Origin of the sequence: Kitasatospora sp. NPDC058115 (assembly GCF_042884635.1) — a bacterium.
In the GTDB taxonomy this organism is placed as follows: Bacteria; Actinomycetota; Actinomycetes; order Streptomycetales; family Streptomycetaceae; genus Kitasatospora.
In genome coordinates this window covers 155,258-211,596 of record NZ_JBHVTL010000009.1, presented here as the reverse complement: position 1 = coordinate 211,596, position 56,339 = coordinate 155,258, and the positions used below count along the sequence as shown (strand labels likewise).

At 76.0% G+C, this 56,339-nt stretch carries 50 protein-coding genes and 1 riboswitch (2 of these 51 running past the window's edge); of the genes, 29 read left to right on the top strand and 21 right to left on the bottom strand.

Annotated features, from left to right (window positions below; translation table 11 throughout):
• The 7 genes from ACFVVL_RS12535 to ACFVVL_RS12505 all read right to left on the bottom strand — a co-directional run.
• Positions 1-745: the 5' portion of a DUF6183 family protein gene (locus ACFVVL_RS12535; RefSeq protein ID WP_387673968.1), read on the bottom strand. The gene continues 374 nt to the left of window position 1, outside the view; the window shows 745 of its 1,119 coding nt (coding positions 1-745); its start codon is at positions 743-745; its stop codon lies off the left edge, out of view.
• Positions 746-810: 65 nt separating this feature from the next.
• A complete protein-coding gene (locus tag ACFVVL_RS12530; protein WP_387673965.1) occupies positions 811-1,743 on the bottom strand; it encodes an STM4011 family radical SAM protein in 933 nt (310 codons plus the stop codon).
• A gap of 11 nt (positions 1,744-1,754) precedes the next feature.
• A complete protein-coding gene (locus ACFVVL_RS12525; protein ID WP_387673962.1) occupies positions 1,755-3,152 on the bottom strand; it encodes an STM4012 family radical SAM protein in 1,398 nt (465 codons plus the stop codon).
• Positions 3,149-4,021, bottom strand: coding sequence for an STM4013/SEN3800 family hydrolase (locus ACFVVL_RS12520; RefSeq protein ID WP_380288212.1), 873 nt, complete (start codon positions 4,019-4,021; stop codon positions 3,149-3,151). The genes ACFVVL_RS12525 and ACFVVL_RS12520 overlap by 4 nt, the downstream gene beginning before the upstream one ends.
• A gap of 56 nt (positions 4,022-4,077) precedes the next feature.
• The gene (locus ACFVVL_RS12515) at positions 4,078-5,328 is read right to left on the bottom strand and encodes an STM4014 family protein (RefSeq protein WP_387673959.1); all 1,251 of its coding nucleotides are present in this window, start codon (positions 5,326-5,328) and stop codon (positions 4,078-4,080) included.
• A 10-nt stretch (positions 5,329-5,338) separates the two neighbouring features.
• Positions 5,339-6,316: an STM4015 family protein gene (locus ACFVVL_RS12510; RefSeq protein WP_387673956.1), complete on the bottom strand. Its 978-nt coding sequence runs from the start codon at positions 6,314-6,316 to the stop codon at positions 5,339-5,341.
• Positions 6,317-6,399: 83 nt separating this feature from the next.
• Complete coding sequence (locus tag ACFVVL_RS12505) at positions 6,400-7,353, bottom strand: STM4015 family protein (RefSeq protein ID WP_380288131.1); 954 nt, start codon at positions 7,351-7,353, stop codon at positions 6,400-6,402.
• 240 nt (positions 7,354-7,593) lie between these two features.
• Here ACFVVL_RS12505 and ACFVVL_RS12500 point away from each other — a divergent pair, with 240 nt between their 5' ends.
• Positions 7,594-7,920, top strand: coding sequence for a hypothetical protein (locus ACFVVL_RS12500; protein ID WP_380288129.1), 327 nt, complete (start codon positions 7,594-7,596; stop codon positions 7,918-7,920).
• A 107-nt stretch (positions 7,921-8,027) separates the two neighbouring features.
• Entirely contained in the window at positions 8,028-9,161 is a 1,134-nt protein-coding gene (locus ACFVVL_RS12495; protein WP_387673952.1) for a DUF6745 domain-containing protein, read from the top strand.
• Between the two features lie 218 nt (positions 9,162-9,379).
• Here the strand turns inward: ACFVVL_RS12495 and ACFVVL_RS12490 are convergent, their stop codons facing one another.
• Positions 9,380-9,586 (bottom strand): hypothetical protein, encoded by a 207-nt coding sequence (locus tag ACFVVL_RS12490; RefSeq protein WP_380288126.1) that lies wholly within the window; start codon positions 9,584-9,586, stop codon positions 9,380-9,382.
• Between the two features lie 326 nt (positions 9,587-9,912).
• Between ACFVVL_RS12490 and ACFVVL_RS12485 the strand changes: the two genes are divergently transcribed.
• Positions 9,913-10,293, top strand: a complete 381-nt coding sequence (locus ACFVVL_RS12485) for a hypothetical protein (RefSeq protein ID WP_387673949.1) — start codon at positions 9,913-9,915, stop codon at positions 10,291-10,293.
• A gap of 65 nt (positions 10,294-10,358) precedes the next feature.
• Here the strand turns inward: ACFVVL_RS12485 and ACFVVL_RS12480 are convergent, their stop codons facing one another.
• Both ACFVVL_RS12480 and ACFVVL_RS12475 read right to left on the bottom strand, forming a co-directional pair.
• Positions 10,359-11,219, bottom strand: coding sequence for a class I SAM-dependent methyltransferase (locus ACFVVL_RS12480; RefSeq protein ID WP_387673947.1), 861 nt, complete (start codon positions 11,217-11,219; stop codon positions 10,359-10,361).
• A 24-nt stretch (positions 11,220-11,243) separates the two neighbouring features.
• The gene (locus ACFVVL_RS12475; protein ID WP_380288120.1) at positions 11,244-12,740 is read right to left on the bottom strand and encodes a bifunctional phosphatase PAP2/diacylglycerol kinase family protein; all 1,497 of its coding nucleotides are present in this window, start codon (positions 12,738-12,740) and stop codon (positions 11,244-11,246) included.
• A 131-nt stretch (positions 12,741-12,871) separates the two neighbouring features.
• On the opposite strand from ACFVVL_RS12475, the gene ACFVVL_RS12470 reads away from it, so the two are divergent.
• From ACFVVL_RS12470 to ACFVVL_RS12460, 3 genes are all read left to right on the top strand, one after another.
• On the top strand, positions 12,872-13,069 hold the full coding sequence (locus ACFVVL_RS12470) for a hypothetical protein (protein WP_387673943.1): 198 nt from the start codon (positions 12,872-12,874) through the stop codon (positions 13,067-13,069).
• Positions 13,070-13,635: 566 nt separating this feature from the next.
• Positions 13,636-14,346, top strand: coding sequence for a lysophospholipid acyltransferase family protein (locus ACFVVL_RS12465; RefSeq protein WP_387673940.1), 711 nt, complete (start codon positions 13,636-13,638; stop codon positions 14,344-14,346).
• 124 nt (positions 14,347-14,470) lie between these two features.
• Entirely contained in the window at positions 14,471-15,229 is a 759-nt protein-coding gene (locus ACFVVL_RS12460) for a methyltransferase domain-containing protein (protein WP_387673937.1), read from the top strand.
• A 124-nt stretch (positions 15,230-15,353) separates the two neighbouring features.
• Here ACFVVL_RS12460 and ACFVVL_RS12455 read toward each other — a convergent pair whose 3' ends face one another.
• The gene (locus ACFVVL_RS12455; protein ID WP_387673934.1) at positions 15,354-16,955 is read right to left on the bottom strand and encodes an ABC-F family ATP-binding cassette domain-containing protein; all 1,602 of its coding nucleotides are present in this window, start codon (positions 16,953-16,955) and stop codon (positions 15,354-15,356) included.
• A gap of 294 nt (positions 16,956-17,249) precedes the next feature.
• Positions 17,250-17,431, top strand: a riboswitch (M-box (ykoK) riboswitch).
• A gap of 365 nt (positions 17,432-17,796) precedes the next feature.
• Here ACFVVL_RS12455 and ACFVVL_RS12450 point away from each other — a divergent pair.
• The 5 genes from ACFVVL_RS12450 (at position 17,797) to ACFVVL_RS12430 (ending at position 23,375) form a co-directional block, all read left to right on the top strand.
• Positions 17,797-18,966, top strand: a complete 1,170-nt coding sequence (locus ACFVVL_RS12450; protein ID WP_387673932.1) for a magnesium and cobalt transport protein CorA — start codon at positions 17,797-17,799, stop codon at positions 18,964-18,966.
• A 295-nt stretch (positions 18,967-19,261) separates the two neighbouring features.
• Positions 19,262-20,341, top strand: a complete 1,080-nt coding sequence (locus ACFVVL_RS12445; protein ID WP_380288108.1) for a helix-turn-helix transcriptional regulator — start codon at positions 19,262-19,264, stop codon at positions 20,339-20,341.
• Positions 20,342-20,681: 340 nt separating this feature from the next.
• Positions 20,682-21,626: a signal peptidase I gene (lepB, locus tag ACFVVL_RS12440; protein WP_387673929.1), complete on the top strand. Its 945-nt coding sequence runs from the start codon at positions 20,682-20,684 to the stop codon at positions 21,624-21,626.
• A 119-nt stretch (positions 21,627-21,745) separates the two neighbouring features.
• On the top strand, positions 21,746-22,936 hold the full coding sequence (locus ACFVVL_RS12435; protein ID WP_387673926.1) for a trans-sulfuration enzyme family protein: 1,191 nt from the start codon (positions 21,746-21,748) through the stop codon (positions 22,934-22,936).
• Positions 22,937-23,174: 238 nt separating this feature from the next.
• Entirely contained in the window at positions 23,175-23,375 is a 201-nt protein-coding gene (locus tag ACFVVL_RS12430; protein WP_380288102.1) for a hypothetical protein, read from the top strand.
• Positions 23,376-23,616: 241 nt separating this feature from the next.
• Here the strand turns inward: ACFVVL_RS12430 and ACFVVL_RS12425 are convergent, their stop codons facing one another.
• Both ACFVVL_RS12425 and ACFVVL_RS12420 read right to left on the bottom strand, forming a co-directional pair.
• Positions 23,617-25,392, bottom strand: coding sequence for a SpoIIE family protein phosphatase (locus tag ACFVVL_RS12425; protein ID WP_387673922.1), 1,776 nt, complete (start codon positions 25,390-25,392; stop codon positions 23,617-23,619).
• Positions 25,393-25,488: 96 nt separating this feature from the next.
• Positions 25,489-25,953, bottom strand: coding sequence for a MarR family winged helix-turn-helix transcriptional regulator (locus ACFVVL_RS12420; protein WP_387673919.1), 465 nt, complete (start codon positions 25,951-25,953; stop codon positions 25,489-25,491).
• Between the two features lie 88 nt (positions 25,954-26,041).
• Between ACFVVL_RS12420 and ACFVVL_RS12415 the strand changes: the two genes are divergently transcribed.
• Complete coding sequence (locus tag ACFVVL_RS12415) at positions 26,042-26,896, top strand: SDR family NAD(P)-dependent oxidoreductase (RefSeq protein ID WP_387673916.1); 855 nt, start codon at positions 26,042-26,044, stop codon at positions 26,894-26,896.
• 223 nt (positions 26,897-27,119) lie between these two features.
• Entirely contained in the window at positions 27,120-27,488 is a 369-nt protein-coding gene (locus ACFVVL_RS12410; protein WP_387673913.1) for a hypothetical protein, read from the top strand.
• 112 nt (positions 27,489-27,600) lie between these two features.
• Here ACFVVL_RS12410 and helR read toward each other — a convergent pair whose 3' ends face one another.
• Complete coding sequence (helR, locus tag ACFVVL_RS12405) at positions 27,601-29,799, bottom strand: RNA polymerase recycling motor ATPase HelR (protein WP_387673910.1); 2,199 nt, start codon at positions 29,797-29,799, stop codon at positions 27,601-27,603.
• 414 nt (positions 29,800-30,213) lie between these two features.
• Between helR and ACFVVL_RS12400 the strand changes: the two genes are divergently transcribed.
• The gene (locus ACFVVL_RS12400; protein ID WP_380292043.1) at positions 30,214-31,431 is read left to right on the top strand and encodes an ROK family transcriptional regulator; all 1,218 of its coding nucleotides are present in this window, start codon (positions 30,214-30,216) and stop codon (positions 31,429-31,431) included.
• Positions 31,432-31,507: 76 nt separating this feature from the next.
• Here the strand turns inward: ACFVVL_RS12400 and ACFVVL_RS12395 are convergent, their stop codons facing one another.
• Positions 31,508-31,981 carry a DUF6623 family protein gene (locus ACFVVL_RS12395; protein WP_380292045.1) on the bottom strand — a complete coding sequence of 158 codons (474 nt, stop codon included), beginning with the start codon at positions 31,979-31,981 and terminating at the stop codon, positions 31,508-31,510.
• Positions 31,982-32,220: 239 nt separating this feature from the next.
• Between ACFVVL_RS12395 and ACFVVL_RS12390 the strand changes: the two genes are divergently transcribed.
• Together ACFVVL_RS12390 and ACFVVL_RS12385 are read left to right on the top strand one after the other, a co-directional pair.
• Entirely contained in the window at positions 32,221-32,997 is a 777-nt protein-coding gene (locus ACFVVL_RS12390; protein WP_387673907.1) for a GNAT family N-acetyltransferase, read from the top strand.
• A gap of 186 nt (positions 32,998-33,183) precedes the next feature.
• Positions 33,184-33,792: a hypothetical protein gene (locus tag ACFVVL_RS12385; protein ID WP_387673905.1), complete on the top strand. Its 609-nt coding sequence runs from the start codon at positions 33,184-33,186 to the stop codon at positions 33,790-33,792.
• Between the two features lie 23 nt (positions 33,793-33,815).
• On the opposite strand, the gene ACFVVL_RS12380 is transcribed toward ACFVVL_RS12385, so the two are convergent.
• The gene (locus tag ACFVVL_RS12380) at positions 33,816-34,490 is read right to left on the bottom strand and encodes a transcriptional regulator (RefSeq protein ID WP_387673902.1); all 675 of its coding nucleotides are present in this window, start codon (positions 34,488-34,490) and stop codon (positions 33,816-33,818) included.
• A gap of 192 nt (positions 34,491-34,682) precedes the next feature.
• Between ACFVVL_RS12380 and ACFVVL_RS12375 the strand changes: the two genes are divergently transcribed.
• Positions 34,683-35,213 (top strand): hypothetical protein, encoded by a 531-nt coding sequence (locus ACFVVL_RS12375; RefSeq protein WP_387673900.1) that lies wholly within the window; start codon positions 34,683-34,685, stop codon positions 35,211-35,213.
• Here ACFVVL_RS12375 and ACFVVL_RS12370 read toward each other — a convergent pair.
• On the bottom strand, positions 35,167-35,874 hold the full coding sequence (locus tag ACFVVL_RS12370) for a hypothetical protein (protein WP_387673897.1): 708 nt from the start codon (positions 35,872-35,874) through the stop codon (positions 35,167-35,169). The genes ACFVVL_RS12375 and ACFVVL_RS12370 overlap by 47 nt on opposite strands.
• 214 nt (positions 35,875-36,088) lie before the next feature.
• Between ACFVVL_RS12370 and ACFVVL_RS12365 the strand changes: the two genes are divergently transcribed.
• Positions 36,089-37,750 (top strand): MFS transporter, encoded by a 1,662-nt coding sequence (locus tag ACFVVL_RS12365; RefSeq protein ID WP_387673894.1) that lies wholly within the window; start codon positions 36,089-36,091, stop codon positions 37,748-37,750.
• Positions 37,751-37,780: 30 nt separating this feature from the next.
• Here ACFVVL_RS12365 and ACFVVL_RS12360 read toward each other — a convergent pair whose 3' ends face one another.
• Positions 37,781-38,737 carry a tellurite resistance/C4-dicarboxylate transporter family protein gene (locus tag ACFVVL_RS12360; RefSeq protein WP_387673891.1) on the bottom strand — a complete coding sequence of 319 codons (957 nt, stop codon included), beginning with the start codon at positions 38,735-38,737 and terminating at the stop codon, positions 37,781-37,783.
• Between the two features lie 161 nt (positions 38,738-38,898).
• On the opposite strand from ACFVVL_RS12360, the gene ACFVVL_RS12355 reads away from it, so the two are divergent.
• The 9 genes from ACFVVL_RS12355 (at position 38,899) to ACFVVL_RS12315 (ending at position 52,562) form a co-directional block, all read left to right on the top strand.
• Positions 38,899-42,615 carry a nitrate reductase subunit alpha gene (locus ACFVVL_RS12355; protein ID WP_387673888.1) on the top strand — a complete coding sequence of 1,239 codons (3,717 nt, stop codon included), beginning with the start codon at positions 38,899-38,901 and terminating at the stop codon, positions 42,613-42,615.
• On the top strand, positions 42,615-44,246 hold the full coding sequence (narH, locus tag ACFVVL_RS12350; protein ID WP_380292063.1) for a nitrate reductase subunit beta: 1,632 nt from the start codon (positions 42,615-42,617) through the stop codon (positions 44,244-44,246). The genes ACFVVL_RS12355 and narH overlap by 1 nt, the downstream gene beginning before the upstream one ends.
• On the top strand, positions 44,243-44,872 hold the full coding sequence (gene narJ, locus ACFVVL_RS12345; protein WP_387673885.1) for a nitrate reductase molybdenum cofactor assembly chaperone: 630 nt from the start codon (positions 44,243-44,245) through the stop codon (positions 44,870-44,872). Before narH ends, narJ begins: the two co-directional genes overlap by 4 nt.
• A gap of 32 nt (positions 44,873-44,904) precedes the next feature.
• Entirely contained in the window at positions 44,905-45,630 is a 726-nt protein-coding gene (gene narI, locus ACFVVL_RS12340) for a respiratory nitrate reductase subunit gamma (protein ID WP_380292067.1), read from the top strand.
• 119 nt (positions 45,631-45,749) lie between these two features.
• Entirely contained in the window at positions 45,750-46,916 is a 1,167-nt protein-coding gene (locus ACFVVL_RS12335; RefSeq protein WP_380292069.1) for an AAA family ATPase, read from the top strand.
• The gene (locus ACFVVL_RS12330; RefSeq protein ID WP_380292071.1) at positions 46,913-47,341 is read left to right on the top strand and encodes a hypothetical protein; all 429 of its coding nucleotides are present in this window, start codon (positions 46,913-46,915) and stop codon (positions 47,339-47,341) included. Before ACFVVL_RS12335 ends, ACFVVL_RS12330 begins: the two co-directional genes overlap by 4 nt.
• Positions 47,338-49,026, top strand: coding sequence for a hypothetical protein (locus tag ACFVVL_RS12325; RefSeq protein ID WP_387673880.1), 1,689 nt, complete (start codon positions 47,338-47,340; stop codon positions 49,024-49,026). The genes ACFVVL_RS12330 and ACFVVL_RS12325 overlap by 4 nt, the downstream gene beginning before the upstream one ends.
• Positions 49,023-51,908 (top strand): bpX6 domain-containing protein, encoded by a 2,886-nt coding sequence (locus ACFVVL_RS12320; RefSeq protein ID WP_387673877.1) that lies wholly within the window; start codon positions 49,023-49,025, stop codon positions 51,906-51,908. Before ACFVVL_RS12325 ends, ACFVVL_RS12320 begins: the two co-directional genes overlap by 4 nt.
• 114 nt (positions 51,909-52,022) lie before the next feature.
• Positions 52,023-52,562, top strand: a complete 540-nt coding sequence (locus ACFVVL_RS12315; protein WP_380292077.1) for a hypothetical protein — start codon at positions 52,023-52,025, stop codon at positions 52,560-52,562.
• Between the two features lie 30 nt (positions 52,563-52,592).
• On the opposite strand, the gene ACFVVL_RS12310 is transcribed toward ACFVVL_RS12315, so the two are convergent.
• From ACFVVL_RS12310 to ACFVVL_RS12300, 3 genes are all read right to left on the bottom strand, one after another.
• A complete protein-coding gene (locus tag ACFVVL_RS12310; protein ID WP_387673874.1) occupies positions 52,593-53,381 on the bottom strand; it encodes an oxidoreductase in 789 nt (262 codons plus the stop codon).
• Positions 53,382-53,463: 82 nt separating this feature from the next.
• On the bottom strand, positions 53,464-54,039 hold the full coding sequence (locus ACFVVL_RS12305; RefSeq protein ID WP_387673871.1) for a TetR/AcrR family transcriptional regulator: 576 nt from the start codon (positions 54,037-54,039) through the stop codon (positions 53,464-53,466).
• Between the two features lie 36 nt (positions 54,040-54,075).
• Entirely contained in the window at positions 54,076-55,107 is a 1,032-nt protein-coding gene (locus ACFVVL_RS12300) for a saccharopine dehydrogenase NADP-binding domain-containing protein (RefSeq protein ID WP_387673868.1), read from the bottom strand.
• Between the two features lie 101 nt (positions 55,108-55,208).
• Here ACFVVL_RS12300 and ACFVVL_RS12295 point away from each other — a divergent pair, with 101 nt between their 5' ends.
• Positions 55,209-56,183, top strand: a complete 975-nt coding sequence (locus ACFVVL_RS12295) for a helix-turn-helix domain-containing protein (RefSeq protein ID WP_387673865.1) — start codon at positions 55,209-55,211, stop codon at positions 56,181-56,183.
• A 16-nt stretch (positions 56,184-56,199) separates the two neighbouring features.
• Positions 56,200-56,339, top strand: the start of a protein-coding gene (locus ACFVVL_RS12290) for an RrF2 family transcriptional regulator (protein WP_380292105.1). It continues 334 nt past the right edge of the window; 140 of the gene's 474 nt are visible here — the first part of the coding sequence; the start codon lies at positions 56,200-56,202; its stop codon lies off the right edge, out of view.

Here is a 56,339-nt window from a genome sequence, read left to right as displayed (position 1 = left end):
GGACCGACTCGGGGTCCAGGGGTTCGGCGAGGTCGAACACGCGCGCCTCGATGCACCCGTTGGACTCTTCGGCCCAGTTCGCCACGGCCGCGCCCATCGCCTCGGCAGTGGCCGGTGTCGTCGCCTCCTGGGCCGAGGGGACACGCACGTCGGTGATCACCGCCGGTTCGCGGTTCATCGAGGGCCCGTACGGCATCGAGTGGCCGCTGCCGCGGACGGAGTAGCTCGGCAGATCCGCGTGCGCCTCCACCTCGGACAGCGTCAGGGGCAGCCGGCCCAGCGGGTGCTGACTCCAGTGCGGCGACGTCACCCAGCCCGCGATCCCCGGCGTGTCCTCGACGACCACGCCCCTGAGGACCAGCTCCTGGACCAGGCAGGCCCGCAACTCCTCCGAGGACCGGCCGGTGAACGCCACGGCCAGGTCGGCCGCCCCGTGGCTGGAGGCGAGCAACGAGGCCGTGTAGGGCTCCGGCTTCCTGCCGGCGACCTCGTCCGAGGAGATCAGCCGCACCGCCTGGGGGACGTTCCCGGGAGCGGTGGTGGTCAGCAGCCGGAGCAGGTGGTCGAAGACGTACCGGTACTGCGGCATCCGCCCGGTGCCGTACGTCCCGGCGAGGGCGATGCCGAGGTCCGCGGCGAAGGCGGCGTCCCCCTGTGCGACCCGGTCGTCGATCACCGCCTCCACCTCGGTGACGTCCCTCAGTCCCGGCAGCTCCGCGACGATCTTCGCTATCTGGTCAGCCATGGCCCAGAGCCTATGCGTCCGGCCGCCCCGGCCCCTTTCCCCGGCCCCTTTCCCCGGTTCTGCCGTCACCAGGCGCCGGGTACGCGCTCCAGGACGCCGCCCGCGAAGACGTCGTACAGCGGCAGGGTCTCCAGGTGGACGTAGCCGATGTGACAGTCGCAGACCGGCAGGGGACAGGGGCGCGGGCCGAGCCGGGGCCGGTAGGAGCCGTCGTAGAGGTTGCCGAGTTCCTCGCGGACGAAGTGGCAGCGGCGGACCGTGCCGTCGCCGTCGACCGACACCACCGACTCGCCGGTGCGGCACGGACGGCCGGCGCTGGGGTGGGCGTGGCGGCTGAAGCCGAAGTGCGGGTCGAGGGCGGTCCAGTCGGCCGCCTCCGCGTCGGTGTAGGTGCGGCCCTCGGCGGCGTTGATCCAGAGGTAGACCGCCGGGGACAGCTCGGCGCGCAGCCGCCGGGCCGCCGCCAGATGCTCGGGCTGCCCGACCACCCCGATGCTGTACCGCACGCCCAGGGCGTCGAGCTCGCGGCACTTGGCGAGGAAGCGGTCGTGGCCGACCTGGCCGGGGTGGTAGGTGACCCAGAGCGCCAGGGAGCCGAGGTCCGCCTCGGCCAGCCAGCCGGTGCGGCAGCTGAGGTTGGTCTGGACGGCGACCCGGCGGACGTGCGGCAGCCGGCTCAGCTCGACCATGGCGCGCCGGTACCAGGACCGCACCAGCCCCTCGCCCCAGGGGGTGAACAGCACCGAGAGGGTGTCGCCGGTGCCGGCGCGGCCGGCCACCCAGCCGGTGAACCGCTCCAGCGCGGCCCGGTCGGCGCGCAGCTGCCCGGGGGTGTCGCGCCGCTTGGCGAACGGGCAGTACGGGCAGTCGTAGTCGCAGGAGGCCAGCGGGCCCCGGTAGAGGATGCTGAGGTCGAGAGCCTGCTCGGGCGGAGGGCCGGAGGCGGCCGGTCGGTGGGCGGCCGGTCGGTGGGTGGCGGCCGGTGCGGCGGTGGGCATGCCGAGGAAGGTCATTTCGCCTCGTATTCGGCCATCAGCGTGCGCACCTCGGGCGAGAACAGCATCGGCCCGACGGCGTCCGAGTGCGCCAGCCCCTCGGGGGACAGCCGCAGCCGCCCGGCACCGTCCGAGCCGTCGGCGCCGTCCGCGAGCCAGCCGCGGGCCGTGAACGCCGCCAGTTCGGCCGGGAAGTCCTCGCCCGGCGTGCTGCCGAACCGGGCCCGGTACTCGGCGAGCGCCACCCCCTCGGCCTGGAGCAGCGACTGCACGAGGTGCCTCCGGCGCGCCTCGGCCGGGGTCATCGCCCGGCCGACCACCGCACGGTCGAACGTCTCGGTGGCCACGTAGTCGTCGATGATCCGGCGCACCTCGGTGGCGTCCACCGCGTAGTCGAAGGAGTAGTGCAGCCGGGAGGTGTAGGAACGGGCGCCGCAGCCGAGACCGACCATGCCGTCGGTCTGGCAGGCGTACTCGCTCACCCCGGCCTGCGGGGCGGCCGCCCGGCGGAACATCCGCATCGACACCTGCTCGTAGCCGTGGGCGAGCAGGTGGTCGCGCCCGCTCCGGTAGAGCGCGAGCCGGCGGGCGTCCCACTGGGCCGGGCTCTCCGCCTCCCCGCGCCGGGCGAGTCCGGTCAGCGGGCGCACGTAGAGCGGGTAGAGGTACAGCTCCTCGGGCTGCCAGGCCAGCGCGGCGTCCAGCGAGTGCAGCCAACTGGCCTCGGTCTGGCCGTCGATGCCGTAGATGAGGTCGATGTTGAGGACCGGGAACCCGGCGGCACGGATCCGGTCCAGCGCGGCCTCGACGTCCGCGCGCTTCTGCGGGCGGACCGCCGAGCGGGCCTCCGCGTCGACGAAGGACTGCACGCCCAGGCTCAGCCGGGTGGTGCCCCGCTCGGCGAGCACCGCGAGCCGGTCGGCGGTGGCGGTGGCGGGGGAGGCCTCGACCGACAGCGGGACCGCCCGGAGGTCGGCGCCCATCCGGTGCTCGGCGATGTCGCAGAGCCGCTCCAGCTCGGCCGCGCCGAGGTAGGTGGGGGTGCCGCCGCCGAACGCGGCGAGCGCGAACCGGGCGCCCTCGTCGAGCGCCGCCCGCACGGCGTCCGCCTGCCGTTCGAGGGCGTCCAGGTAGGCCGTGGTCAGGCCGTCCGGGCCGCCGATCCGGGTGAACAGGTTGCAGAAGCCGCAGCGCACCTCGCAGAACGGGATGTGCAGGTAGAGCGAGAGCGCGTGCTGCGGCTCGCCCGCCCACAGCTCGCGCAGCGCCGGGCGGTCCGGCAGCTCGCGGTACGCGGTCTTGTGGGGGTAGGCGTAGACGTACGACTGGTACGGGGGCGCGTACGGCGGGTCGTCGGTCGATTGTACGGACGCGGATCCGGTTGCGGGCGCGGGCGCCGGGGCGGTGGTCATGCGGACTCCTCGGCGGGCGTGGCGGCGGGTGCGGGGGCGGCGGCGGGTGCGGCCGACGGCGGGGTGCTCGCGGGGAGCGTGAAGTGGGCGTACGGCACCGTCCAGACCACCTCGTGGCCGATCCGGTGGCCGGTGTAGCCGTCCTCCCCGTAGGCCGTGCCGTGGTCCGAGCAGACGACGGCGAAGCACGGCCGGCGGGCGCTCATCGCCGCGAACAGCCGGCCGATGTGGGCGTCCACGTACTCCAGGGCGGCGGCATGGCTGGCCCGGCTGTCGCCGTGCTCGCGGGTCGCGCCGGGCAGGTGGAACCAGTTCGGCTGGTGCAGTGCCGAGACGTTGACGAAGAGGAAGAGCGGTCGGCCGGCGGGCTGTTCGGCGGCGACCTGCTCGGCCCGGGCGACCTGCTCCTCGAAGGAGGTCGGCGAGGGCACGCCCATCTCCGGCGACCAGTGGCTCTCCTGGAAGAGCCCGGGCAGCACCGAGCCCAGCGGGCCCTGCTTGTTGAAGAAGCCGACGCCGCCGATGCAGACCGTGCGGTAGCCGACGGAGGCCAGCGCGCCCGGCAGGTCCGGGGCGTCGAACACCCAGGTGCGCGGTGCGGTGCTCTCCGAACCGGCGAACCGGGCGGCGAACAGGCGCGGGTGCGGCCCGTCGGGCGAGGCCGGGGTCGGCAGGAAGCCGGCCAGGATCGCCTGGTGGGCGGCGTAGGTGAAGCTGCCGGGGGAGTGCCGCCGCTCCCACCGCCCACCGGGCAGGTGGGCGGCCAGGTGGGGGATCCGTCCGGCGGCGGCCAGTTCCTCGGCGACGTCGAAGCGCAGGGTGTCGAGCGTGACGAGCAGCAGGTCGTGGCTGCCGATCACGGCGTTCATGTCGGGGGAGCCGGCCGGGGCGGCGGGCGCCGGGGCGGGGGTGCTGACGCGGTGGTTCATCGGGGCTGTTCCGTACGTGGGTGGATCGTCGGTTCGGGTGCCGGCCGGGGCGCGCGCCCGTTGGGGGCGGCGCCGAGGGCGGCGAGTTGGGCGGCATAGGTGTCGAGGCCCTCGGCGGGGCCGCCGGGCAGTCCGGTGAGGCCGGGCAGCAGGTCACCGAAGGCGTTGACCTCGCCGACCACGGTCCGCCGCCACGCGGCGGTCGGCAGCACGTCGACGCCGACCACCGGGGAGTTCGGGAAGCAGGCGGCCGCCCGCTCCGCCGTCTCCAGGAGGTCGGGCCAGGCCGGTCCGGCGGCCTCCCGGGCCAGCTCCAGGCTGCCCCGGGCGCCGCCGAGGTGCAGATTGGTCATCGGCTGGGCACTGGTGCGGACCACCGCGTGGGTGGCCCGCCCGGCGACCACGACGACCCGCAGGTCGGCGGAGCGGCCCGACTGGGAGGCCTTCGGCACCCACTGCTCGACGTGCAGGCCGTCCGGGGCGAGCCGGTCGACCAGCTCCGCGACCAGCCGCTCCTCCCGGTAGCGGCGGACGCGCAGCGAATTGTGCAGCCGCCCGTCGGCGAGCTCCACCGAGGTGGTGGCCCGCAGCTGGCCGCGCGGACCGAACTCCAGCGCCACCACCCCCGAGGCGGAGGAGCCGTGGCAGGGTTTGACGAACACCCGGCGCAGGCCCTCGGCGTCCAGCCGGGCGCGGAGGTCCTCCCAGCCCGTGACGGCGGCCCCGCCGAGCGCGCGCGGCACCGGCACGCCGGCGCGCGACAGCAGCGCGTGCGCCCGCCGCTTGTCGAACATCACGGCGATCTCCTCCGGGTCCCCGAGCAGCCGCACCCCGGGGGCGCCGGCCAGCGCGCGCAGCGCGGCCGTCACCCCGGCGTACCAGGCGGCGCCGCCCTCGACCCGGGTCGGCGCGTACTGCCCGCCGAGCGCCGGTCCGCGCAGCAGCGCATCCACCGCTTCGTCCTCGCCGGGCGACTCGATCCGCAGCACGGTGCCCTCGGGCAGCCGGTACGCGCCGCGCAGCAGGTCGAGCCAGGACAGGACGGCGGGCTCGGGCAGCCCGGCGGCCCGGGCGGCGGCCGCGAACAGCGTCACCCGGCGGTGGCCGGGGTTGCCGAGCACGGTCAGCCGCCCGTCCGGCGGGAGCCGGTGCTCCGGCCGGACGGGGCGCTCCGGCCCGGCGGGCTGCGGGGCACGGGCGCGGTCGGCGCTCCGGGGGCCGGCGCTCCGGGGGGTGGTCGTCAGCATCGGTGCCCGCCTACTCGGCCACCGCGACGTAGCGCCACTCGTCCTCGTCGTCCTCCTCCGCGTCGGAGAGGTCGACGTCCACGCCCGGAAGGGCCTGGCGCACCCGCTCCTGCATGGCCTCGGTGAGGTAGTGGTGGTGCAGGTCGAGGGACGTGAGGTGGGTGAGCGGCTGGCCGTCGAGCAGCGCCGCGGCGCCGTCGTCGCTCAGCACGCCCATCGCCAGGCTGAGCGAATCCAGCTGCGCCACCACCGGCGCGTGCGCGACGGCGGCCGCGATCTCGTCCTGGAACTCGCTGTTCTCCAGGCCGAGGTGGCGCAGCGACGGGAGCCGGGTGCCGGCCAGGATCGGCGCGAGGTCGCCGATCGTGGCGTCGCCGCCGTACTCGTCCGCGCCGAACCACAGCTCCAGGCGCTCCAGCGCGGGCAGTTCGCACGCCGCGACGGCCTGCACCACGTCGTCCGGCAGCCCGCCGCTCTCGAACCTCAGACCGGTCAGCCGGTCGTGGCGCACCGGGTCGAGGCGCAGGCCGTTGCCGCCGCGCACGACCAGCTCGGTGAGCCCCGGGAAGGCCTTCAGGACCGGGGTGACGTCCGACATCTCCAGCCAGGAGATCTCGCAGTCCTCGGAGGTCACATCGGCGATGAACAGCGCCTCCAGGGCGGGGAACCGTTCGGCGTCGGCGACGATCCGGGCGAGCGTGTCGGCCACCGGCCCGTAGTCCCGCATCCACCAGGGGCCGATGAGCAGGGCGCGGACGCCGGCCGGGTCGACCGCGCCGAGGAAGGCCGACCAGAGCTCGTCGAAGCCCTGCTCGGCGCCGTAGCCGACCGACAGCCGCCAGGCGGCGGCGTCCGCCGCGGGCAGCTCGTCGGTCAGCAGACGCCGCCGGTGCCTGTCGGGCTCGTTGAGCGAGAGGTTGACGACCGGCAGGTCGAGGAAGCGGTCGGCGTGGTTGGTGATGAACACGGGTGCCCCCCTGGGCGGCATGGCTGGTGCTGGTGCTGGGTGGATGCGGACGGCGGCGCTGGAGCGGACGGGAGGAGCGGGTCGACGGCGGGCCGGCCCGCGGGCTACTCGGCCACGGCGACGTAGCGCCACCGGTCGTCCGGCTTGCCGGCCTCGGAGAGGTCGATCGCCACGCCGGGCAGCGACTCGCGCAGCCGCTGCTGCATGGCCTCGGTGAGGTAGTGGTGGTGCAGGTCGAGGGACGTGAGGTGGGTGAGCGGCTGGCCCTCCAGCAGCGCCGTCGCTCCCTGGTCGGTGAACACGCCCATGGACAGGTTCAGCGACTCCAGCCGGGGCACCACCGGGGCGTGCGCGAGGGCGGCGGCGATCTCGTCCTGGATCTCGCTGTTCTGCAGGCCGAGGTGGCGCAGCGCGGGGAAGCGCGCGCCCTCCAGGAACGGCTGGAGGTCCTCCAGCCGGGTGGTGCCGCCGTAGTTCGCCACCCCGAGCCAGAACTCCAGCCGCTCCAGCGCGGGCAGTTCGCTCGCCGCGACCGCCTGCGGCACCGCGGCGGGCAGGCCGCCGGACTCGAACCGCAGTGCCCGCAGGTGCTCGTGCCGCACCGGCCGGAGCCCGACGCCGTCGCCCTCGACCGACTCCTCGGAGGCGCCGCGCACGACCAGCTCGGTGAGCAGCGGGAAGGTCGTCAGGACCGGCGTCACGTCGGTCATGTCGATCCAGGAGATCTCGTTCTCCTCGTACGTGATGTCGCCGATGAACAGGCCGCGCAGGGCGGGCAGCCGCTCGGCGGCGCCGAGGATCGCGGCCAGCGGCCCGGCGAAGCTCTCCGGTCCGTCCTGCGACCACTCGCCGACCACCACGGCGGTCACCCGGGTGCTGTCCACGCGGTCCAGGAACTGCCGCCAGCGCGCCGCCCAGTCCTCCTCGGCCTCGAACTCGACGGCGATCTTCCAGGCCGCGGCGGCCGGCTCGGGCAGCTCGGAGCCTCCGTCGACGGCCGCGACGAAGTCGAAGACGGGAAGGCCGTGGAACTCCTCGATGTGGTTGTTGACCGTCATGCGCTGCTCCTCGGAGGGTCGGTGCGGGCCGAACAAGTGTCTACCAGCCCCGACCGACAATCCGGTGCCGGGGGCCTCGCCCGGGCGCGTTGTCCGCTCCCTCCCCGGCAGTCCCCGGGCGTCCCGCCGGCCCCGTGCGGCACCGCCGTCACCCGGGCACCGGGCGTCGTTGTCGGACCCCTGCCCTAGGGTCCGTGGCGTGGGATTGCGCTGCGTCGTCGAGTCGGTCAGGGAGGGCTGATGTTCCGTCAAGGAGATGTGCTGATGGTGCCGGTGGTGGAGGAGGCGGTGCCGGCCCGGGTGGGGTCGCTGGCCGCGCAGCCCCGGGACACCCGGGGGCGGCTGGTGCTGGCGCTGGGCGAGGTCACGGGCCACGCGCACGCCGTGGTCGGCCCGGGGGAGCTGCGGCGCGAGTCGGGGGAGCTCGGCACGGCGTGGCTGCACCTGCCGGAGGGCGGCCGGGTGGTGCACGAGGAACACGCGGCCATCCCGCTGCCCAAGGGCTGGTACCGGGTGGTCCGCCAGCGCGAGTACGTGCCGGGCGCGGTGCGGATGGTCGCGGACTGACGGACGGCGGCGCGCCGGGGAGCGCGGACGAGGGACATGGATCGGGGCGGGCGCGCGGCGCCCGCGGCACGGCCGGGCGGGGTGCCCGGGCGGGAACGGAGAGTGTGATGGTGACTGGACAGACGGCACCGGCCCCCGTGGCGGGCGGGGCGGCCGGGGTGACGGCCCGCTGGCGGGCGGCGGCGGCCGCCACCGGCCCGGCGGACCGGGCCGGCGTCGAGCGGGCGGTGCGGGCCGCGTACCGGGCCGTGGGCCTGGCCGAACCGGCCGCCGTCCGGTGGTTCGGCTCGCCGCTGGCGGCCGTGGAGGCGGCGCTGGAGCTGCGGGCGGCGGGCGCCGTGACGGTGCGCGAGGCGGTGCGGACCCTGCCGTGGGACGCGGTGCGCCGGCAGGCCGTCGAGCGGACCGGCGCGGCCGGCTGGGCGCCGTTGTGGGCGCTGACCGGCGCCGAGCTCGGCCCGGTGACCAACGCGCTGGCCGACCGGATCCGCGGGGCCGTCCTCGACCGGCTCGCGCCCGAGCCGGACACCGAGAACGACGAGGACGACGTGATCGAGGCCGCCCGCGAGCGCCGGACCACGGTCCGGATCGCGCTGCTCGACGCCGTGCGCGGTCAGCACGACGCGCCCTGGTTCGCCGCCTTCGAGGCGGCCGGGGTGCTGGGCACGGCGCCCGGCGCGCCGGGCGGCCCCGAGGGCGGGGCGATCGCCGCGCTGGCCGAGGTCGCGCGCGGCGCCGGCTGGTGGTGGCCGTACGCGGACGTGGTGCTGATCAGCGAGCGCCCGGTGGCGCTGCACCGCGACGAGGCGGGCCGGCTCGACCACGCCGACGGCCCGGCCCTGGCCTACTCCGACGGCTTCGACCTGCACGCCTGGCGTGGCATGCCGGTGCCCGCCGACTTCCTCGCCGGGCTCGGCGACGTCACCGTCGAGCGGATCCGTACCGAGGAGAACGCCGAGCTGCGCCGCGTCCTGCTGGAGCACTACGGCTACGAGCGCTACCTGTCCGACGCCGGAGCCGTCCCGGTGCACCAGGACGAGACCGGCCGGCTCTGGCGGATCGACCTGCCCGCCGACGAGTCGGTGGTGATGGTCGAGGTGGTCAACTCGACCGCCGAGCCCGACGGCACCTTCCGCACCTACTGGCTGCGGGTGCCGCCGACCACGATGACCGCCCGCGCCGGGGTGGCCTGGACCTTCGGCATAACCGAGGCGGAGTACCACCCGCAGCGCGAGACCTGAGCGCGTGGTGCTCCGCCGTACGGCCCGCTCCGGTCGGCGGCGCGGGACCGGGCCCGGTCACCGGGAGGCGGCGGCGTTCCGCCGGGCCCATCCGGCGAACGGGGCGGCCGGGCGCCCCGGCAGCCGTTCGGCGGCCGCGCCTGACGCCCGCCAGGGCGCGCGGCACCGCCCGCGCCTGGGACGGGCGCGGGCGGTGCGGGTTGGGTGCGGTGGTGGGATCAGTGGACGTCGATGCCGTCGAAGGAGCCGATGACGGCGTCGCCACCGACGTTGGTGATCTCGCCGCCGGCGAGCTGGTTGCCGGTGCCGATGACGGTGATGGTCGTGGTGTTGACCGTCACCTCGTCGGCGAAGGCCTGGGTGGGCAGGGAAACGGCGCCGACGGCGGCGAGGAGGACGGCGAACGTACGGACGGTGCGGTACATGATGGTTATCCCTTCGTGGACCAACGGTACTTCGAACCCTAGATACCGGCGCCGCGTCATAGAAAGGAATGTCACCCGAACGGGTTGCTGATCGTGTCGTCCGGGCCGAGCCCGTCGTTGAGCAGGGTTTGCATCGAATGGAGGGCCACTCGGCGATCGTTCTAACGGATGATCATACGGCTGGCCTGGGACGGAAATGACGAGTCCGTCACGCGGATGTCCCGATCGAGTGCATGCGCCGCGATCCCGCGCCACCGGCCCGGCGCATCGCCGATGATGCTGCCATGTCGGGAAGAGCGATGGCGTGGGCGGGCGGAACCGTGGCGGTGGCTGCCGCAGGCGGCCTCATCGGGTACTTCGGCAGCGTGGGGTGGGAGAAGTCCAGCTGGGTGGCCGGCGTGACGGGACTGTTCGTCGCCGTGGCCGCCCTGGCGGTGACCGTCTGGGGGTTGGTGCTCCAGCACCGGGCCGGAGGTGGGGCCGGTGGGGGCGGCCAGCACGTCGCGGCGAACGTGCGAGGGTCCGTGAACCTGGTGCGGGGAGCGGACGGCAACGTCAGGATCAAGAGCGGTTCACCGGGCGCTCCACCCCCTCCGGGCACCACCCCGGCCGCGTACGCGGCTCCCGTCGGGAACCAGTCGGTGACCGGCGACATCTCCGGCCCGGTCAACCTGATCGACGGCGCGAAGGACGTCGAGCTGGAGTGACGCCCTGGAACGCGCCGGACGGTGCCGGCCGGGCGGGCGGGTGCTGGACCCTGTGCGCGATCGCGTCAGCCGGTGCCGACGGGCCGTCCGGCGCGGGCGAGCAGGACCGGCTGGAAGAAGCCGGTGGCGGCGGGCGGCTGCCACTCCACGGCGGTGAAGCCCGCCTCGGTGGCGAACCGGGCGAGCCGGTCCCGGGTGAGCGCCCAGTACGTGGCGCGGTGCACGCTCACCGGGCCCCAGTCCTGGTCGTTCCCGTCCGGCGGCCCGGTGAGCCGGAAGAGTTCCAGGTCGTACCGCTCGCCGTCCTCGTGCCAGTGCCACAGCTGGAAGGAGACGACCCGCCGGCCGTCGCCGTCCACCGACACCCGGGGCTCCGTCGCCGTCGGCCGGTCCCGCCGGAGGTCGTCGTAGGGGCGGGTGGAGAGCATCAGCAGTCCGCCGGGGCGCAGCACCCGGCGCAGTTCGGCGAGAGCGGCGCGCACGTCCGTGGCGGTGAGCAGGTGCGGCAGCGCGTTGTCGGCGCACACCACGGCGTCGAAACGGCCGTCCGGGCAGGGCAGCCGGCGCATGTCGGCGGCCGCGGTGGGCAGGCGCAGCCCGCGCGCCGCCGCCTCGCGCGCGGCCCGCGCGGCGGACACCGGGCTGAGGTCGGTGCCGGTGACCCGGTGGCCGCGCGCGGCCAGCCCGAGCGCCTGGGTGCCGATGCCGCAGGCGCAGTCGAGCACGTCCGCGGGGGCGTCGCCGAGCCGGGCGCGCAGGAGCGCGTCGAGACTCGCGCCCTGCTCGGCGACGCTCGCCTCCCAGTCGGCGTACACCAGGTGGTAGCCGGGGGCCAGCCGGTCGTAGAAGCGGGTGAGGGAGCGGAGCGGGGCGACGGAGGGACCGGTCGGACCGGTCGGTTCGTCGTCGCGGCCAGGATCACTCATGCGGTCACGGTACCGGTGCCCCGGTCAGTCCCTCCCGGGCCGGTAGACGGTCAGGGCCCGGTGGGCCTTGGCCAGCCGGAGGGCGCCGGCAGCCGGAACGGACTCGCCGTCGACGGCGATCCGGTCGGCGTCGCCCAGGGCTTCGAGGTCGAGGGCCCGGATCCGGGCGGCGTGGTACACCCGGGAGCGGGCGAGCGTCCCCGACAGGAACGCGGCGGCGAGCCGGGTCCGGGCGAACGGCCGTCCGCCGTCGACCACCCGGACGTCCAACAGGCCGTCGGCGAGGCCGGTCCGGTGGGTGGGGGCGAAGCCCGGCGGGTCGTAGGCGCCGTTGCCGGCGAACAGCAGCCAGAGCCGGCGCTCGCGCCCGCCGGCCCGGACGGTGACCGGTTCGGCGCTCGCCAGCACCCGGGCGGTGGCGACCGCGAGCGCCGGCCACTTGCCCAGCCGGTCCTCGAACGCCTCGCGCACCCGGACCAGTTCGGGGTAGACGCCCAGGCTGAACGTGTTGAGGAAGTGGCGGCGCTCGGTGTCGTCGGCGGCCAGGCCGAGGTCCACCCCGCACGCCCGCCCGGCGGTCACGGCGGCGGCGGTCGCCTCGATGCCGTCGATGCCGAGGTCCAGCGCGAAGTGGTTGAGGGTCCCGCCGGGGAAGACGGCGAGCGGCAGGTTCCGTTCGACGGCCAGCCCGGCGGCCAGGTTGACGCTGCCGTCGCCCCCGCAGACGCCGAGCGCTCCGCCGGCCTCCGCGGCCCGGTCGGCGGCCTCGGCGAGCAGCGTGGGCAGGTCGTCCCCGGGCCCGCAGAGCCGGACGTCGGCCCGGGGCAGCAGCGCGCGCAGGGCGGCGGCCGTCTCCTCGGGGCCGTCGGAGGTCAGCGCGCCGTTGCCGGAACCGGAGTTGACCACCACCGACAGGCCCGCCCCCTCGGGCAGCGCCGGGGCCGGCCGGCGCGGCGGCGCGGCCGACGGCGGCACGTCGCTGGAGCGGGGCCACCAGCGCAGGGTGAGCGCCGCGAGCGAGGAGCCGAGCGCGAACCCCGCCAGGACGTCGCCCGGATAGTGCGCTCCCGTGTACACCCGGGAGGCCCCGACCGCGAGCGCCACCGGGGCCACCACGGCGGCCGCCACCGGCGATTCGATCGCGACGGCCGTGGCGAAGGCCGCGGCGGAGGCCGAGTGACCGGAGGGGAAGGAGGTGGTGACCGGCTGGCGGAGCAGCCGCCGGGCGGCCGGCACCGGGTCGAGCAGCGGACGCGGCCGGCGGGTGAGCTGTTTGGCCGCCACATTGGCCACCGACGACGCGAGGGCCAGCGAACCCACCCCGCGCAGGGCCGCCCGCCGCCCGGACCGCCCGCCGACGGCCCCGAGCACCGCGGCCGCGCCGAACCACAGCACCCCGTGGTCGGCGGCCCGGCTCAGTCCGCGCAGCCACGGCCCGAGCCGCGACCCGGCGCCGAACGGGCGGCGGGCCACGGCGATCCGCTGGAACAGGGTCTGATCGATCACGTCCAGTCGCCTCATCCGCCCTACCCTAGGCCAACTCCCCCCGATCACGCCGGGCGAGCGGCGCCGGAGCGCGGCTCCGGCCCGGACGTCGCGGTCACCGCACAGGTCCTCCGGGCGCGGCGGACCACCCGTGAGGGCATCGGTTGGTGCGCGGACCGACCGTACCGGGGACGCGTGGGGCCCGGCCCGGGGCCGGGCGCGGCGCCAGCGGCTTCCGGCTGGAGTGCGACGGCTTCCGGCTGGTGCCGGACCTCGGCCACACGACGTTCCCGCGACTGCCGGAGCACTGCCCCGACGGACACGTGGACGCGGTCGTGATCACGCACGAGCACCCCGACCACTGAGCGGACGTCGGTCCGCTGTGCCGCGCGCGCCTGCCCCTGTACTGCGCGCCCGGCGTGATCGGAGGACCTGCTCGACGTCCCCGACGTGCACCCGCTTCCGTCGAGCCACCGGGTGGGACCGTTCCGGCTCGACACCGCGCTGTTGCCGCATCACGTTCCGCACGCCGGAGTGCGGCTGACCTCGCCGGGTCCGACCCGACGCGGGACCGGACCCCGCCCTGGCCCGGCCGGTCGCGGGAGCGGACCTGTTCATCGCCGGCGCCACGCTCCAGGTATGAAACTGCCGGACGCTGGCGACCCCCACCCGACGAGTGCGGTGGAGGCCGGGGCAGGGGCGACCCGTCGCGGGGCCCGGCGGCGACCGCACGCGCTCGACCGCCGGGGCCCGGAGCGCCTTTCCGGGCGAGGTGATCGCGGCCGAGGAGGGGATGGTGCTCCCGCTGCAGGCCCGACCCGGGGTACTGTCCGCACCGGGCTGAGTACGGGTACTCAGGCGCCGTCCGGCGGGCCCGCGCAGACTGGCCGACAGGACCCCGCACCCGTCACCGAGGACCGACGTCACCGCCATGCTGAGCCGCGCCTCCGCCCTTCTCCTGCCCGCCTTCGGCCGCCTGCAGATCACGGCCGAGACCGCCGACGGCGCCCACGTCGCGGCTGGTGCCGACTCCGCCGACTCCGCCGGCCCCGCGCCGGGCAGCATCGTCGCCGCCAACCACACCTCGCTCGCCGACCCCGCCGTCGTGCTCGCCGCCCTGCACCGGCTCGGCGCCCGGCCGGTGGTCCTGGCCACCGCCGGGCTGTGGCGGATCCCCGTACTCGGCCCGGCACTGCGCCGGGAGGGCCACATACCCGTCCACCGGGGCACCGTGCGGGCGGCGGAGTCGCTCGACGCGGCGGCCGAGGCGCTGGCCGCCGGGCGGGTCGTGCTGATCTACGGCGAGGGCCGGCTGCCCCGCCGCCGCGACTCCGGGGAACAGCCGCCCCGCCCGTTCCGCAGCGGCCTGGCCCGGCTGGCGCGGGCCACCGGAGCACCGGTGGTCCCGCTCGGCCAGGCCGGGTCCCGCCGGCTCACCTCCGGCGGTCCGGTGAAGCAGCTCGCCGGCCTCGCCACCGCGCCCGTCCGCCGCCCCACCCTCCACGTCCACCTCGGCGCCCCCCTGCGCCTCCCGGCCGACACCGCCGAGGCAACCGCCCGGGCCCACCACGCCGTCACCGCCGCCTGGACGGTCGCCGCCCGCCGCGCCGGGTGGGATGCGGGGTCACCCGGGGAGCCGTGAGCCGGCCGGCTCCGGACCACCGCCGGCCGGGCCGATCGCCGCACTTCCGTGACCGCTGCGGCAAGGAGCTGATCGCCGCCCGGCCGTGGGGCGGGTCCGGGGCGGACGGGGCAGGATGGGCGGCATGGAGCGTACGTTCGAGGAGCTGGTGGACGAGGCGGCCCGGGCCCCGGTCGACGGCTGGGACTTCTCCTGGCTGGACGGCCGGGCCACCGAGGAGCGCCCGTCCTGGGGCTACCAGCGGATGCTGGGGGAGCGCCTGGCGCGTGCCTCGGCGGCGTTGGACGTGCAGACCGGCGGCGGGGAGGTGCTGGCCGGTGTCGCGGACCGGTTCCCCCGGACGATGGCCGCCACCGAGGCGTGGCCGCCGAACCTGGCCCGGGCGAGCGCCGTGCTCCACCCGCTCGGCGCCGTCGTGGTGGCGGACCCGGACGAGCCCCCGCTGCCGTTCACCGACGACGCCTTCGACCTGGTGACCGGCCGTCACCCGGTGACCGTGTGGTGGGCGGAGATCGCCCGGGTGCTGCGCCCCGGTGGGAGCTACCTGGCCCAGCACGTGGGGCCGGCCTCGGTGTTCGAGCTGGTCGAGTTCTTCCTCGGGCCCCAGCCGGAGGCGCGCCGGGCCCGGCGGCCCGAGGACGCCGCGGCCGCCGCCCGGGCCGCCGGGCTGGAGGTGGTCGACCTGCGCTCCGAGCGGTTGCGGGTCGAGTTCCTGGACATCGGCGCGGTGGTCTGGTTCCTGCGCAAGGTGATCTGGATGGTGCCGGGTTTCACCGTCGAGGCGCACTGGGCGCGGCTGCGCGAGCTGGACGCCCTGATCCGGGCGGAGGGGCCGTTCGTCGCCCACTCCGCCCGGTTCCTCATCGAGGCGCGCGAACCCTGACGCCGCCCCGGGCCGCCGCTCCCCGGCACCGCTCCCCGGCACCGCTCCCCGGCACCGCTCCCCGGCACCGCTCCCCGGCACCGCTCCCCGGCACCGCTCCCGGCGCCGGGGAGACCCGGCCGGCCTACCCCTCGGCGACCAGGTCGAGGTACTCCTCGCTCCACAGGTCCTCGTCCCCGCCGGGCAGCAGCAGGACCCGGTCCGGCCGCAGCGCCTCCACCGCCCCCGGGTCGTGGGTGACCAGCACGATCGCGCCCGGGTAGCCGCCGACCGCCGCCAGCACCTCGGCCCGGGAGGCCGGGTCGAGGTTGTTGGTGGGCTCGTCGAGCAGCAGCACGTTGGCGCCCGAGTGGACCAGCCCGGCCAGCGCGAGCCTGGTCTTCTCGCCGCCGGACAGCACCCCGGCCGGCTTGTCCGCGTCGTCGCCCCGGAACAGGAACGCGCCGAGGACGTTCCGCACGTCGCCGTCGCCGAGCCCGGGCGCGGCCGAGGCGAGGTTCTCCCGGACGGTGCGGCCCGGATCGAGGGTGTCGTGCTCCTGGGCGAAGTAGCCGAGCCGCAGCCCGGGCCCGGGCACGACGCGCCCGCCGTCCGGGGCCTCCCGGCCGGCGAGGATCCGCAGCAGGGTGGTCTTGCCCGCCCCGTTGGGGCCGAGCACGACGAGCCGGCTGCCCCGGTCGACGGCGAGGTCGAGCCGGTCGAGCACGACGCGTCCGCCGTAGGACTTGGTGAGCGAGACCGCGCCGAGCGGCATCCGGCCGCAGGACGCCGGCTCGGGGAGCCGGATGCGCGCGGTGTGCTCGGCGCGGCGGACGGGTTCGAGCGCGGCGAGCATCCGGTCGGCCCGGCGGGCCATCGAGCGGGCGGTGACGGCGGTGGCCACGTTGGCCCGCATCCGGTCGGCCTGGGCGTGCAGGGCGGCGGCCTTGCGTTCGGCGTTGGCCCGCTCGCGGGCGCGCCGGCGCTCGTCGGCCGCGCGCTGCGCCAGGTAGGCGGCCCAGCCGGTGTTGTGGACGTCGATCGTGGCGCGTTGCGGGTCGAGGTGGAACACCCGGTTGACGGTGGCGGCGAGCAGCGGCACGTCGTGGCTGATCATGACCAGCCCGCCCGGGTAGCCGGCCAGGTAGCCGCGCAGCCAGCCGACGGCGTCCGCGTCGAGGTGGTTGGTGGGTTCGTCGAGCAGCAGGGTGCCGTGGTCGGCGAACAGGATCCGGGCCAGCTCGACCCGGCGCCGCTGGCCGCCGGAGAGCGCGCCGAGCGGGCTGTCCAGCACCCGGTCGGGCAGCCCGAGGCCGGCCGCGACCCGCGCGGCCTCGGCCTCCGCCGGGTAGCCGCCGCGGGCCTGGAACTCGGCCTCGGCCCGGGTGTAGGCGGCCATGGCGCGGCGCTGTCCGCGCTCGTCGGCGGCGGTGGCCATGGTGTGCTCGGCGGCGCGCAGCTCCTGGACGGCGGTGTCCAGGCCGCGCGCGGACAGGATCCGGTCGGTGACGGTCACGGCCGGGTCGGCGGCGCGGGAGTCCTGCGCGAGGTGGCCGACCGGGCCGGTGCGGGTGACGGTGCCGGCGGCCGGGCGCAGCCGTCCGGCCAGCGTGGCGAGCAGGGTGGTCTTCCCGGCACCGTTGCGGCCGACCAGGCCGATGCGGTCGCCGGGGGCGATGTGGAGGGTGATGTCGGACAGCAGCAGGCGGGCGGCGACGCGCACGTCGACACCACGGGTGGTGATCAAGGAGATGACGCTCCGTAACGGCGAACGGACACACGGGTGGCGTGGAGGTGGGTCCGTCGGCTAGGAGATGCGGGGCGTCGACATGGGGCCGAGGGTAGTCCGCGACGCGGGGCGGGCGCACGCGGTTTTCCCGGGGACCGGGTCCGCCCCGCCCCGAGCGGCGCCGCCCGGACGGCGCGCGGGTGACGCGGCGTCAGGCGGGGGCGGTGCCGCCGGACGCGCCCGGCGGAGGACCGCCGCCCGACCCCCGGTCGAAGGAAGCCTCCGGCGGGTACTAGACTCGTGGAGGTTGTGAAGGCACCTCGTTCGGTGAGGCGTCGCCACGGACACAGGCCACTGACCCCACGACGTCGAGAGACGCCCAGGGTCAGGACAGGTCTCCCCGGCCTAAGGGGTGACCCCAAGTGGCTGCACCCCGGGAAGCCGGGGCGCTACGCCGTGGCGTGCCAAAGCTCTGACGAGATCAGGGGTGCCCACCCGCCGTCGTGGCGCCCGCGTGCGCCCGCCCCGGCGCGTGGATCCTCCTGATGGCCCGGGAACGGCGACCCTTCGAGGGCGCCCCGACGGCGAGGAGGTGAGAGCAGTGGAGTGCAGTGGCAGTCCGGGTCGAAGTCGGCCCCGCCCCAGGACGTCCCCCACTCTTCCCGGCACCCGGCACCCCTCCTCCCGTACCGCTCCCGACCCCCGCCGCCGCACCGCCCGCCGCTGACCCCGGTGCGGCCGTGCGCGGCCCGGGCGCCGTGCGCGGTGGAGGACGGCCGGGCGCCTCCCGCCCGCCCCCGCACCCGTGACCTGCGACGTCCGGGGTGCGGCGGCCACCGAACCGCGGAGGTACCCCGACATGTCCGACTGGCGTGTGCGCGCCGTGCGCGCGAGCAAGCGTCCCTTCTCCCGTCCCGTCGCCCCGTCCGGCGGCGCGGCGCCCCTGCCCGCCCCCGAGCACTCCATGGACCCGCGCCCGGACCAGCCGGCCGAGCAGGTGAGCCTGGAGCGCTCCGTCGTCGACGCGGCCGTCTACCGCGACGGCCACCGGGTGCAGTCGTCCGCCAACCTGGCCGACGTCTACCGCGAACTGCCCGGCAAGCCCGGCACCATGGCCTGGATCGGGCTCTACCGCCCCGCCGAGGCCCAGCTGCTGGAGGCCGCCGAGCGGTTCAACCTGCACGAACTGGCCGTCGAGGACGCCATCGTCGCCCACCAGCGGCCCAAGCTGGAGCGCTACGGCGACACCCTGTTCGTGGTGCTGCGCGCCGCCCGCTACCTGGACGACGTGGAGGAGGTCGACTTCGGCGAGATCCACCTGTTCGTCGGCCCCGACTTCGTCCTCACCGTCCGCCACTCCCAGGCCCCCGACCTCTCCGCCGTCCGCCGCCGCCTGGAGTCCGACCCCGAACTGCTGGCGCTCGGCCCCGAGGCCGTCCTCTACGCGGTGCTCGACGCCGTCGTCGACGGCTACGCCCCGGTCATCGCCGGCCTCCAGCACGACATCGACGAGATCGAGACCGAGGTGTTCGGCGGCGACCCCCAGGTGTCCCGGCGCATCTACGAACTCTCCCGCGAGGTCATCGAGTTCCAGCGCGCCACCCGGCCGCTGCTGGAGATCATGAAGAGCCTGGAGGCCGGTTTCGGCAAGTACGGCACCGACGAGGAGCTCCAGCGCTACCTGCGCGACGTCGCCGACCACGCCACCTACGCCGCCGAGCGGGTCGACGGCTTCCGCCAGATGCTGCAGAACATCCTCACCGTCAACGCCACCCTGGTCTCCCAGCGCCAGAACGAGGAGATGAAGCAGCTCGCCGAGGCCGGCCACGCCCAGAACGACGAGATCAAGAAGATCTCCTCCTGGGCGGCCATCCTCTTCGCCCCCACCCTGATCGGCACCGTCTACGGCATGAACTTCGACGAGATGCCGGAACTGCACTGGGCCTTCGGCTACCCCTTCGCGATCGCCCTGATGGCCCTCGTCTGCACCAGCCTCTACCTGATCTTCAAGCGCCGCGACTGGCTCTGACGGCCCGCCGGTCCGGGGCCGGCGGGGACGCGCGGCGGCCGCTCCGGAGGACTGCCGCCGCGGCGGGTTCCCGGCCGGGTGGGGCGATATGACGGGCAGTCATGCCGAAGGGGCGGGCTGCGCGTGTCAACTCCCGGGGCGGCACTGTCGGGTCGGGTTCGGACGTTCACGAGGATGAGACCGCGCCGCCACGGGACCTTCTGAAGACGGAGAACGGATCCGCCTGCCGGTGCATGGGCCGGTGGTCGGTGTGCCTGCTAACTTCCGGACCATGGGATCACGTGGAGCACGTGGGATGGCGGCGCAACAGGCGATCGGGGGGATCCGGGAGCTCGCAGCGGCGGGGCTGACGGCCGAGAAGGTGTTCCGCAGAGCCGACGAACTGCTCCGCCCGCTCCTGGAGTACGACGCGGTCTGCTGGCACTCGGCGGACCCGGCGACCGGGCTGGTGACCTCGGTGCTGAGCGACGACCTCAGCCTCGCCGGGTTCGCGGACGCCGTGCGTCTGGAGGTGTGGGCGGACGACGTGGCGACGTTCCCCGCCATCCGTCGCAGCGGCGTCCGCGCGGAGACGCTCAGCCGGGCGACCAAGGGGCGGTTGGCGGACAGCGCGCGGTTCCGCGAGCTGATCGGCCCGGCCGGCTTCGGCGACGAACTGCGGGCGGTGTTCGACGCCCACGGCGGGATGTGGGGCTGCGCGGCGTTCATGCGGGCGGCCGACCGGGGGCCGTACCTGGCCCAGCAGCGCGAGTTCGCGGACCTGGCCGCCCGCCACCTGGGCAATGCGCTGCGGGCCTGCCACGTGCCGCCGGTCACCGGGGACGGCCGGTGGGAGACGGAGCCGGGCGGGCCGGGGGACGACGGCCCGGCCGTGGTGGTGCTCGGTCCGGCGAACCGGCCGCTCGCGCTCTCCGGCCCGGCGGAGGAGCTGCTGGGGCGGCTGGCCGACCCGAGCCGGACCTCGCTCGGCGTGCCGACGGCGTTCGCGGTGGCCGCCGAGCACGCCCGCCGGGCGGCGCGCGGACTGGCCGCGCCGCAGTGCAAGATCCGGGTGCAGGACGGCGGCGGCCGCTGGTACGTGCTGCACGGCTCGGCGCTCAAGGGCGGCAGCGAGGGCGAGGTGACGGTGGTGGCGACCCCGGCGACGCCCGCCGACGCGATGCCGCTCTACCTCTCCGCGTACGGGCTGACGGCGCGGGAGCAGGAGGTGGCGCTGCTGCTGGTGCGCGGGTGCGACACCCGGGACGTGTCACGGCTGCTGGCGATGAAGCCGTACACCGTGCAGGACCATCTGAAGTCGGTGTTCGCCAAGGCCGGGGTGGCGAGCCGCCGTGAGCTGGTCGCGCGGATCATGCTCGCGGGCGGGACGGCGTAGCGGCGCCACCGGGCCGGGCGGCCGGACCGGGTGGCCGTGGTGGGCACCGGTGCACGGGTGTACGTTCTGACGGGTCGGCGGGAACCACCGTTCGTTAGCTGACAACGGGGGGTCCCGCGGCGGGGCCCGCCGGGCCGTCCGGAGGGGGCCAGGGATGAGCATCGAGGAGACCGCGGGTTCGGCGGGCAGCGGTGAGGCCGGTACGGGCTCCGGCCCGACGAGTCGCTCGGCAAGTGGCCGGGCGAGTGGCCCGGTGGGCGGTCCGGTCGGCGGTCCGGCGAGTGGTCCGGTCGGCGCGGCGGGACCGGAAGCGGGGGAGGCGAGGGCCGTCGCCGCCCCGGTGGCCGCCGCGACCGCGACCGCCGCCGGGGGTCCCGGCGGCCCCGGCGGTCCGGGCGGCCCGGGCGGGCCGGAGGAGAACGGCGAGGACGGCCGGGAGGACGGCGCCGGCAGGGGCAGGGGCAGGCGCAGGAGGACGGCCAGGAAGAAGCGGCCGCTCTGGCAGGAGCTGCCGATCCTGATCGGCATCGCCCTGCTGCTCTCGCTGGGCATCAAGACCTTCTTCGTCCAGGCCTTCTCCATCCCCTCCGGCTCGATGCAGCACACGCTGGAGAAGAACGACCGGGTCCTGGTCGACAAGTTCACCCCCTGGTTCGGCGCCGAGCCGGAACGGGGCGAGGTGGTGGTCTTCAAGGACCCGGGCGGCTGGCTGGACACGGTGCCGCGGGAGAAGGGCAACGCCCTCGCCGAAGGCATCCGTACGGTCTTCAGCACCGTGGGCCTGCTGCCGTCCGACGACGAGAAGGACCTGATCAAGCGGGTGATCGCGGTCGGCGGCGACACGGTGGAGTGCCGCCAGGGCAGCCCGGTGAAGGTCAACGGGGTGGCGCTGGACGAGCCGTACCTCTTCCCGGGCTCGACGCCGTGCGACGACGCGCCGGTCGGCGAGGTGACCGTCCCCAAGGACCACCTCTGGGTGATGGGCGACCACCGCAACGACTCCCGCGACTCGCGCTTCCACGTCAACGAGCCGGGCAACGGCTTCGTCCCGGTGAAGAACGTGGTCGGCCGGGCGTTCGTGATCGCCTGGCCGCTGTCGCGCTGGGACACCCTGCCGGTGCCGGACACCTTCGACAAGCAGGGCCTGGCGTCGGGCGGCGCGCCGCGCGGCGAGGCCGGGCCGGCCGGGCCGTCGGCCCCGGAGGCCGTCGCGATGGCCGCGGTCGTCCCGTTCGCGCTCCGGGGGCGGCGCCGGGCCCGGCGGGCGGGGGGCGACGGCCGCTGACGTCCTCCGGTGCGGCCCGGGGGAGCCCGGTGCGCCGGGACGCACCGGGCGGTGGTTCGAGGCCACCGGGGCGGGATTGGACCTGTTCCGCTTCCGCCGCACCGGGCCAGCATGGGGGCATGAGCGACCACCACGGGCTGCGCCCCGAGAGCCGGATCGTCCACCCGCCCGTCGAGGAGGCGGCCGGCAGCCGCCCGCTTGGCGTGCCGCTGCACCAGGGCCACGTGTTCGCCTTCCCCGACAGCGACTCCCTCGCGGACGCCTTCGGCGGGCCCGACGGGGCGTACTTCTACAGCCGCTACGGGAATCCCACCGTCCGCTCGCTGGAACGCGCGGTGGCCGACCTGGAGGGTGGCGAGGAAGCGCTGGCCGCCGCCTCCGGCATGGGCGCGATCACCACCGTGCTGAGCGCGCTGCTCCGCTCCGGCGACCACGTGATCGCCCAGCAGAGCCTGTACGGCGGCACCTTCGCGGCGCTCGCCGACCTGGCCGCGCGCTGGGGCGTGAGCGTCACCCACGTGCGCGGCGACGATCCGCAGGAGGTGCGCGCCGCGCTGCGCCCGACCACCCGCCTGCTGTACCTGGAGACCGTCTCCAACCCCACCGCGCGCGTCACCGACCTGCCCGGGCTGATCGGCGCGGCCCGCGAGGCCGGCGTGCTCAGCGTGGTGGACAACACCTTCACCACCCCGCTGCTCTGCCGCCCGATCGAGCACGGTGCCGACCTCGTGATCCACTCGGCCACCAAGTACCTCGGCGGCCACTCCGACGTTCTCGCCGGGCTGGCCGTCTTCGCCGACGCCGAACTGCACCACCGCGTCTGGCACCACGCGGTGGAACAGGGCGCCGCGCTCGACCCGTTCGCCGCCTGGCTGACCCTGCGCGGCATGCAGACCCTGGGCCTGCGGGTCCGCCGGCAGAACGAGACCGCGCTCGACCTGGCCGGCCGGCTCGCCGCGCACCCGGCGGTCGCCCGCGTGCACCACCCGGGTCTGCCCGGCCACCCGGACCACGAGCGGGCCCGCCGGCTGCTGCCGGACGGCCAGGGCGGGGTGTTCGCCTTCGACCTGGCGGGCGGGCGGCAGGCCGCCCGCACCTTCGTCGGCGCCGTCCGGCTCGCCTCGCTCGCCCCCTCGCTGGGCGGCGTGCACACCCTGGTCCTGCACCCGGCCAGCACCTCGCACCGCCAGCTGTCGGACGACGAACTGGCCGCCGCCGGCATCGGCCCGGGCACCGTCCGGATCGCCGTCGGCATCGAGCACCCGGAGGACATCCGGGCCGATCTGGAGCAGGCCCTCGCGGGACTCTGAGCCGCCGCGACGCCGCCGCGACGACGCGACGACGCCGCAGCGAGGCGCTGCGGCGAGGCAGGGCCGGGCCGGGGCCGGGGACATCCCAGGATCGTGGGATGTCCCCGTGACGGCGGAGGCTGCCAGGATTCGGCGCACGGAGCCGACCCCCGATCGGGCGCCCGGGCCTCCACCGCGCGTCGTCCGCGCGGAGCCGGCGCCGCAGCGCCCGCCCGTCTCGAAGGAGTGAGTCACACCCATGAGGATTCGCCGACTGGCCGCCGCCGCGGCCGCCGCGGCCGTGCTGGCCCCCGTGCTCGTCCTGGCCACCGGGACCCAGGCGAGTGCCTATCCCCGGCCGCTGTCGAAGATGGAGCGCTGCACGGCGGCGTGGAACGTCAACTACTGGGCCGGCGGCGAGGCCTTCGCCCGCACCCAGTGGGCCGCCTGTATGGCCTGACCCGACCGCGCGGGCCCCGGCAGCGGCCGGGGCCCGCCGGGCCGCCGGGGCCCTCAGCGGCACGCGCCCGGGGGCTCGACGGAGCGGACCGCCCCTCCAGGGCTCGTCCTACCACCCCGTCGTCCGTCCGGAGGGCGGGCGGGCGTCGTCCGGGCGCGTGCACCGCAGGGCGGAGGCGGGGGCACCTCCTCGCCGGAGGCCGGGGGGCGTCGCCCGGCAGGCGGGGGTGTGAGGACGGGTCCTACGGCCGCTGCCGGGGCCGGGCCGCCAGGACGGCGATGTCGTCCTCCGCCGGGCCGGAGGTGTCCGGGCCGACGCCGCGCAGCGCGGCGTCCAGCAGGTCGTCCAGCGACCCGGCGGCGGGCAGGCGCAGGGCGGCGAGGCGGGCCAGCGACACGTCGATGTCCTCCCCGCGCCGTTCCACCAGGCCGTCCGTGTAGAGCAGCAGGGTCTCGCCCGGCAGCAGGTCGCGCCCGGTCTGCTGATAGCCGCCGAGCCCGGTGCCGAGCGGGGGCCCGGTGGGGATCCGCAGCAGTTCGGTGGGCCGCCCGGGCGCGATCAGGGCCGGTGGGAGGTGGCCCGCGCTGGAGAACGTCCAGCGGCCCCGGCCAGGGTCGGCGAGGGCGAGCAGACAGGTGGCCGGCCGGGCGGACTCGTTGGCGGCGATCACGGTGTCCAGCTGACGCAGGATCCGGTGCGGCGGAAGGTCCGTCCCGGCGACGTCGCGCAGGGTGGCGCGGTAGCTGCTCATGTCGACCGCCGCCTCGACGCCGTGGCCCATGACGTCGCCCATGACCAGCAGCGTCCGCCCGAACGGCAGCCGGACGGTCTCGTACCAGTCGCCGCCGACCACCGAGCTGGCGCCGGACGGCAGGTAGCGGGAGGCGAGTTCGAGGTTCTGGTGCGGATGGCCGGGCTCGCTGAGCAGGGCGCGCTGGAGGTCGAGCGCGATGCCCTGGGAACGGCTGTAGCGGCGCGCGTTGTCGATGCCGGTGGCGGCGCGTGCGGCGAGGTCGCCGACCAGCACCGCGTCGTCGGGCCCGAAACCGGGGGAGGCGGCGGTGCGGGCCAGCGTCAGCAGTCCGACCACCCGGCCGCGTGCGGTCAGCGGCACCACCAGCAGCGAGCTCACCCCGGCGGCGCGGTACGCGGCGGCCGAGGCCTGGTCGGGCGCGGCCCCGGCCAGCTCCCCGGCGGTGCGCGGCGCGAGCAGTACGGCGACCCCGGAGGCCAGCGCGCGGGCGGCCACCGATCCCTCCCGGTGGCGCACCGACTCCCCGGGGCGGGGCAGGCGGTCGGCGGCCGGGCGCAGCCCGTCCGCGAGGTCGAGCGCGGCCCGGTGGAAGCGGCGCCCCGGGGTGCGACCGGTGCGGGCGTCGGCGTCCGGCGGCTGCACGTCGACGGTGGCGAGCTCGGCCAGCCGGGGAACGGCGAACGCGGCCAGCTCGGCGCAGGTGGTGCCGACGTCCAGCGTGGTGCCGATCCGCTCGGCGGCGGCCTCCAGGAGGGCCAGGCGCGTCCGGGCCCGGGCCAGTTCGTGCCGCAGGTCCTGGACCGGCTCGGGGTCGTCCAGCACCAGGACCAGGACGCCGGTGACGCGGCCGCCGGAACCCAGCGGCCGGTACCGCACCCGCAGGCCGGCCGGTACGGGCGGGCCCGGACCGTCCGGCGCGCCGGTGGCGCACTCGCGGTCGCGCCCGTCGGCCAGGACGCGGCCCAGCGTGGCGACGGCGCCCGCGAACGCCGTCGCCCCGGCGGGCCGGCCCAGCAGGTCGGCCCGGCGCAGGCCGGTGACCGTGGTGAACGCGGGGTTGAGGTAGCGCCAGCGCAGGTCCGCGTCGAGCAGGGCCACTCCGGCCGGCAGGACGTCGATCAGCTCACCGATCGGATCCGGGTCGTCGCTGTCGGTGGTTCCGGCGCCCGTGGCGGCGAGCGCGGCGGCCGCCGCCGCGAGCGCCGCCCTGTCCGCGCCCGCCGTGGTGCCGCCCTCTCCTCCGTCGTCGTGCCCGAACCGCATGGCTCCATGATCACGCGTCGGGGCGCGGCACGCCCACGCAGTGGCCGGTGGTTGACCGGTCGGCGGGTTTCCGCTAGAGGCCCGCCCGGGGGTCGCTCAGGCCCCGGCCGGCCGCTTGAGCTTGGCCCAGACGCGCTCCAGCGCGGCGATGTCGGCGTCGTCGAGGCGGTCGTCGAAGACCTCGGCGAGCGCCGTGCGACGGGTCGCGTCGGCGGCCGCGAACAGCTGCCGGCCCTCCGGCGTCAGCGCGATCCGCACCGAGCGGGCGTCGGTGGGGGAGGGGGCGCGCTCGACCAGGCCGCGCGCCTGCAGCGCGTCGGCGACCCGGGAGACCTGACTGCGGCTGAGCAGCGTCTTGGCGCCCAGGTCGGAGGCGGCCACCGGCCCGTCCTGGGCGTGCAGCCAGAGCATCACCTCGAACCAGGAGAGCGGCAGGTCGTGGGCCCGGGTGAGGGCCTGGTCGACCCGGGTGCTCAGGGTGGTGCCGGCCCAGACCAGGCCGTAGAAGGCGTGGTCGCGGGCGGTGAGGTCTCCCAGGGTGAGGTCGGTGCGCTGCGCCATGCCGATCAGCCTACCTTTTTGCGTGTGCGTGCACGCATCCTGCTATGGTGTGTGTGCATGCACATAAATCCTGGGAGAAGGAGCCGCCGTGACCGGCGACCGCATCGACCGCATCGTCCTCATCACCGGCACCTCCAGCGGCATCGGTCTCGCCGCCGCGGTGGCCGCCGCCCGTGCCGGTTTCCGCGTCGTCGCCACCATGCGCGACCCCGGGCGCCGCGGCGCGCTGCTGGAGGCCGCCGGGGCGGCCGGGGTCGCCGGCCGGGTGGAGGTCGCCCGGCTCGACGTCACCGACGCCGGGTCCGTCGCCGCGTGCCTGGCGGGAGTGCTCGACCGTCATGGCCGGCTGGACGCCGTGGTCAACAACGCCGGTGCCGGGCGGGTCGGCACCGTCGAGCAGGACGGCCTCGGCCCGGTCCGCGAGGCCATGGAGGTCAACTACTTCGGCGTGGTCGAGGTGACCCGTGCCGCCCTGCCGCACCTCCGGGCGAGCGGTGGGCGGGTGGTGACCGTGACCAGCGTCGGCGGGGTGGTCGGCCAGCCCTTCAACGAGGCCTACTGCGCGGCGAAGTTCGCCGTGGAGGGCTTCATGGAGTCGCTCGCCCCGGTCGCCGCGACCGTCGGGGTCACCGTCACCGTCGTCGAACCCGGCGCGGTGGCCAGCGAGTTCGTCGCCAGCCAGGGCATCGACCTGCCCGCCCTGCTGGAAGCCGCCGGCCCCTACGCGCCCGCCCTGGACGCCTATGCGGCGCGCACCCGGGCCGCCTTCGACCAGGCGCAGACCCCGGAGCAGGCCGCCGGGGCCGTGCTCGACGCCCTCACCGCCGAACGGCCGCCGTTCCGCCTGCAGACCTCCGAGCGCGCCCGCGCCTTCGTCGGTGCCAAGCTCGCCGACCTCGACGGCTCCGCCGTGCAGGGCCTCACGGCCGGCTGGGTGGCCTGAGCCGGCGGTCGGCACCCCTCGGGGGCGCGGGTGAACGGCCGGCGCGGGAAGCGTGAAGTGAGTGTCGTCATGTTCACCTGAGGATCATTGACCCGCCGTCGGCGCTGCTGGAACGATGCGTGGCTGTGACGACGCGCGTCAACCCTCTCTCCCGCCGGCTGGTCGCGCCGTTACGGTGGGCGGCCCTGCTGTCGCCGCTGGTGTCGGCCGGAGTGACCTCGACATGACGGAACCGATGCCCGGGACGGCGGCGCCCGCACCGGCCGGGGCCGGACGCGGGCCGGGGCTGCCGGCCCCGCTGGCGGCCCTGTGGAGGGTGACGGACGGCCTGATGACCGAGGCCGGTGTGACGGTGTACCCGGCCGGGTGCATCGGCGAACGCAACGCCACCTACGAGGTCGCGCGGTACGCCCCGGGCTTCGTCCTCGTCGGCGACGACAGCGGCGGCCGGGGGTTCCTCCTGCGCACCGACGACCCGGGCTCCGCCGTGTACGCGTCGGACCTGGGCGATCTGGAGCCCGGGGACTTCGAGGTCGAGTCCGCGGACTTCGCGTCCTGGATCGAGTCGCTCCGTCCCGGGCTCCTCCGCTGACCGAGGCCGTTCACGGCCCACGACCGCCGTGCCGGTCACAGCCTCGCGCGGACGGCTGTGACCGGCACGGCCACCCCGGGGCCCGGCGCCACCCGGGCCCCGGGGCCCGAGGTCAGGCGCCGCCGAGCACGACGAGCTGCCGGGTCGCCCGGGTCATCGCGACATAGCGGTCGACCGCGCCCGCGACGCCCGCACCGAAGGACGCCGGCTCGACGAGCACCACGAGGTCGAACTCCAGCCCCTTCGCCAGCTCCGGCGTGAGCGCCCGGATCCGGGGCGTCTCCCGGAACTCCGCGCGGCACGTCGCCCCGAACTCCGCCGTGAACGCCGCGTCGCCGATCACACAGGCCGTGCCCTCGGCGTGCGCGTCCAGCCAGGCGCCGAGCACGCCGTCCAGCTCCGCGACCGTCCCGCGGGTGACCGGCACCCCGCTGCGCCGGACCGAGGTGGGCACGTTGGCGTCCGGCAGCGCGGCCCGGATCACCGGCTCGGCCTCGGCCATGACCTCCTCCGGCGTGCGGTAGTTGACGCTCAGCGAGGCGACCTCGGTGCGGTCCAGGCCGATCCGCGCCAGGCGCTCCTGCCAGGACTCGGTGAAGCCGTCCCGGGCCTGGGCGCGGTCCCCGACGATGGTGAAGCTCCGGGACGGGCAGCGCAGCAGCAGCATCTGCCACTCGGCGTCGGTCAGCTCCTGCGCCTCGTCCACGACGATGTGGGCGAACGGTCCGGCCAGCCGGTCCGGGTCGTCGGCGGGCAGCGCGCTCCCGTCGACCAGGGTGTCCTTCAGGTCCTGGCCGCGCAGCATGGTGACCGCCGCCTCGCCGTCGTCGTCGGCCGCGAGGATGTCCGTGATGACGTCGGCCATCCTGGCGCGCTCGGCGGCGACGGCGGCCTCCTGGCGGCGCTTGCGCCGGGCGGCCTCCGGGTCGCCGAGCCGCTGCCGCGCGGCGTCCAGGACCGGCAGGTCGGAGACCGTCCAGGCCTGCGCCTCGGCGCGCTGCAGCCGGCGCACCTCGTCGGGGGTGAGCCAGGGAGCGCACAGCCGCAGGTAGGCGGGCACCGTCCACAGGTCGCCGACCACGTCGGCGGCCTCCAGCAGCGGCCAGGCGCGGTTCAGGGTGGTGACCAGTTCCTCGTCGCGTCGCAGCGAGCGCAGGAAGGTCTCGACCGGGATGTCCTCGCCGCCGTCCACCTTGGCCAGCAGCAGTTCGGCCAGCTCCGCCCAGATCTCCTCGCGCGCCTCGTTGTGCGGGGTGCCGGGACCGGGTGCCTCGAAGGCCTCCGCCCAGTCGTCGGCGCTCAGCCAGAGGTCCTCCCAGTCCGTCGAGACGGTCACCCCCTCGCCCGGGGGCTCCTCGTAGATCCGGACCGCCTGCTCCACCGCCCGCACCATCTCCGCCGAGGACTTCAGCCGCGCCACCTCGGGATCGCGCTCGACCGCGGCGTCCGCGCCCTCGGCGACCAGCTCCCGTACGGTGCAGGTCCGCACGCCCTCCTCGCCGAGGCTCGGCAGCACGTCGGCGACGTAGTCCAGGTAGGGCTGGTGCGGTCCGACGAACAGCAGGCCGCCGCGGCGGTGACCGAGCCGGGGGTCCGCGTACAGCAGATAGGCGGAGCGGTGCAGGGCGACCACCGTCTTGCCGGTGCCGGGACCGCCGTCGACGACCAGCGCGCCGCGCGAGCCGGCCCGCACGATGGCGTCCTGGTCCGCCTGGATGGTGGCCAGCACGTCCCGCATCCGCGCCGAACGGCTGCCGCCGAGGGTGGCGACGAACGCGGACTGGTCGTCGAGGGCGGCGTGCCCCTCCAGGCCCTCGGCGGCGAACACCTCGTCCCAGTAGTCGGTGATCCGGCCGTCCGTCCAGCGGTAGCGGCGCCGGCTGGCCAGGCCCATCGGGCCCGCGTGGGTGGCGGCGAAGAACGGCTCGGCGGCCGGCGAACGCCAGTCGATCAGCAGCCGGCGGCCCTCGCTGTCGGTCAGGCCGAGGCGGCCGATGTACACCGGGGCCCCGCCGTCCGCCGGGACGATCCGGCCCAGGCACAGGTCCAGGCCGAAGCGGCGCAGCGCGCGCAGCCGGCCGGTCAGGCGGTGGACCTCCGCGTCCCGGTCCATCGCGGCCCGGCCGGCGCCGCCGGGCGCCCGCAGGGCGGCGTCGAGCTGGTCGGAGACCTCGGTGACCGCCCGCTCCAGGCTCTCCGCGACGGCGGCGAAGTGCCGCTCGTCCTGGGCGACCAGCGCCGGGTCGGCCTTGGCGGAGAGACGGCCGGAGAGGTCGAACACGCTGGTGGCGAGGGTGGTCAGGGACGTCATGGCAGTGGCTCCGGTCCTGGATTCCGACACATGCTGATGCACTGCGCAAAGCTCCCGAGTGTGCTGGTTCCGGCTTCGGTCGACGATTGTGCGCCAGGACCGGGGCCTTGCGGCAAGACCCCCCGTGCGCTATACGTTGAGAGTGGCAAGGAGAGCGTGACGCCCTTCCGCCCCTGCCTCCTCCCCCTCCTCCGGTACCGGCCCCGCGCGCGGAAACCCCCCGGTGAGCGACGTGACGACCGGTCATACTGGCTGGTGCCCCGGGCCCGGGCGCCGACCGGCGCACCCCGGGACCGACCGCGCCCCCAGAACCCGTGCCCCAGACCAGTACCGCAGACCAGTACCGCAGACCCGTGCCCCCGACCGGCGTGCCGGACCGGCGGGCCGGCCCTGCGCCCCAGACCGGAGGACCCGATGAGCCGCGACCTGCCGACCACCGTTCCGCCGGGCCCCGCACCGGCGCAGCCGTGGAACCGGCAGCGGTTGCGCAGCAACAACGAGTGGCTGCTGCTCGAACGGCTGCGCCTCGGCGGCCCGTCCTCGCGCGCCCAACTCGCCCGCGACACCGGCCTGTCCAAGCCCACCGTCTCCGCCGCCCTGGCCGCCCTCGAACACGCCGGACTGGCCCGCGAGGCCGGCCGGTTCATCCCCGAGCGCGGGCGCTCCGCCGTCCTGTACGAGCCCGATCCGCTCGCCGGGCACGTCCTCGGCGTCGACATCGGCCGGGCCCGGCTGCGGGTCGCCGTCGCCGACCTCGCCGGGGACATCGTGGCCCGCCGTGACGTCCCCAACGAGGGGCGGACGGCGGACGCCGTCGCCGACGCGGTGGTGGCCGCCGCCCGCGAGGCCACCGACGAGGCCGGTGTGACGGCGGCGGACATCGTGCATGCGGTGATCGGCACGCCCGGCGTCTGGGACGAGCAGCGGCGCGGCGTGCGGTACGCCACCAGCCTGCCGGGCTGGGGCAGACCCGGGCTCTTCGACCGGATAGCGGACGGGCTGTCGACCACGATCACCGTCGGCAACGACGCCAACCTCGCCGCGCTCGGCGAGTACACGCTCGGCGCGGGCCGGGGGAGCGGCAGCCGGATGTTCGCCTACGTGCTGGTCGGCACCGGCCTCGGCGTGGGCGTGGTCAAGGACGGCGAGCCGCTGGTCGGCGCGCACGGCGCGCTGGGCGAAGTGGGCCTGGTCCCGCTCCCGCCGTCCCCCGACGGGACGCCCGGCGGCACCGTCGAGCAGGCCGCGGCGGCGGACGCCGTCGTCCGTACCGCCCTCGACCTCGGGATGACCGGTCCGCTGACGGCCAAGGAGGTCTTCGACGCGGCGCGGTCCGGCGACCCGCTGGCGGGCGCCGCGGTGCAGCGTGCGGCCGGTCAACTCGCCTACGCGGTGGCGGTGCTGTCGGCCGTTCTGGACCCGGACCTGATCGTCCTGGGCGGCGGCATCGGAGGCAGCGCCGACCTGCTGCTCGACCCCCTCGGCCGGACGCTGCAGCACCTCAGTCCGATGCGCCCCACCCTCGCGCCGAGCAGCCTCGGCGAGGAGGCCGTCCTCCTGGGCGCCGTCGCCACCGCCCTCGACCGCGCCCGGCCCGAGGTCTTCGAACGGCGCTCGGCGCTGGTGGACTGAGTGACCGGCGGACCGGGCGGGCGGCGGGTCGGGTGGGCGGCGGGTCGGGCGGCCGGGATTCCTTTTCCGTTTCCGGTCAGGTCGTGAAATCACCGCCCGCCGTTCCGAGGATCAGCCGGGAGGGGGCGATCGGCGTGTCGAATCCGATCGCGGCGACGACGAAGAAGGAGATGCCGATACCGAAGGCGACCGAATGCGGCTGGTCGAGGTTGAACGTGTTCTGGCCGTCCAGTCCGCCGCGGTGGTCGCCCTCGAAGGCGAGGTTCTCGAATTGCTGGACGGGCGCGGAACCGTCCCACACGTGGAGCCGGGTGACCTGCCCGAATCCGACGTCCGTGCTGAACAGGATGAAGACCCTGACCAGGTTGGTCCGCACGTCGTCGACGATCACCGGCGTGGGCACGGTGATGTGGAACCAACTGGTCTTTCCCGGCGTGATGTCGACGTCGGAGCCCCACCCGAAGTGCCCGTTGCGGCTGAGATTCTCGGGATTCTCCACCGTCATGGCGTTCCCGTGGATCCAACTCGCTTGCAACGCCACAAGACCCACCTCCTAGGCAGGTTATGTCTTTTTTCTTTCAGTCTCACACTCCGGAGTCGCGGCTTTCAAGGGCCGGACCCCGCCTACTTTCCGCTGCCGAAATCCGATGACCGATTCGGAGAGTAATGCCCGCCCGGTGGTGGGGACGGGTGGTCTCGTCGAACGCCCGCGCCTGGGGCACTCTTGTCGTGCCGTCATGGACGGATCCCGTCCGGCCCCGCCTGCGGCACCGAGATCCAGGAGGTCCCGTGTCCCGTCACACCGCGAGGGAGATCGGCGGCTGCGAGGAACTGCGGGCCCGCTGCGGGGGCGACGCGCTGTGCCTGTGGGCGGCGCAGGGCCTGGACGGGCGCAGCCGGGCCTGGTCGAGCGACGACGGCCGTGCGGTGGTCGTCGCCGGGGCGGACCTGCTGGCCCGGGCGCGGGCGGTGGTGTGGGGAGCCCCGGACGCGGCGGTCCCGTTGCTGCGGCAGGTGATGGCCGGGGCGGGGCCGGCGTGCCGGCCGCTCGGCGACCGGAGCCTGATCGAGGCGGTCGTCCGGGAGATCCCGGGGCTGACGGCGTCCGGACCCTTCGGCTGGATGGACCGGCACGGCCCGCCGGATGACGGCCTGCCGGATGACGGTGGGGCGGAGGACGGTGGGGCGGGCTGGCTCCCGGCGGGTGCGCTGGGCGAGGTGGGGCGACTCGTCCGCACGAGCTTCCCGGATTCCTACGCGAAGCCGGGGGTGCCCGGCGTCGAGCGGTGGGCGGGGGTGCGGGACTCCGCGGGCCGGCTGGCGGCGGTGGGGGCGTTCGCCTGGTGCGCGCCCACGGTCGGCTTCCTCTCCGGTGTCGCCGTGCACCCGGCGGCGCGCCGGCGCGGGTTCGGGCGGCAGGTCGGCGGCTTCCTCGTCGCCGAGGCGCTGAAGGCCCACGGGTCGGTGGCGCTGATGGTGGACGACTGGAACGACGCCGCCCGCGGGCTCTACGAAGGCCTCGGCCTGCGGTACCGCCCCCTGGGCGCGGCGTCGGTCCGCGGGTGAGCGGTGGCTGATTCCCGTCGCAGGCATGGCTGGGATTGGCGGTATGTGATCAGACCTGTTCATTGATCGACGCTCCGTGATCGGCAGGTCTCGATCTGCTTACAAGTGCTTGAACTATGGACAGATCGTGTGGCCGGTCTGGTTGACTCGCGAACCTCTTTCAAACGGAACGGAGCGTTCACGTCCATGCCTTCACGGATGCGCGGCGGTCGTCGCGGCCTGGCCGCCGTCGCCGGACTCGTCTTCACGGTCGGCCTCGCGCTGACCGGTTGTGACCCCACGACCGGCGACACCGCCACCGTCGCGGCCACCACGCCGGCGGTCACGGCCGCGGTCACCACCCCGGCGGCGCCGCCCGCACCGGCGACTCCCACGCCGGAGCTGACGCCCGCACCGGTCGCCCCGCCGGTCGCCCCGCCGGTGGAGACGCAGCCGCCGGCGCCGGAGCCGCCCGCCGCCGCGCCCGCGCCGACCACCCCCGCGGCGCCGCCGAAGGCGCAGCCGACCAGGACCGCCGCCCCCGCCGCCACCCCCAAGCCGCAGCCGACGCCCACCAAGGCCGAGCCGCAGCCCAAGGTCACGACCGCCCAGCCGCCGACCGACCCCGACCCGGCGCCCGCCGAGACCAAGGCCGCGGCGGCCACCGGTGACTGCGAGATCAAGTCCAACGCCGGCAACTGCTACAAGGCGGGCCAGTTCTGCCGCAACGACGACCTCGGCAGGAGCACCCACGAGGCGAGCGGCCGGGTGATCACCTGCCGGATGGTCAGCGGCAAGCCGCACTGGCAGGCGTGAGCCCGGCCCGGGTCCCCGGCGGCTCAGGGCCGTTCGGCGAGCGTGCTCCAGAACAGCCGCTCGTACGCCTGTAGCAGCCGGCCGTACTCGCGGGCGGCGTCGAGGTCCGGACCGGCGGTCGATCCCGCCGGTCCGAGCGCCTCGGCCGCCGCCCGCTCCAGCGCGGTCGCGGGCTGCGCGAAGAAGTCGAAGAACGCGCACGCCTCGTCCCCGAACCCGTGGAACCGGCGCAGCGCCGCGGCCAGCGTGGCGCAGTACCCGCCCCAGGCCGCGAAGTTGGCCACCAGCGCCGCCGCCACGGCGGGCGGCCGCCCGTTCAGCGCCAGCCACGCCAGATACGCCGGGTAGGCCTGGCACCCCGGCAGCGGCGCCTGCGCGGCAGCCGGTCCGCAGGCCGCCGCCAGCGCGGGCAGCGTGCGCAGCGCGGCGCTCTCGCCGTCCGCCAGCCCGGCGAACCACGCGCCCAGCGGCTCGTCCGCGCACCGGGTGGCGAGCAGCAGCAGACTGCGCCGGTCGGAGGTGATGACCCGCCGCTGCTGCGCCGCCAGCTCGGCGAGCACCGTGAGCCGCCCCCGGCCCGCCGCGAACTGCGCCACCACCTCGGGCGGTTCCTCGCCGCTCGGGGTCAACTCGTCCCGTAGCCCGCGCAGGTGCCGCTCGGCAGCGAGCTCCGGCTGGTTCGGCTGGTCGGTCGGCATGCACGGCCTCCGCATCGTCGGTCCGCCCCCGGCTCCATTCCTACCCGCCCCGGCCCCTTCGGCGGCACCGCCGTCCCGGTGGATCACCGGCCGGCGTGCGCGCCCGGCAGCGCGGCGGGACGATGGAAGCGACGGGGGATCCGTGGGACGCGGCGTCCCGGCCGACGCGGGACGGCGGGAAGGACATCCGGCATGGCTACCGTGACGAAGGACGACCCGACCTGCAGCGCGGAGATCATCTTCACCGGCAACATCGGCCTCCGTCCGTTCATCGAGAATCCCGACACGCTGCTCCCGCCGCCCCACGCCACGGCGGTGCTGAACATCGACGTGCTGGCGGCCACCGGGTTCGAGAACACGCTCTTCGAGGACATCGAGGTCGTCCTGGAGATCAAGGGCCCGCCCGGCGTCCGGTTCGTGGAGTACTCGGAGCGCCCCAACTGGCACTGGGGCAACCCCGACGGCGCCGGCGGCTGGGTGGAGGTCCTCCGGGGCACGCCCACCACGCGCCTGCGCATGCGGCTGGACGAGGGCAAGCTGCTCCGCCCCGCCCCGGTCGACGGGCTCACCTTCTACACCGGCCTGTCCGCATTCCCGGTCGACGGCACGCTCGACCTCGCTGCGGTGGCCACGGCGCGGCGGGTCACCGAGACGGCGCAGACCTGCTCCATCGAGGTCACGGGCCTGAAGGAGGGCGAGACGCTCCGCGGACGGCGGAGCTGAGCGGTCGCGCGGGACGCGCGCGGGCAGGCGGCAGGGGACACGGGCCGCCCGGACCGGGCCAACCGTCGCCGGGCCGGGTGGAGCCGAGTTCTGCGGCCCGCCCCGGGCTTCCGTGCGACAGCCGCGCGTAGGTCTTCGGGTTCTCCTCGGCCGGCCGGCGCAGGGCGGCGGCAGCCCGGGCCCCGGGCGCGGTGCCGTCGTCCGGGATGTCCCAGCTGAACCGGAGGGCCCGGTCGGGCCGTTCCGGTGTTCCGGACGCCGGGCCCGGCAGGTACGAGAAGGTGACCACGGTGGTGCCGGGGTCGTCGAGGCCGGTGCCGACCCGGCCCGGGCGGGCGTCCCACCGGCCCAGCAGGTCCGGACGCTCGATCGGCCCCGCCCCGATCGGGCGGGCGACGGTGCGGGCCGGCCATGACCAGGGGCGGTCGCTCCCGGCCCTCGCGACCTCCGCGTCGTAGAGCCGGGCGTCGAACCGGTAGGACGACAGCCCGGGTCCGCCGGGCCCGGCCGCGGTCCGTCTCCGGTCCTCCCGCACCACCTGGTCCCCGTCCCGCCGGATGGTGACGTGGAGGGCGCCGCAGCACCCCTCCGTGCAGGACACCTCGGCGAGCCGCACCTCGCGGGCGTGCGCCCCGGCCCGCAGCAGGCCGTCGTCCGGCAACGGCCCCGGCCCCGCCCGCAGCCCCGAGCGGGGCCGTCGACGAGCACCCGGGTCTGCCGCGCCCGTGCCCGTGCCCCGGCCCGTCCCTGTGCCCCGGCCCGTGCCCACCGTGCACTCCCGGGGCACCACCCGTGCGCCCACGGGCACGTCCGCCCGCCCGGCCCGGCCTAGGGTCCGAATCCGAACCCCCGACCCCCACCCGCAACGGACCGGTATGAGCACCATGACCACCCCCGCCCGGCGCCCGGCGGACGACTCGGCGTGGGCCCCGCTCGCGGGCCGCGTCTTCCGCGCCCTGTGGATCGCCCAACTCGTCTCCAACGTCGGCAGCTGGATGCAGACCGTCGGCGCCCAGTGGCTGCTGGTCGGCCACGACGCCGCCCTGCTGGCCCTGGTGCAGACCGCCGCGAGCCTGCCGGTCGTCCTGCTGGCGCTGCCCGCCGGCGTGCTGGCCGACCGCCGCGACCGGCGCTCGGTGCTGGTCGCCGCGCAGGTCGTGATGCTCCTCGTCGCGACCGTCCTCGCGGTGCTGGCCTTCGCCGGTGCGCTGACCCCCGGCCCGCTGCTCGGCCTCACCTTCCTGCTCGGCTGCGGCACCGCCGTGATGGGCCCGGCCTGGCAGGCCGTCCAGCCGGAGCTGGTGGAGCGCCGGCAGCTGGGGCAGGCGGCGGCGCTCGGCGCCGTCAACATGAACCTGGCGCGGGCGGTCGGCCCGGCGGTCGGCGGCGCGGTGGTCGCGGCGGCCGGCGCGGGCTGGGTGTTCGCCTTCAACGCCGCCTCCTACCTCTGCGTCCTGGTGGTGCTGCTGCGCTGGCACCGGACGGCGCCCCAGGACGGACCGGCCGGCGGGGCCGAAGGCCTGCTGGCGGCCGTGCACGCGGGGCGCCGCTACATCCGGTACGCGCCGGGGGTGCGGCGGGTGCTGCTGCGCACCGCGCTGTTCGTGCCCGGTGCGGGCGCGCTCTGGGCGCTGCTGCCGCTGGTCGCGCGCCGCTCGCTGGGCCTCGGCCCGGGCGGCTACGGCCTGCTGCTCGGGGCGGTCGGCGTCGGCGCGGTGGGCGGGGCGTTCGCGCTGCCGCTGCTGCGGCGCCGGCTCGGGGCGAACGGCACCCTGGTCGCGGGGACGATCGCCCTCGCCGGGGTGCTGGCGGTGCTGGCGACCGTCCGCCTGCCCTGGCTGGTCGGCCTCGCCCTGCTGCCCGCCGGCGTGGCCTGGATCGGGGTGCTGTCCACCCTCAACGCGGCGGTCCAGACCCGGCTGCCCGGCTGGGTGCGGGCCCGTGGCCTGGCCGTCCAGCTGCTGGTCTTCCAGGGCGGCCAGGCCCTGGCGGCCCCGCTGTGGGGGGTGCTGGCCGAGCGTCACGGACCGGGCGTCGCGCTGCTGACCGCCGGCGCGGTGCTGCTGGCGGGGGCGGTGGGCGCCCGCCGGCTGCCGCTGTACGACGGCGACGGGGTCGACCCGACGCCCTCCGGCCACTGGCCGCGGCCGCCCCTGGTGGTCGAACCGGCCCACGCGGACGGACCGGTGCTGGTCACCGTCGAGTACCGGGTGGAGCCGGAGCAGCGGGCCGCCTTCACCGGGCGGATGCGCCGGGTCGCCGCCTCGCGCCGCCGCACCGGCGCCCTCAGCTGGGGCCTCTACCAGGACGGCGGCGAGCCCGAGCGGTTCGTCGAGACCTATCTCGTCTCCTCCTGGGCGGAGCACCTGGCCCAGCACGACGGCCGGCTCACCGCCGCCGACCGCCGCGACGAGGAGGAGGCCCGCTCCCTGCTGCGCCCGGGCACCGCGCCCGCGGTGACGCACGCCTTCGACGTCTCGGCCGGCCCGCTCCCGCCGGCCACGGGCACCCGGGACCCCGGCCCGTCGGCGGCTTGAGGATCTGCGGCAGGACACGGTCCGAACGGATCACCGTGAAGGCCGGGGGCGGCTCCCCGGGCGGCGCCGCAGGCGGCGAAGCGCCCCGACGGCGACGATCAGCCAGACGGCCGCCGCCACCCAGAGCAGCGCCCGGCCGAGCGGCTCCAGCCAGTCCACCCGGGCGGCGGTGGCGGTCGACAGCGCCGCCACCGCCGTCATGCCCAGCGGGAAGACCGTCGACCAGCGCCGCAGGTCGTAGCGGAGCCGGGGCCGCAGCAGCTCGGCGACGGCCAGCACCGCGTACCAGGCCAGCGCGACGCCGAGCAGCACCAGCGTCACCACCCGCAGCGCGGTGTGCGCGCCACCGCTCCACACCCCGCAGGCGAGCAGCTTGGACGCGGCCAGCGCGGAGATCGCCATCGCCCCGCCGGCCACCCAGTGGTCGCCCGCCCCCTCCGTCACCTGGCGCAGGTCGAAGCGGAACAGCGCGTCCCCGTACAGGAGCAGGCCGAGCACGAAGACCGGCAGCGCCGCCCGGGCGAGCCAGTCGGCGGTGTGCGGGGCGAGGGTGGCGGCGAGCACGGCCAGGCCCTGGGTGGCGACGCAGATCAGGAAGGCCGCGCCCGGCAGCCTGCGGCCGAGGTGGCGCAGCACGGAGGTCAGCAGCACCGGCCAGGCGAGGGCCGCGACGACGAGCAGCGCCTCGGCGGCCGCCGTCCGGCCCAGCTGGTCCACGCGCACGCCGAGCACGGTCGTGGCGGCGACCGCGGTGAGCGCGGGCGGAGTCTGCGAGCGGGCCGTCCAGCCGCCGGGGTCGCCGAGCAGCAGGGCGGTGAAGGCGAGCGCCAGCAACAGCCAGAGCACGCCGGCGATCCAGAGGTCCGCGATCGACAGGGCGTCGAAGCCGGCGAGGTGGAAGCCGACCGAGATGATGCCGGTCGCCATCACCGCCGCGCCGGTCGCCGGCGGGACCGCGTCCCACCGCGGGCGGCTCCGTACGTTCATGGCTCCATCGCAGCGCCCGGGCGGGGACCCGGCCACCGGACGCGCCCGGACCGGGGCGCCGGTCGACGGCCGGTCACCCGGCAGGACCCCTCCGGGGTGCAGCGGTGCGGCCGGGCGGTTTCGATGGGCACACGGTCCGGCCCGGAAGCGGAGGGTGCCACGTGCGGGAGCCGACGAGCGAGTCCGGGAGCGCGGCGACGAGCGAGCCCGGTGCCGCGTTCCTCAGGGCGGGCCGGTTCTTCCGCCCCGGGACGCCCGCACCGGACCTGCACAGCGTCCGGCTGACCGGCGGGCGGGCGGCGGACGCCTTCTACCGGGACCGCTGGAGCCACGACAAGGTGGTGTACTCCACCCACGGCGTCAACTGCACCGGCTCCTGCCGCTGGAAGGTCTTCGTCAAGGACGGCATCATCACCTGGGAGACCCAGGCCACCGACTACCCGTCCGTCGGCCCCGACCGCCCCGAGTACGAGCCGCGCGGCTGCCCGCGCGGCGCCGCGTTCTCCTGGTACACCTACTCGCCCACCCGGGTGCGCCACCCCTACGTGCGCGGCGTGCTGCTGGAGCAGTACCGGGAGGCGCGGGCCCGGCTGGGGGACCCGGTGGCGGCCTGGGCGGACATCCAGGCCGACCCCGGGCGCCGTCGCGCCTACCAGCGGGCCCGTGGCAAGGGCGGCCTGGTGCGGGCGGGTTGGGACGAGGCGGTGGAGATCGTCGCCGCCGCGCACGTGCACACCGTGAAGACCCACGGCCCGGACCGGATCGCCGGGTTCTCGCCGATCCCGGCGATGTCGATGGTCTCGCACGCGGCCGGCGCCCGCTTCCACGCGCTGATCGGCGCCGCCATGCTCTCGTTCTACGACTGGTACGCCGACCTGCCGGTGGCCTCCCCGCAGGTGTTCGGCGACCAGACCGACGTGCCCGAGTCGGGGGACTGGTGGGACGCCGCCTACCTGGTGATGTGGGGCTCCAACGTCCCGGTCACCCGCACCCCGGACGCGCACTGGATGGCCGAGGCCCGCTACCGCGGCCAGAAGGTGGTGGCGGTCTCGCCGGACTACGCGGACAACACCAAGTTCGCCGACGAGTGGCTGCACCCCCACCCGGGCACCGACGCCGCCCTCGCCCTCGCCATGGGCCACGTGATCCTGCGGGAGTTCTTCGTCGAGCGCACCACCCCGTTCTTCGACGACTACGTCCGCCGCTTCACCGACCTGCCGTTCCTGGTCACCCTGACCGAACGGGACGGCGCCTTCGTCCCCGCCAAGTTCCTGCGCGCGAGCGACCTCGGCGACACCGGCGAGGGCGCCGACTGGAAGCTCGCCGTCCTGGACGAGGCGACCGGCCGCCCCGCCGTGCCCAACGGCTCGCTGGGCTTCCGCTGGACGGCCTCCGGCGAGGGCCGGTGGAACCTCGACCTGGAGGACCTGCGCCCGCGGCTGACCCTGCACGGGGACGACGCCGCCGCCCCCGTCGAGGTGCTGCTGCCGCGCTTCGACACCGAGGGCGGCGCGCACGGCCAGGGCCGCGGCGACACCGTCCGCCGGGGCGTGCCCGCGCTGCGGCTGGCCGGCGGCGCGCTGGTCACCACCGTCTACGACCTGCTGCTCGCCCAGTACGGCGTCGGCCGCGAAGGGCTGCCCGGCCGCTGGCCCGCCTCCTACGACGACCCGGACACCCCCGGCACCCCCGCCTGGCAGGAGCGCCACACCTCGGTGCCCGCCGCCCAGGCCGTCCGGGTGGCACGGGAGTTCGCGCGCACCGCCGAGGAGTCCCGGGGCCGCTGCATGATCCTGATGGGCGCCGGCACCAACCACTGGTTCCACTCCGAGACCATCTACCGGACCTTTCTCGCCCTGCTCGCCCTGACCGGCTGCCAGGGCCGCAACGGCGGCGGCTGGGCGCACTACGTCGGCCAGGAGAAGTGCCGGCCGATCACCGGCTGGGCGACCCTGGCCGGGGCCACCGACTGGTCCCGCCCGCCCCGGCAGGCGATCGGCACCGGCTGGTTCTTCCTGCACACCGACCAGTGGCGCTACGACACCTACCCGGCGGACGTCCTGGCCTCCCCGCTCGGCACCGGCCGCTTCCGGGGCCTGGCCACCGTCGACCTGCTGGCCCGCGCCGCCCGGCTCGGCTGGATGCCCTCCTACCCGACCTTCGACCGCAACCCGCTCGACCTCGTGGACGAGGCCCGCGCGCTCGGCCGCGACCCGAAGGAGCACGTCGTCGCCGAACTGCGCGCCGGGCGGCTCGGGTTCGCCTGCGAGGACCCGGACGACCCGGCCAACTGGCCCCGGGTGCTGACGCTGTGGCGGGCCAACCTGCTCGGCTCCTCCGCCAAGGGCGCCGAGTACTTCACCAAACACCTGCTGGGCACCCACTCCTCGCTGCGCGCCCGGGAGGCCGGCGAGGACCTGCGGCCGCGCGACGTGCGCCGGCCCGCCGAGGCCCCCGAGGGCAAACTCGACCTGCTGCTCTCGCTGGACTTCCGGATGACCTCCTCCACCCTGCTCTCCGACGTCGTGCTGCCCGCCGCCACCTGGTACGAGAAGCACGACCTGTCCTCCACCGACATGCACCCCTACGTGCACTCCTTCGCCCCCGCCGTCGACCCGCCCTGGCAGGCCCGCACCGACTTCGACGCCTTCCACGCGATCGCCGCGCGGTTCAGCGAACTCGCCCGCGACCACCTGGGCACCCGGCACGACCTGGTCGCCACCGCGCTGCAGCACGACACCCCCGGCGAGACCGCCCAACCCGGCGGCACCGACCTGGACTGGCGGGACGGCGCCTGCGAGCCCGTCCCCGGCGTCACGATGCCGAACCTCGCCGTCGTCGAACGCGACTACACCGCGGTGTCGGCCAAGATGGCCTCGCTCGGCCCGCTGGCCGAACGGCTCGGCCTGCCCGCCAAGGGCGTGGTGCTGCACCCGGAGGAGGAGGTCGAGCAGCTCAAGGCCCGCAACGGCGTGGTCCGCGGCGGCCCCGCCGACGGCCGTCCGGCCCTGGACACCGCCGTCAAGGCCTGCGACACCGTCCTCGCCCTGTCCGGCACCACCAACGGCCGGCTCGCCACCCAGGGCTTCCGCGCCCTGGAGCGGCGCACCGGACGGGAGCTGGCGCACCTGGCCGCCGAGCACGAGGGCCGCCGGATCTCCTACGCCGACACCCAGGCCGCCCCCGCCCCGGTCATCACCTCGCCCGAGTGGTCCGGCAGCGAGGCCGGCGGGCGCCGCTACAGCCCGTTCACCCTCAACACCGAGCACCTCAAGCCCTGGCACACGCTCAGCGGCCGCCAGCACTTCTTCGTCGACCACGACTGGATGCACGAACTCGGCGAGGCCCTGCCGGTCTACCGCCCGCCGCTGGACATCCGCCGGCTGTTCGGCGAGCCCGCCCTCGGGCCCGACGGGCAGCGGGAGGTGACCGTCCGCTACCTCACCCCGCACAACAAGTGGTCCATCCACTCCGAGTACCAGGACAACCTGTTCATGCTCGCGCTCTCCCGCGGCGGGCAGGTGATCTGGATGTCGGCCGAGGACGCCGCCGCCATCGGCGTCGCCGACAACGACTGGATCGAGGCCGTCAACCGCAACGGCGTCGTCGTCGCCCGCGCCGTCGTCTCGCACCGCATGCCGCCCGGCACCGTCTACATGCACCACGCCCAGGAGCGCACCGTCAACGTGCCCCGCGCCGAGACCGGCGGACGGCGCGGCGGCATCCACAACTCGCTGACCAGGGTGCTGCTCAAGCCCACCCACCTGATCGGCGGCTACGCCCAGCTCTCCTGGGCGTTCAACTACCTCGGCCCGACCGGGAACCAGCGCGACGAGGTGACGGTCGTCCGCCGGCGCCGCCAGGAGGTGCGGTACTGATGCGCGTGATGGCCCAGCTCGCCATGGTGATGAACCTCGACAAGTGCATCGGCTGCCACACCTGTTCGGTCACCTGCAAGCAGACCTGGACCAACCGGCAGGGCACCGAGTACGTCTGGTTCAACAACGTCGAGACCCGCCCCGGCCTCGGCTACCCGCGCCGCTACGAGGACCAGGACACCTGGCGCGGCGGCTGGCGCCTCGACCGGCGCGGACGGCTCAAGCTGCGCCAGGGCGGACGGCTGTACAAGCTCGCCACGATCTTCGCCAACCCCGTGATGCCCACCCTCCAGGACTACTACGAGCCCTGGACGTACGACTACCGCACGCTGACCGACGCCCCGCTCGGCGAGGACTACCCCGTCGCCCGCCCCCACTCGCTGATCACCGGCCGCCCGATGTCCGTCGAGTGGTCGCCCAACTGGGACGACGACCTCGGCGGCGCCCCCGAGCACGCCGCCGCCGACCCCAACGTCGAGCGGATGCGGCGGGAGGTGGGCGAGCGGATCCGCTTCCAGTACGAGCAGAGCTTCATGTTCTACCTGCCCCGGATCTGCGAGCACTGCCTCAACCCGGCCTGCGCCGCCGCCTGCCCGTCCGGCGCGATCTACAAGCGGGCCGAGGACGGCATCGTGCTCGTCGACCAGGACGGCTGCCGGGGCTGGCGCCAGTGCGTCACCGGCTGCCCGTACAAGAAGATCTACTTCAACCACCGCACCGGCAAGGCCGAGAAGTGCACCTTCTGCTACCCGCGCACCGAGGTCGGCCTGCCCACCGTCTGCTCCGAGACCTGTGTCGGGCGGCTGCGCTACCTCGGCGTGCTGCTGTACGACGCCGACGGGGTCACCGCCGCCGCCTCCGTCGAGGACGAACGCGACCTGTACGAGGCCCAGCTGGGCGTCCTCCTGGACCCGGAGGACCCCGGGGTGCGGCGCGCCGCCGAACGCGACGGCATCCCGCACGACTGGCTGGAGGCCGCCCGCCGCTCGCCCGTGCACGCGCTCGTCAGCACCTACCGGGTCGCGCTGCCGCTCCACCCCGAGTACCGCACCCTGCCGATGGTCTGGTACATTCCGCCGCTCTCCCCGGTCGTCGAGGAGGTCGCCGCCGCCGGCCACGACGGCGAGGACGCCGGGAACCTCTTCGGCGCGATCGACGCCCTGCGCATCCCCGTGGAGTACCTCGCCGGGCTCTTCACCGCCGGCGACCCCGCACCGGTGCGCGCCGTCCTCGACCGGCTCGCCGCGATGCGCTCCCACATGCGCGCCGTCAACCTCGGCCGCGAGCCCGACCCGGGCGTCGCCGAGGCCGTCGGACTCGACGCCCGCTCCGTCGAGGACCTCTTCCGGCTGCTCGCCGTCGCCAAGTACGAGGACCGCTACGTCATCCCGACCGCCGCCCGCGCCGACGCCGAACGGCTGGAGGAGTCCGCGCTGCCCGCCGGCTGCGGCCTCGACCACGCCGACGGCGCGCCCGACGGCACCGACGGCCCCGTCGGCGCCGGCTCGGGACGGCGCTCGCTGCCGCTGGTCACCGTGGAGAGCTTCCACGCACTGCGCCGGCGCCAGAGCGCCGACCACCCGGCGGCACCCGAGGACGCCGCCGCCGCGCACGAGGAGCCCTCGCCGTGACGACCGACCCCCGGGCGCTCGTCCGGCGGGCCGCCGCCGACTGCCTCTGCTACCCGGATGCCCCGCTGCTCGCACCGGCCGTCCTGCTGCGGCCGGTCCGGCACGCCTCCGCCGCGCCGCTGCGCACCTTCCTCGACTGGGCCGGGGCCCGCCCCGCCGGTGAACTGGCCCGCCACTACGTCGAGGTGTTCGACTTCACCCAGCGGCACACCCTGCACCTCAGCTGGTGGACCGACGGCGACACCCGCCGGCGCGGGCAGGCCCTGCTGCGCTTCAAGGCCGCCTACCGGGCGCACGGCCTGGAGTTCGGGGGCGGGGACCAGTCCGAGGGCGGGGAACTGCCCGACTTCCTGCCCGCCGTCCTGGAGTTCACCGCCGCCACCGGCGACGAGACGCTGCTGCGGGGGCACCGGCCCGCCCTGGAACTCCTGCGGCTCGCCCTCGCCGAGCACGGCACGCCGTACGCGCACGTGCTCACCGCCGTCTGCGCCACCCTGCCCGGACCCTCGCCCCGGGACCGGGCCGCCGCGCTGGCGCTCGCCCGGGGCGGCCCGCCGAGCGAACGGGTCGGCCTCGACGCCCCGCCGTACGGGCACCTCGGCCTGCTGCCCGTCCTGCCCACCTGACCGGAGAACCGGAGAACCGGAGAACCGCCACCATGGACACCTTCCTCTGGGGCGCGCTGCCGTACGTCGCGGCCGCGCTGCTGGTCTCCGGACTCGTCTGGCGCCACCGCTACGACAGGTTCGGCTGGACCACCCGCTCCTCCGAGCTCTACGAGTCCCGCCTGCTGAACATCGCCTCCCCGGTGTTCCACTACGGCATCCTCTTCGTGCTGGCCGGCCACCTGATGGGCCTGTTCGTGCCCGCCTCCTGGACGGACGCCGTCGGCCTGGACGAGCACGCCTACCACCTGCTGTCGCTGTTCGCCGGCTGCGCGGCGGGCTTCCTGGCCGTCGCCGGGATCCTCGCCCTGCTCCACCGCCGGCGCCGCAACCCCGCGGTGCTGCGCGCCACCACCCGCAACGACAAGCTGATGTACGTGGTGCTGCTCGCGGCGATCGTGCTCGGCCTGGTCGCCAAGCTGATGCACTCCTCGCTCGACTCCGGCTACGACTACCGCTCCACCATCGCCCCGTGGGCCCGCAGCCTGTTCACCCTGAACCCGGACGTGGGCCGGATGGCGGACGTCCCCCTCGCGTTCAAGGTGCACGCCGTGGTCGGCCTGGTGCTGTTCGCGCTGCTGCCCTTCACCCGCCTGGTCCACATGTTCAGCGCCCCGGTGCAGTATCTGTTCCGCCCGTACATCGTCTACCGCAGCCGCGACCCCCGCCGGCCCGCCGGCACCCCGGTGCGGCGCGGCTGGGAGCAGCTCGACGAGTGAGCGCCGCGCCGCGGGCACCCCTGAGCGGGCGGGCGGCTGCCCCGTCGCCCCGCCCCCGGCGGGCCCCCGCCGAAACCCGCTGGTGACGGTGGATCGGGCCCCCGTAGACTCCGGTGCTCGTGACCGACACCAGCACCCCGCCCGACGCCCGTACCGCCGCGCTCCGCCGGGACGCCGAGCTGATCGCCGCCGCCGTGGAAGCCGCCGGGCGCGGCCTCGTCGACCGCGAGACGGTCGCCGAGGCGGTCGCGCTCTGCGCCGTCGCCGGGGAGCACCTGCTGGTCGTCGGCCCGCCCGGCACCGCCAAGTCGCAGGCCGTGCGGCGGGTGGCCGGTCAGTTCGGCGGCCGCTACTTCGAGTACCTGCTCGGCCGGTTCACCGAACCCAACGAGCTGTTCGGGCCCGTCGACCTGCGCAGCCTGCGCGAGGGCCGGGTCGAGTTCGAGACGGCGGGGATGCTGCCCGAGGCCGAGATCGCCTTCCTCGACGAGGTCTTCCTCGGCTCCACGGCCGTCCTCAACACCCTGCTCGGCCTGCTCAACGAACGGGTCTTCCGGCGCGGCGGCACCGTCCTCGCCAGCCCGCTGCGGGTCTGCGTCGGCGCGGCCAACCACCTGCCGGAGGACCCGGCGCTCGCCGCCTTCGCCGACCGCTTCCTCGCCCGGGTCTTCGTCGAGCCGGTCGTCGACGCCCGGCTGGAGGAGCTGCTGGAGTCCGGACGGCGGCCCGCCGCCCCCGTTCCGGCCGGCGCGGGGGACCTGCTCGGCGCGCTGGACCGCCTCGCCGACGCCGCCCGCGGCTGCGACCTCGACGACGTCACCCCGCTGCTCGCCACCGCGCTGCGCCGGCTGCGCGCGGCCGGAGTGCCCGTCGGCGACCGGCGGGCCGTCCGCTCGCAGCGGCTGGTCGCGGCCGCCGCCGTGCTGGACGGGCGGGGCGTCGCCACCGCCCGCGACCTGTGGGTGCTGCCGCTGGTCGCCCCCACCGCCGACACCCAGGCGCTGGCCCGGGACACCCTCGCCGACCTCGTCGAGAAGGCCGCCAACGCATCCCTCGCGCACGCCGCCGAGGAACTCTCCCGCAGCACGGCCGCCCGCGCCGAACGGCTCGCCCGCACCGGGGCCGCCCTGCTGGCCGAGCACCGCGGACTGCCCGACGGGCGGGACTCCCGGCTGCGCCTGGAGGCCGCGCTGCGCGAGATCGACGCCGGGTTCGCCCCCGCCGACCTGCCCGCCGCGCTCGCCGGCATACGCGCCGAACTCGTCGCCGCGGTCGCTCCCTCGTGACGGCCGCCCGCCCCGCCCCACCCGCCGTGGCGCTCGGCTGGGAACGCCGCGAGCCGCCGCTGCCCGCCGCCGCCGTCCTCGCCGTCGGCGACGCCGTCGCGGCGCTGGCCGTCGCCACCCGCGCCCGGCTCGCCGACGGTGCCCGGCTCGGCGTGCTCGCCGACGCCACCGCGCTGCTGGTCCTCGGCGAGCCCGACGACCTCCCGTGGTCGGACGGCGCCCGCTACCTCGGCCGCGACGGCGAACTGCTGGTCCCGACCACCGCCCGCCCCCGGCCGGCCGCCGCGCTCTGGCGCGCCGCGCTCGGCGCCGAACCCGGCGAGCTCTGCGTGCTCACCCCCGACCACGCCCTCGTCGCCGCCCCGCCGGCCCCCGCCACCGACCCGCAGGCGCTCACGCCCTGGACCGGGGAGGCCGGACGATGAGCGGGACCCGCCTCCCGGCCGCCCTGGCGCCCTGGGCCGGCGCGCTGTCCGCGCTCACCCCCGAACTCGCCGCCGCCCTCGGGCCGCTGCTGCGCCGCCTCGACGCGCTGGTCGCCGAGCGCGAGCCGGTGACCGACGGCCCGGGGGAGCCGGACGGCCTGGGCGGACTCGGCCGCTCCGGGCCGCCCGACCGGCTGCTGCCCTCCGAGTGGCTGCTCGCCGAGGAGCATCCCGAGGAGTTCCTGCGCCGCTTCGCCGACCGTGAACTCCTCTACCTCGAACCGGAGTTCCGCACCGCGAAGCCGCGCGGCCGGACGGTGGCGATGGTGGACGCCGGGCCCTCGCAGGCCGGCGCCGGGCGGCTGGTCCAGCTGGCCGCGCTGCTCGTGCTGCACCGCCGGGCCGCCGCCCGGGGCGGCGACCTGCTGGTGGGCGTCCTCGGCGACGAGCCCGTGCACTGGTTCGGCGGCGAGCCGGCCGACCTGCTGCCCGCCTGGCTCGCGGCCCGCCGCACCGCCGAACCCACCCCCGAGGACGTCGAGTTCGCGGCCGCCACGCTGGACGCCGCCGACCGGGCCTGGCTGCTCACCTCTCCCCGGCTCGCCGACCGGCTCCCCGCCCTGCCCCGGGTGCTGGTGAGCGAGCCGGCCCGCTGGGGCCCGGCGGGCGCCACCCACGTCACCGTCCGGCTCGACCGCGCGGAGTTCGAACTGCCGCTGCCCGCCGCCGACATCGCCGTCCGGACGCTGCGCGGCGCGGAGTTCCGGCGCACCGGCCCGACGGCGGCCGGGCCGTCGCCGACAACCGGACCGTCCGGGCGGTCGCTGCCCGCGTTCACCACCGAGGCGCCGTTCCTGCTCGCCCGCGGCCGGGACGCGGGAACGCTCCGCTCGGTGGACGTGCGCGACGTCGAGCAGCGGCACCGGGGCGCCGTGCAGTCCAGGACGCACCGGCTGAACGGCCGGGTGATCGCCGCCGGGCGCACCGGCCGGCGGCTGATCACCCTGAACCTCCACCGCGGCCGGGTGCTGCGCCACGTCATCGGGCGCCCGCTCGCCGGGCCCGCCGAACTCTCCCTCGACCCGGCCCGGCTCGGCCTCGACGAGGGTCTGGTGGCGCGGCTGGCGGACCGCCCCGTGCTGCCGCTGCTGCGCGCCGGGGACGACCTGCTGGTCCCGCTCGCCGGACGCTGGCGGCGGATCGCCCCCGACGCCACGGTCACCGACGACGGTCCGGTCGGGTACGGCACGGAACGCGAACGCGGCTTCGACCGGTTCCGCGAGCCCCGGCTGTTCGGCCGCGCCCTGCCGCCGGAGGCCGCGCGGGCCCGGCACCTGCTGCACGCGGACGGGACGGCGGCCTGGTCGGAGGACGGCAAGCACTGGACGGCGCGGACCCCGCGGGGTGACGAACGGCGGCTGGCGTTCCGGGAGAAGGCCGAGGTGCTCGGCCTGGTCCACGTCGGCCACGAGCCCGCGCTGATCACCTGGTCGCCCGGCGGCCGGCTGGTCCGGGCGATCCGCACCGACGGGGTCCGCACCCTCAGCCGGTTCTCCGGCGGCAGCGTCGCGCCCGCCGTGCACCCCACCCTGCCGCTGATCGCGGCCGAGACCTCGATGGGGCGGCTGGTGGTCGGCAGCGCCCTGTCCGGCCGGATCCACCAGGTGCTCGGGAGTGACGAGTGAACGCCGCGGGATTCGTCCTGGATGTGCCGCTGACCGGTCCGGCGGAGGCCGCCGAGCGCGTCCTCGGCCTCTGGTGCGACGGCGCGGGGCTGCGTGAACTGCCGGACGGGCGATGGCTGCTGACGCTTCCGGAGCCGGTCCGGGTGCGTGCCGACCGGGCTCCCGGCCTGCCGCTGGAGCGCACCGGGCGCGGCGCGCTGGCCGCCCCCGGGGCCGCGCCCGGCGCCACGGCCGGCCAACTCGCGCTCGTCCGGGCCGGGGCGACGGTGGTTCACGCCATCGACCGGCTTCCGGAGGTGGACCCGTCCGGCTGGCTGCTGCTGACCGGCCTCACCCTGCACCGCCCGCGCCCGCTCGGCGTCGCCCCGGCGCCCGAGGCGGCGCCCGTCGAGGAGTCGTTGCCGCCGCGGCCCCGGCCGGACCTGCGGGCGGCGGCCGGCATCCGGCCCGCCTCCGGGCGGGCCCGGCGGCTGACCTCCGGCGCGCCGTCCGGCGGCGGGGCGCGCTCCCGGCGGCGGCGCGGTCCGGAGACCGCCGTCGACGAGCGCACCGCGGCGGTCGTCGTCGTCCTGATGATCGCGCTGCCCCTGTCGCTGGTGGTGCTCTACGGCCTCGGACTGCTCGACGACCACCGCATCGACCCGGGCGGCGTGGTGGTCGCGGCGGCCGTCGCGGCCCTCGCGTACGCGCTGCTCTTCGGCCGGCGCGCGGCCGGGGGCGCGGGCACCGGCACCCGCGCCGACGGCACCCGCGCCGACGGCACCCCGGCCGGTGGTGCCCCCGCCGACGGCGCCGCCGTCCCGAGCCGGACCGTTTCGCTCCGGCTCGGCCACCTGCTGGCCCGCCTCACCCTGCGCACCCCCGCCGCCCGCCTGCTGCGCGGACGGCACGCCCGCTACCTGCGCGACCTCACCCGGGCCTTCGAACAGCACCGCTGGGACGACGCCCTGCGCGACGCCCTGCCGCTCGCCTCCGGGCACCGCGGCGGCGGGACCGCGCGGGTCTGGCTCTCGCTCTCCCTGCCCAAGCGCTTCACCGGCGCCCTGCGCCCCACCCCGGCCGAGGGTCCCGAGGCCTCGGTCACCCCGTTCAGCGGCCCCACGGCCTACCAGCACCTCAGCGCGCTCTACCGGCACGCCGCCGAGCGGCTGGAACAGCAGGGGCGGATCGACGAGGCCGCCTTCGTCCTCGCCGACCTGCTGGACGCGCCCGCCGAGGCCGTCGCCCTGCTCGACCGGCACGAGCGCCCCGCCCAGGCCGCCGAACTCGCCGAGGGCCGCAACCTGCCCGGCGACCAGGTGGTGCGCCTCTGGTGGCGGGCCGGCGAGCACGAGCGCGCCGTCCGCACCGCTCACCGCCGGGGTGTCTTCGCCCGGGCCGTCGAGCGCCTGGCCGCCACCGACCCGCAGGCCGCCCGCGCCCTGCGCGCCGCCTGGGCCGAGCACTGCCGCGCGGCCGGCGACCGGCTCGGCGCCGTCGAGGCGGCCTGGCCGGACGCGGCCCTGCGCCCGACGATCGCCGCCGACCTGCGGGACGCGGTCGCCCTCGGCGGCCCGGTCCGCGGCCGGGCGCTGCCGTACCTGCTCGCCCTGGACGCCGGAGACGCCACCCGGGCCCTCGCCCGCGCCGTCCTCGACGGCGACGGCGACCCGCACACCACGGGCCGCTCCGCCCTCGCGACCGCGCTCGCCGAGCTGCCCGCCGCCGACGCGGCCACCGACCGCGAACTCGCCACCGCCGCCGCCCGGGCCGCCGCCCGTGACGGCGGCTTCGGGGGCGCCCGGGGCAGCGGCCCGGGCGCGATCACCGAGCACGCGCTCTTCGACCGGCTGCTGCGCCGCGCCGACCCGTTGACGGCCGCCGACCTGGCCCGCCCCCGGCCCCGGCCGCTCCCGCCCGCCGCGACCCGCCGGTACACCGCGGCCGACCGGCCGGGCACCCTGCCGGTGCTGGACGCCGCCCGGCTCGCCTCGGGATCCCTGCTGGTCGCCTGCGGCCAGGCCGGGGTCCGGCTGCTCGCCCCCGACGGCCGTGTGCGCGCCCGCTGGGACACCCCCGCCGACCGGCTCGTGCTCGCCGACCACGGCGGCAGCGCCCTGCTGGTCGAGGACCACGGCCCGGAGCTGCGCGGCTTCGCCCGCCTCGACCTCGCCACCCGCACCGTCCGGCCGTGGACCACCCTGCGGGCCCGGCAGCTCGCGCCGTCCTTCGACGGCCGGCACCTGATCGCCTCGGACGGGCGCGAGCTCGTCGTCCTCGACACCCTCACCCCGCGCCCGACCGTGGTGTGGCGCGAACTCGGCGGCGACCAGCGGCTGGTGGGCGGCATCTCGCGCACCCCCGGCGGCTGCGCGGCCGTCGTCCGCTCGCCGCTGCCCGACGGCTCCCCGCTCACCGAGGTGTGGCGCTGGGACCTTCCGGGCTGGGAGCTGCGCGGGCGCCTGCGCGTGGACGACGCCCTCGCGGTGGAGCCCCTCGCCGCCGTCGCCCTCGCCGCCGGAAGCCTGCTCACCGCCACCGCCACCGCCGGCCCCGGCGCCGCCACCGCGACGGCGCCGGACGACCACACCCTCCTGTGCTGGACCTCCGAGCGCCCGGACACCGAACTGCGCATCGACGGCCGGGCTTCGGCCGGCCCCGCCGCCGACGGTGACCACTGGGCGCTCACCGTCCCCGAAGGCGCGGACCTGCGGGTGGACACCGGCACCGGCCAGGCCTCTGCCCCCACGCTCACCCTGCGCTTCCCCGACGCCGCCGGCCCCCGGATCGGCCTGCGCCACCACGCCGGCGCCGTCACCCACTGGCACCGCTCCGGCCGCGTCCTCGCCACCTCCGCCGACGGCTCCACCCTGCTCGCCAACCTCCGGGTGACCACCGGCTGACGGCCCCGCGTCCACCCCCTGGGCGGGCCGGGGGATTAGGCGGACCGCGCTCCCGGGGAGGACTACCCTACGAACATGCGCCGCTACCCGGTGCGGCCGTCGAGGAGGACTCCTGTGTCGTCGCCCTGTGACCCCGCCTACGCCCGCGCCGGCGATGTGAGCACCGCCGTCATGGTGATGGACTCCCGGCTCAAGGCCATCTACGACGGCAGGACCGGCGTCGACCCCGAACAGCAGCGGCTGACCGACGAGTTCGCCGCCTCGATGGGCCCGGAGGAGGCGGACGAGCTGCTGGACGGCGTCTGCACGCTCATCTACATGTACATGGACTGGCTGCGGACGGTCTGCGAGCGGCACGACAAGGACGTCATCGAGCACGTGGTGCCGACCCTGGTCGCCACCATGCGGATGATGCCCAACACCTTCCGCCCCGAGGTCGTCCCCACCATGGCGGGCCTCCTGATCGCCGCCGGCACCGGCCTCAGCCCCAACCTCTGGCGGGCCCAGTACGGCGACTGGACCCGCGCCGAGCTGAACCCGCTGGAGGCCACCGCCGTCATCCTCGCCGAGCACATCAACCGCATCGTCGGCGACGACCAGGAGTTCGCGACCCGTCTGATCACGGACGCCCTGGCCGTCACCGACGACAACTGACCGCCGGCCCGCCGGCCCGGGGAACCTCCGTCAGACGGTCTTGATGGTGCCGCCGTCGATGACGTGGTCGGCGCCGTGGATGTTGGCGGCGCGTTCGGACAGCAGGAAGGCGACCAGGTCCGCCACCTCCCCGGGCTCGGTGAGGCGCCCGGAGGCGATGGCGAACTGCCCGGGGAGGTTCGCCAGCAGTTCGGTGTGGCTCACCCCGGAGGCGGCGGCCACCTTGCCGGCGAGACGGTCCGGGTCGGTCCACTGCGGAGTGGCGGTGGGGCCCGGGGAGACGGTGTTCACGCGGACCCCGCGCGGCGCCAGTTCCTCGCTGAGCCGCTTGCCGAACTGGGTGAGCGCGGCCTTGGCCTCCGCGTAGCCGACCGGCGAACCGGTGGGCATCCGGGCGTTGATCGAGGAGATGTTCACGATCGCGCCGCCGCGGTCCAGGATGCTCGGCAGTGCCGCCTTCGTGGTCCACACCGCGCTGAACAGGTTGAGGTCGAAGATCCCCTGCCACTGCTCGTCGTCGGTGTCCAGGAACCCGCCGAGGGAGAGCTGTTCCGGATCGCCGGCGCCGACGTTGTTGACGAGGAAGTCGATCCCGCCGACCGCCTCCAGGGCCTGGTGGACGACCGACCGCGCCCCCTCACGGGTACTCAGGTCGACGCGCACGGTCGCGGCGGCGGCCTCCTCCAGCTCGGGGGTGACGCTCCGGGCGGCCCCCACCACCCGGACCCCCTCCGCGGCCAGGGTCCGGGCGATCGCGAGGCCGATGCCGCGACTTGCTCCGGTGACCAGAGCCGTCTTCCCGCTGATGCCGAGGTCCATGTTCTCTCCTTCGCACGATGATTCTTGAACTCAAGGTCAAAAATTAGGGCGCAAAAAACGGCGCCACGTCGGGCGCCGTGCCTCAGAGGCCCGTCAGGGCCGTGTCGATGACCCGATGCAGGGCCGGCCGGTCGAAGGTCCTGGCCATGACCCGCAGCCCCGCGAGGGTGGTCTGGAGGAACAGGGCCTGCGCCGGGGCGTCGACGCCCCGGTCGACGTCGCCCTCCCGCTGCCCCCGCTCGATGCGGGCCGTGAGCAGCTCGATCATGCGCTCCTCGATGCGGTGCGCCGCGCGGGTGGCCTCCTCGTCCCGCCCGCCGAGCTCCTCGACCGTGTTCTGCGCCAGGCAGCCACGGCGGACGGGCCCGTCCAGGTCGAGGTCCACGAGCAGGGTGAAGTACGCGTGGATCCGTTCCCTGGCGGTGCCCGGCTGGGAGAGGAACTCCTCGGCCGCCGCCGTGCCCGTCCGGCCGTAGTGGTCCAGCGCCCTGGCGAAGAGCTCGCGCTTGGAGCCGAAGGCGTGGTAGAGGCTGCCCTTGGCCACGCCGGTCGCCTCGGCCAGGTCGGCGGGGGAGGTGTCGCCGTAGCCCTTGGTCCAGAACGTGTCCATCGCCCGCGCGACGACCACGTCCGCATCGAAGCTCCTCGGCCTGCCCATGCGGCCACCGTAGTGACTATTTGACCTCGGGGTCAACTACTCGGGCAGTCGCAGCGAGAGGTGGGCGGACAGCGAGCGCAGGAAGTCCGGGGCGTCGAAGACCGCACCCGCGGAGACGACGCCGGTGGCCCTGGTCCGCCCGGTGAGGATGCGGTCGACGGCCTCCACCGCGAGCGGCGCGCTGACGGCGTAGATGTCCCGGCCGGCGGCGCTCGCACGGCGTTCCGCACCGCCGGAGCGGACGAGGACGTCGACCACGAAGGTCTGCGCGGAGCGGCCGCGCCCGTCGACGGCGGCCGGTGCCGGAGCGCCGGGAGCGGACAGGTCCGCGGCCGCCCGCGCCGTCATGTAGGTGCGCACCTCCGGAACGGTCAGGTGGCTGGGGACGGTGACGACGTCCGCCATGGTGAACTCCCCGAGGACGCTGCGCGGGCCCAGCGGAGCCGGGAAGGGCCACTCCAGGAGCGGCAGGGCGTCGTCGTGGTGCTCCAGCCGGCCGCCGGTGTAGCGGACCCGGCGCCCGCCCCGCCGCCGGGCCGAGACCGCGCCCGCCGCGAGCGTTCCGGCGGTGGGGTGCCAACTGCTCAGTCCGTAGGCGATGTGCGCCTCGTCCGCGGCCGTCCGGTCGCCCAGCGCGGTGGTCACCAGCAGGTCGCCGAGGGCGCCGAAGAAGGCCATCGCCGGGACCACCACGGTGCCGGCGGCGACGGCGCGCCGTGCGAAGCGCGCGAAGGTGTCGAGGTTCGCCTCGATCTCGGCGGCCACGTCGACGTACGGGATGCCGGCCCGCAGCGCCGCCTCCACCAGCGGGGCGGCGGTCGTGGCGAAGGGGCCGGCGCAGTTGATCACGGCGGCCGCGCCGTCCAGCGCGCGGTCGAGCGAGGCCGGATCGTCGACCGACGCCCGGCGCGCCTCGGAGCCCGGCTGCGCCTGCGCCAGTGCCAGCAGCCTGTCCGGGTCGCGACCGGCGAGCAGCGGGCGGTACCCGCGCTCGTGCAGTTCCGCGACCACGAACCGCCCGGTGTGCCCGTAGGCCCCGTACACCGCCACGTTCCGACCCGGTTCCATGTCCGCTCCCACGTCCTCGAAGTGATCCGCCGAGGAGATCCTGTCCCGGCCGCCGACCGGAGCCCAGTGTCCGGAACGCCATGAGCCGTACACTTCCGGACATGAGTCCGGTCCCGCGCTCCGTCGCGATCGCCGCCACCGACGGGATGCTGCACTTCGAGCTGGCCCTGGCCTACGAGGTCTTCGGCTCGCCCCCGGACGCCGTGCCGGGCCCCTGGTACGACGTCAGCCTGTGCGGCACCCGGGCCGTCCGGGCCGGCCGGTTCCTGCTGGAGCCGGACTGCGGGCTCGACCGCCTGGCGCACGCCGGCACCGTGATCGTCCCCGCCCTGGCGGAGGTCGACGGCGAGCCGCCGGCCGAGCTCGTCGAGGCGGTGCGCGCGGCCCACGAGGCGGGCGCCCGGGTGGTCTCCCTGTGCACGGGCGTCTTCGTGCTCGCCGCCGCCGGGCTGCTGGACGGGCTGCACGCCACCACGCACTGGGCGCACACCGGGCAACTGGCCGCGCGCTACCCCCGGGTGAAGGTCGACCCGGACGTGCTCTACGTCGACAACGGCACCGTGCTCACCTCCGCGGGCAAGACCGCGGCCATGGACCTGTGCCTGCACCTGGTCCGCCGCGACCACGGTTCGGCGGTCGCCAACGTGGTCGCCCGCCGCCTGGTCGTGCCGCCCCACCGGGCCGGCGGCCAGGCCCAGTTCGTCGTCACACCGGTGCCCGCCCGGGACGGCCACCCGCTGGCCGAGCTGCTTCCCTGGATCATGCGGCGGCTGGACCTGCCGCTCACCGTGGAGGACCTCGCCCGCCGGGCGAACATGAGCTCGCGCCACCTGGGCCGCCACTTCCGCGCGGTGACCGGCACCACCCCGCTGCAGTGGCTGCTGACGCAGCGGATCCGCCGCGCGCAGGAACTGCTGGAGACGACGGACGACAGCGTCGACAGCATCGCCGCGGCCTCGGGCCTGGGCACGGCGACCACGCTGCGCCGCCACTTCCACCGCACGGTCGGGGTTCCGCCGGACACCTACCGCCGCACCTTCCGGCGACGGGGTGACGGGGAATATCGGGACGGGTAGTATCCCGATTGTGCTGATGGGCGAAGGCGTCGAGTGGGGGCTGCACTGCTGTCTGGCGCTGGCGTGGCTCGACGAGCAGGCGCCGATCCCGGCCGGGCGGCTGGCGGAGATCTTCGAGCTGCCGCCGGTGTACCTGAAGAAGCGGCTGCAGCCGCT

Bases quoted from the DNA above. Each gene is read 5' to 3' on its own strand.
- ACFVVL_RS12530 (WP_387673965.1), bottom strand. From the start codon at position 1,743: ATGCCCACCGCCGCACCGGCCGCCACCCACCGACCGGCCGCCCACCGA.
- ACFVVL_RS12525 (WP_387673962.1), bottom strand. From the start codon at position 3,152: ATGACCACCGCCCCGGCGCCCGCGCCCGCAACCGGATCCGCGTCCGTA.
- ACFVVL_RS12520 (WP_380288212.1), bottom strand. From the start codon at position 4,021: ATGAACGCCGTGATCGGCAGCCACGACCTGCTGCTCGTCACGCTCGAC.
- ACFVVL_RS12515 (WP_387673959.1), bottom strand. From the start codon at position 5,328: ATGCTGACGACCACCCCCCGGAGCGCCGGCCCCCGGAGCGCCGACCGC.
- ACFVVL_RS12510 (WP_387673956.1), bottom strand. From the start codon at position 6,316: ATGCCGCCCAGGGGGGCACCCGTGTTCATCACCAACCACGCCGACCGC.
- ACFVVL_RS12505 (WP_380288131.1), bottom strand. From the start codon at position 7,353: ATGACGGTCAACAACCACATCGAGGAGTTCCACGGCCTTCCCGTCTTC.
- ACFVVL_RS12500 (WP_380288129.1), top strand. From the start codon at position 7,594: ATGTTCCGTCAAGGAGATGTGCTGATGGTGCCGGTGGTGGAGGAGGCG.
- ACFVVL_RS12495 (WP_387673952.1), top strand. From the start codon at position 8,028: ATGGTGACTGGACAGACGGCACCGGCCCCCGTGGCGGGCGGGGCGGCC.
- ACFVVL_RS12490 (WP_380288126.1), bottom strand. From the start codon at position 9,586: ATGTACCGCACCGTCCGTACGTTCGCCGTCCTCCTCGCCGCCGTCGGC.
- ACFVVL_RS12480 (WP_387673947.1), bottom strand. From the start codon at position 11,219: ATGAGTGATCCTGGCCGCGACGACGAACCGACCGGTCCGACCGGTCCC.
- ACFVVL_RS12475 (WP_380288120.1), bottom strand. From the start codon at position 12,740: ATGAGGCGACTGGACGTGATCGATCAGACCCTGTTCCAGCGGATCGCC.
- ACFVVL_RS12465 (WP_387673940.1), top strand. From the start codon at position 13,636: ATGCTGAGCCGCGCCTCCGCCCTTCTCCTGCCCGCCTTCGGCCGCCTG.
- ACFVVL_RS12460 (WP_387673937.1), top strand. From the start codon at position 14,471: ATGGAGCGTACGTTCGAGGAGCTGGTGGACGAGGCGGCCCGGGCCCCG.
- ACFVVL_RS12450 (WP_387673932.1), top strand. From the start codon at position 17,797: ATGTCCGACTGGCGTGTGCGCGCCGTGCGCGCGAGCAAGCGTCCCTTC.
- ACFVVL_RS12445 (WP_380288108.1), top strand. From the start codon at position 19,262: ATGGCGGCGCAACAGGCGATCGGGGGGATCCGGGAGCTCGCAGCGGCG.
- ACFVVL_RS12435 (WP_387673926.1), top strand. From the start codon at position 21,746: ATGAGCGACCACCACGGGCTGCGCCCCGAGAGCCGGATCGTCCACCCG.
- ACFVVL_RS12430 (WP_380288102.1), top strand. From the start codon at position 23,175: ATGAGGATTCGCCGACTGGCCGCCGCCGCGGCCGCCGCGGCCGTGCTG.
- ACFVVL_RS12425 (WP_387673922.1), bottom strand. From the start codon at position 25,392: ATGCGGTTCGGGCACGACGACGGAGGAGAGGGCGGCACCACGGCGGGC.
- ACFVVL_RS12420 (WP_387673919.1), bottom strand. From the start codon at position 25,953: ATGGCGCAGCGCACCGACCTCACCCTGGGAGACCTCACCGCCCGCGAC.
- ACFVVL_RS12410 (WP_387673913.1), top strand. From the start codon at position 27,120: ATGACGGAACCGATGCCCGGGACGGCGGCGCCCGCACCGGCCGGGGCC.
- helR (WP_387673910.1), bottom strand. From the start codon at position 29,799: ATGACGTCCCTGACCACCCTCGCCACCAGCGTGTTCGACCTCTCCGGC.
- ACFVVL_RS12400 (WP_380292043.1), top strand. From the start codon at position 30,214: ATGAGCCGCGACCTGCCGACCACCGTTCCGCCGGGCCCCGCACCGGCG.
- ACFVVL_RS12385 (WP_387673905.1), top strand. From the start codon at position 33,184: ATGCCTTCACGGATGCGCGGCGGTCGTCGCGGCCTGGCCGCCGTCGCC.
- ACFVVL_RS12380 (WP_387673902.1), bottom strand. From the start codon at position 34,490: ATGCCGACCGACCAGCCGAACCAGCCGGAGCTCGCTGCCGAGCGGCAC.
- ACFVVL_RS12375 (WP_387673900.1), top strand. From the start codon at position 34,683: ATGGCTACCGTGACGAAGGACGACCCGACCTGCAGCGCGGAGATCATC.
- ACFVVL_RS12365 (WP_387673894.1), top strand. From the start codon at position 36,089: ATGAGCACCATGACCACCCCCGCCCGGCGCCCGGCGGACGACTCGGCG.
- ACFVVL_RS12360 (WP_387673891.1), bottom strand. From the start codon at position 38,737: ATGAACGTACGGAGCCGCCCGCGGTGGGACGCGGTCCCGCCGGCGACC.
- narH (WP_380292063.1), top strand. From the start codon at position 42,615: ATGCGCGTGATGGCCCAGCTCGCCATGGTGATGAACCTCGACAAGTGC.
- narI (WP_380292067.1), top strand. From the start codon at position 44,905: ATGGACACCTTCCTCTGGGGCGCGCTGCCGTACGTCGCGGCCGCGCTG.
- ACFVVL_RS12325 (WP_387673880.1), top strand. From the start codon at position 47,338: ATGAGCGGGACCCGCCTCCCGGCCGCCCTGGCGCCCTGGGCCGGCGCG.
- ACFVVL_RS12310 (WP_387673874.1), bottom strand. From the start codon at position 53,381: ATGGACCTCGGCATCAGCGGGAAGACGGCTCTGGTCACCGGAGCAAGT.
- ACFVVL_RS12305 (WP_387673871.1), bottom strand. From the start codon at position 54,039: ATGGGCAGGCCGAGGAGCTTCGATGCGGACGTGGTCGTCGCGCGGGCG.
- ACFVVL_RS12300 (WP_387673868.1), bottom strand. From the start codon at position 55,107: ATGGAACCGGGTCGGAACGTGGCGGTGTACGGGGCCTACGGGCACACC.
- ACFVVL_RS12295 (WP_387673865.1), top strand. From the start codon at position 55,209: ATGAGTCCGGTCCCGCGCTCCGTCGCGATCGCCGCCACCGACGGGATG.